Here is a 57,671-nt window from a genome sequence, read left to right on the forward strand (position 1 = left end):
TGCTAGTAAAGGCATAGTATCTAGCCCAAGTGAACCAAAAACTTTATCTGATAACCATGCAGCACCTTGCGTATTTAGTAAAATGGTTCCTAACATAATGCCTACCGCAAAGACGATAATTGTCCCCCATGGAATATGAGGCTCAACTTCCTTCCATGAATACACACCGATTTTAGGCATTAATAGAATCGCGATAGCAATAATTGTGACTGTTGTCGTATCAAATGGATGTAGCTTCCCTTCAGTTGCCCAGAAAAATAGTAAAACTACGGATGTAATGATTAAACGAATTTCAGGAGCCTTTAATGGGCCAAGCTCTGCAAGCTGTTTTTTGATGACCTCTTTACCACCTTCGATATTGCTAGTCTCAGGTTTAATTAAAGCAATCATAATGAAAAATAAAAAGATCGACATAATAATTGAGAAGGGGGCTGCATAAAGTAGCCAAGCACCCCATGAAATATCCACATTAAATTGCTCTTGGATAAAGTTTAAAGCCACCATATTTTGAGCTGCTGCAGTTTTAATACCAATATTCCAAATGGAAACGGCTTGTACCGAAGTAATAACTAATAAGGCAGCAAGCCGACTATCACGTGGTAAACCAAATGCTGCCACCATTCCAAGCAATATCGGTACTACCGCGCCAGCTCGTGCTGTAGCAGAAGGTACAAAAAATGCGAGGACGATAGACACTAAAATAGCGCCAAATACGATAGCTTTTGTTTTCGTTCCTACCAGTGAAAGAATCCAAAGTGCAAGTCGTTTATGTAGATTAGTAATTTGCATTGCTGCCGCTAGAAAAAGAGCTGCTGCTACTAAAGCAACGGCAGAATTACTAAAGCCACTTAAAGATAATTTTAATGCGCTAGCTGTTCCTAGCTCTGTAGTTGGATTATCCATTGACGGAGCGAGTCCTAGTAAAACAGTTACTAGTGCAATGATCATGGCCGAGCTCACAGGATATGAAACGGCCTCTGTAACCCAAAGGATGACTGCAAAAGCTAAAATGGCTAAAGCTCGTTGCCCAGCTATAGGTAAATCACCATTGTTAGGTAAGAAGGTAATAATGATTAGTAACGCGAATGCCAAGCCAATCCATAGTGGCTTTAAATTAAGTTTTGTAGCTGCTTGCTTTGGTGAAGACATATTTTCTCATCCTTTCTACGATAAAAATGACGATTATTATCCATAACATCGGCCTGTATAATGTTTTATTGAGATAAGAATATGTCTATTTTATTGTAGAAAAAAATCTATGTGAAAATGGTGTTTTTTACAGCAATATGAGTAGATAAAGAGAAAAAATACGGTCACAAAAAATACAAAAATATCCATTAAATATTATTTCTTTTTCTTAAAGGCAGATGTTACTTTAGGCTCTGTTCCATTGACTAATCGTTTAATATTTTCGAGGTGCAGGATGATGGCTATGCCAAAAAGAAGAAGAGCTATAATGGTTGGGCCAATGCCAGGAATCCATAAATAAGTTGCTGTACAAAACACGAGATAAAATTCTAGAACACCTACAATTAAATAATTTGTTGCAAAGGATAAAATAACAAATAAAATAAGTGCAAATAAACCAATCTTCCAATCAACAGCAAGTAAAATACCAATGATGGAGGCCGTTCCTTTCCCGCCGTTGAAGCCCATGTAGAAGGGGAAATTATGACCTAAAATAACCCCAGCAGCCATAATATAAGTAAGCAGCCAAATTTGTTCTTCTGTTAAATGAATGGCGTCCGCTAGATAAAAATGTGCACCTATAATAGCGACAACGCCTTTGCCTATATCGATGAGGGCTACTAAAACGCCATACTTCCAGCCAAGGGAAAGAGTAGCATTAGAGGCACCAGCATTACCGTGGCCAGCCTTTTTTAAATCAACCCCCGATAAAAATTGAGCCACTTTAGAGCCGTGAATACAGCCTATTAAATAGCCAATCATAAGAAAAATGATCACGGCCTTTACCATAAAAATACTCCTCTCAAAATTTTTTCTAAAATAGTGTATGCGTTCATATTACGTATAAGAGCAGACAGAAGTTTCGGAAAAAATAAAATTTACATGTTGACAGAAAAAAACTCTATGTTTATACTGTGTAACAACGATGGAAATTGAATCTCATACTCTTATCAAGAGCGGCGGAGGGATAGGCCCTATGATGCCCGGCAACCAGTAAGCAATGAGCTTACTAAGGTGCTAATTCCTACAGATTCTTACTTGGATCTGGCAGATAAGGGGAGGAAAACTTGCAACCGCAACCCTCTTCTTAGCTGAAGAGGGTTTTTTGTTTTCTACAGAAAAATCCTCCTCATCTCCGGTACCATCGTAAAAAAATAACCATTTGGAGGTACACAATGACAAATTTTAAACCAGAAACATTGCTGTTGCATGGTGGTCAAGAGCCAGACCCAGTGACGGGATCTCGCACAGTTCCAGTCTATCGCTCAACTGCTTTCGTATTTAAAGACACTGCTCATGCGCAACGTCTTTTTGCCTTAGAGGAAGCAGGGAACATTTACACACGAATTACCAATCCAACAGTTGATGTGTTTGAAAAACGTGTGGCTTTATTGGAAGGTGGAACAGCAGCAGTAGCACTTTCATCTGGTGCAGCAGCTATCGCATTTTCCATTTTAAATCTAGCTGGAGCTGGTGATGAGATAGTAGCAGCTAGTTCTTTATATGGTGGTACGTATAATTTATTTGCTAACACATTACCAAACTATGGTATTAAAACAATTTTTGTAGATGAAACAAACCCAGAGAATTTCAAAGCAGCGATTACTGATAAAACAAAAGCTGTCTTTGCAGAGGTTTATGGTAATCCAAGTTTAAAGGTTTTAGATATTGAAGCAGTAGCTAAAATTGCACATGATAATGGTCTACCATTAATTATTGACAGCACGTTCGCTTCTCCTTACGGTTCTACACCTATTGAATACGGCGCAGATGTTGTAGTTCATTCAGCAACTAAATGGATAGGAGGTCATGGTACAACTTTAGGGGGCGTTGTTGTAGACGCCGGTAAGTTTGATTGGACTAGCGGTCGATTCCCTGGTTTTACTGAACCAGATGCCTCTTACCATGGTCTACGTTATGGAATTGATACAGCTTCTGCTGCCTTTGCTACAAAGCTACGTGTACAACTATTACGTGATTTTGGTCCAACATTAAGTGCTGATGCTGCCTTTAATTTATTGCAAGGGTTAGAAACGCTTCATCTGCGTATCCCTAAACACAATGAAAATGCATTGGCAGTGGCTGAGTATTTACAAAACCACCCATCTGTGGAGTATGTAAATTATAATGGCCTAGAAGATTTTCCGACACATGAGTTAGCAAAAAAATATTTAAGAAATGGCTTCGGTTCAGTGCTTACATTTGGCATAAAGGGTGGACGAGAAGCTGGGCGAAAGCTTATTGATAGCGTGAAATTATTTTCACATGTAGCAAATGTAGGTGATGCAAAGTCATTAATTATTCATCCAGCTTCCACTACTCATCAGCAACTATCAGCAGACGAATTAGTTCAAGCTGGTGTAACCGAGTCGCTCATTCGCTTATCCATCGGTTTAGAGGCAGTAGAGGATATTATTGCTGATTTAGATCAAGCCATTACACAGGCTACAACAACTGAACAAACAGTAGAAGCTTAAAGTTTAAAGAAAATGGTAAGATGTTGTGACGTTAACGTATTTTCTCATTCGATTAGCCTCATTTGGTAATGCGTTAAACGTTGCTACATCAATCTATTACTGCTCCCGTTAATTATCAGAACCTTATAAAAAATAATACCAAGTAATTTTATATGTATTATTGACTTTGTTAAATCCATGTTATATACTAGGAAATAAGTTAACAGTACGAAAATTTTTTTAAAAAAGGTAAATGTTTTCATAAGTGCTCCCCCACTTTTGAATATATAGAAGAGTAGTTGCCTAGCCAGTGATTACTCTTCCCAAAAACTGATGATAAAGGAGTGTTTAAAATGGGTAACATCTATAGTGCGCAAAACATTGTATCCTATCTAATATATGAGCTAAATGAAGGGCATGTATTTGTCAACAATAAATCCATTCAACACCTTCTTACATCAGTCGAAAGAAAATGGCAGGAAGTATTTGGTCATACAGCATTTCAAGAACATGTTTTTACTGAAAAGGACTTTACTGTAAAGGAAGTATTTGAGGCATATGAACAGTACGGTGTGAGACATATCTCACTTCCTGCGACAGAGTTTTACTTGAAGTATGGTACATTTCAATTAGTGGAACGTACGTATGCAATACCAAATTTTACAGAAGAAGAGATTAGTCTTGTTCAACAAGCTTTAGCACAATATCGTTATCAATTGCTTTCAAAAGCAAGTTAAAACCCCCTCATATTTTTAAGCTCATTCTCTGCTGCTACAGGGAATGAGTTTTTTCTTTAAAGGGATTGTTATGAGTGTCTGAGCATACATATATATAATAGAAGAAAGACATTCATATATTGAAATGTAAATAGTCAATATTTGTTCAAATCTTATAGATTGATTAATAAAACGTATAATAAAGGGAATGAAACCGATTTCTTTTGCACATCTAGAGAAAACAAATGTCCTTCCTAGAAAGATTTTTCTTGTGCAAAGCGTGTATTTGCGTTACAATTTTCTTTAAGTTAAATTTTGAATTATTTGAATTTGTATGTGTCCTAACACATATAGAAATAGCGAAACTCATACAAAGAGAGTTGTTGGCTAAAGACTGCGGTGGGTGTCAAATTGTCATGACACAACCCCATGGAAAATTAGCTTTAATGAAACTGCGGAATGTAAGTTGGAGGGAATAACAAGAATGGCAACTATAAAGGCAGCGATTTTAGGATTTGGAACGGTAGGTCAGGGGATTTACCATATTTTAAATGAAAAACGAGAAGAGCTAAAAAATAAATTAGGTATTGAATTAGAGGTAGCGAAGATTTTAGTGACAGATGCTAGTCGTGAACGTGTACCAGGTACAGCACATTTAATGACAACAAGTATGGATGAAGTCTTAGCAGAGCCAGGTATGCAGGTAGTGTTTGAAGCGATTGTGAACGAAGAACCTGCATACAGTTATTTAAAGCGAGCGGTGGAACATAAATGTCATGTTATTACTGCCAATAAAGTGATGTTTGCCAAACGAGGTTTGGAGTTGCAGGATCTTGCAAAAGCTAATGGCGTTTTTGTAGGCTATGAGGCTACTACTGCTGGTGGCGTACCTGTTATAAAAACAATGAAAAATATCTTACTTGTAAATGATGTAAGTCGTATACAAGGTGTCTTAAATGGCACATGTAATTATATTTTAACAAAAATGCGAGCACAGGGCTGGTCGTTCGAAACAGCTTTAAAAGAGGCACAAGGCTTAGGTTATGCCGAAGCAGATCCATATAATGATATATCTGGGCAGGATGCATTTAAAAAATTAATGATATTAAGTGCCTTAGCTTTTGGTGAGCAGCCTGACTGGTCAGATGTAGAGGTAATTGGGATCGATAGTATCTCTGCTGAACAAGTTCATGAAGCATGTGAAAAGGGTCTTCGTTACCGCCATGTTGCTGAAGTGGAAAAACTAGCTGACGGTAAGATTATTGCAAAAGTAGGTCCTCAACTAGTTGATAAAGAGCATCCACTTTATCCAGTCGATGATGTGTTCAATGCGGTGGCATTAGAGACTAACTATATTGGTACATTAACATTAATCGGTCCTGGAGCAGGGATGTATCCAACAGCAAGTGTCATGGTAGAAGATTATGCTGAAATCATTGGGAAAAGAGCAGGATTTGTTGTGACAATCTAATAAAAGCTTTAAAAAAGGCCCGCCATTCAACAATGTTCAATTGTATGAATGGTGGGCTTTTAGTCTTCATCTTTGACGTCTATGTCCTCTGGAATAGGAGTAGCACGCCAAATTTCAATTTCCTCTTTTATACGTTCCAATTGTTTAAAATAAGTGCTGAATTGTCCACTATTGATTAAAATTTGTTGGCCATCGTAAACAGAACGGATGCGTCCTTCGTAAATTAGACGCATTACTTGATCCTCAGGCATACCAAGATCAATAGCTGTCTCTTCAATTGATTTGTACATACGATTCGCTCCTTTTACTGTTTTTATTATAACGTCCATTCATGAGAAAACATACTATATTGGAATTAAAAGAAAAGTAAAAATGATAATTGTTTGATTTTGGATAAATATGTATGATTAGTATGGAGAAAGATGTGAAGCGGGGATGAGCTGAAAAATGTTAAATTCATTGTTTGTATTACTAGCAGCTATTCTATGGGGAATGACAGGTACTGCCCAGACATATTTGGATGAAGGGGTATCTCCAATAGCTGTAGCCACGATTCGTTCTGCAATTGGTGGCAGTTTATTATTAGCTATTACGATTATAATGAGGAAAATTAATTTTTTAAGGTGGTCATGGAAATGGACAATTTTAGCAGCGGCTAGTATTGCGTTTTTCCAAGGTCTTTTCTTCTCATCCATTCGTCTAACAGGTATAGCCATTGGAACTGTTGCTACTATTGGTAGTGCACCAGTGTTTTCTGGTGTATTAGAGTGGCTAGTATGGAAAACACGTCCCACAGCAGTATGGGGACTTGCTACATTGATGGCCATTATCGGATGTCTTTTATTGTTTATGAATAATGGAAAGGAGTCTGTTCACGTTGGCGGATTCACATTAGCGCTTTGTGCAGGTTTATCCTTTGCATTTTACACAAACATAAGTAAAAAATTAATGGCACAAGAAGAAGCATTACCCGCAGTTGCTATGACATTCTCCATTTGCACTTTGTTTTTACTGCCGTTTTCTATACAAGATGGATTTTCCTGGTTAGTAAATGTGCACAACTTATGGACAATGTTATTTATGGGGATTATGTGTACAAGCGTAGCGTATTTCCTTTTTTTAAGTGGACTACAAAAAATTAGTTCATCCTCAGCTGTAACACTTTCATTAGCAGAACCATTGACTGCTGCAATTCTTGGTGTGTTTTTAATTGGAGAACACTTAAGTATAGTTTCCTGGCTTGGAGTAGCGATGCTTTTAGGTGGCATTGTTGTTTTAACATTGGGTGGGAGAAAAAAGCTAAAACCTTAAGAAATTCTTCATTTTTATAATAGCTGGTTTTTAAGATTTAAAAGATACACTTATATTTGAGAGCGAGGTGTATATCATGACGAAATTAACAGTTCTTGTTACAGATGACGATCAAGATATTCGTGATGGTATTGAAATCTATTTAAAAAATGAAGGCTATCATGTTATTAAAGCAGCAGATGGCTTAGATGCATTAAAAAAGCTAGAAAACAATGAAGTACATTTAATAATTTTAGATATCATGATGCCAAATATGGATGGAATTACAGCAACCTTTAAAATTAGGGAAGAGCGCAATATTCCCATTATCATGCTGAGTGCAAAGGCGGAGGATGGCGATAAGATTCATGGATTATCGGTTGGAGCAGATGATTATGTAACAAAGCCATTTCATCCATTAGAGCTGTTGGCACGTGTAAAATCCCAGCTGCGCCGTTATGTTCAGCTAGGAACGTATAGTGAGGGAGCTACAAAAGTGGAAATAGACGGACTTATTCTTGATGAAGAGGCAAAAGAGGTTGTACTAGAAGGAGAACCAGTTCGACTAACCCCGATAGAATATAAAATTACAGAACTATTAATGAAAAATGCAGGGCGTGTGTTTTCGATTCGTGAAATTTATGAACGTGTTTGGAATGAGGAAGCTTATAATGCTGAAAATATTGTAGCTGTTCACATTCGGAAAATACGTGAGAAAATTGAAGCTGATCCGAAAAATCCACGCTATCTAAAGGTGGTATGGGGCGTTGGCTATAAAATGGAAAAATAAATTAGAGAAGTATATGACTATTGCTGGATTTATTGCAGGTGTTATTGGGCTTATCTATTTTGGAATTTATGCCTATCAAATCGTCGATTCTCGCTCCTCAGAGGTTTTACAATTGTTAGAAAGAATTTTTTAGAGGAGTGTAAAAAGGGATGATAAAAAAGTGGAAATCTCTTCTCGTATTAATGTGTTTAATCTGGACAATTTTCGGAGTCTTTACTTTTTATAATGTGGGCTATCAGTATATTGGTAAATCATATTTTGATTCGGAAAATTTCCAACATGAAATCGATAATTTCACGGCAGAACTAGGACCGTTAGTAATTAATGTACCAAATGCAGAGGAATTGAAAAATAAAATTGAGATTACTCAAACTGAAATAGAAGATCATCGTAATTATTATGGTACATTAGGACAGCAAATCGATAACATTAAGGCACAATACGAACAACGCATTCAGGAAGCTATAGATGCCAATGCAACAGAATTAAAGACAAAGCTAGTGTCTGAACGTGATAATAAAATTAAAGATATTACAGCAAATTTTGAAGATGATGAGCATGTAAGAAAAAAGATTCTTGCTGAAAAGGAAGCCCTCATTGATAAATATATTAAAGCAGCAAAAGGTGAATCCAAAAACTTTGGAAAAAACTATGACTATTGGTCTTATGAGTTGACCAATACAGAAACTGGTAAAACGTACCGTGCAGGTGATGTTACCGAAAGTAGTGCCTATAAAATTAAGTATACTGATCGAAAACCGCTATATGCATGGAATATCAGTGAGAATTTAAGAGATATTTTTTACAATACCGAAACATACGTGAATGTAGATGATCTTTACGAAACAGCTGAATATACAGGTGTAATAGCTATTTCAAAAAAAGCAGCTATGTCAGAAGATGTTATACAGGGAGGGTATCAACAATTTCAACAGTTTCAACGCAATCAATATACTCATTACTTTATTTGGCTCACAAGTATTTTAATGGCCGTCTTTGTATGGAGGGGGCGTAAAGACTTATTACAGATAGTTACGAGTATGAAGGAAAAAGATCTTTTAACAAAGTATAAAATCGATGTACAAATTATTCTTTTGTTAATAACGAGCCTTATGTATTTCATTTCAGCCCAGGTTGTTTTTGAATCTATTGAATATAATTCTGTTTATAATTATAATTATGTCCGTTTTATACTCGATATTGGCTTTAAAATAGTTGTTTTAATGGTAATTGGTAGTGCTTTCTTCGTGCAATTAATTTGGTTGTATACAAGAGTAAATACTTTGAATAAGCTAGAGGAAAATGTGAAATCGAGCTATTTATGGTCACTTGGGGATTCGTTGACTGACTTATTTATTAATCGTTCGATCGCATTACATTCAATTGTAATGCTAGCCGCAGCCTTCTTTGGAGGTGGTAGCCTTGTTGCTACCATGATAGGAGGCGGAGCTTTTCCAGTCCTTGTACTTGGCATTTGTATGTTTATAGGATTTCCTGCTATGATTGTTTTCCTATCAAGAATGGGTTATTTAAACCGTATTATGAAAGATACGAAGGATATGGCTGAAGGACGTTTAAATCGTGATGTAAAGGTAAAAGGTAAATCTCCGCTTTCAGGTCATGCAGAAAACCTCAATCATTTACGAGAAGGTGTGCGTACGTCCATGCATGAGCAGGCGAAAAGTGAGCGGTTAAAAACAGAGCTGATTACAAATGTGAGTCATGATTTACGTACTCCTTTAACCTCTATAATTACGTATACCGATTTACTGAAGAAGCCAAATATTACAGAGGAAGAACGGAAACAATACATTCATATACTGGATAAAAAGTCTGAACGTTTAAAAGTGCTGATTGAAGACCTTTTTGAAGTATCGAAAATGGCTAGTGGTAATATTGAACTTCACCGCAGTCGAGTAGATTTAACACAGCTTATCCAACAAGCTGTAGGGGAGCATAAAGAGGATTTAACACAGTCACAACTAGATTTACGAATGACCATGCCTCATGATCCAATCTTTGCATATGTGGATGGTCAAAAATGGTGGAGACTTATTGATAATTTAATTGTCAATGTTTTGAAGTATGCGCTAGAGGGAACGCGTGTTTATGTGACATTTAAGCGTACGGCAGATGGCGATGCTGAATTTACGGTGAAAAATGTAGCAAAGTATGAAATTAGTGAAGATGCTGAGGAATTATTTGAACGCTTTAAACGTGCAGATGCCTCACGTCATACAGAGGGCTCAGGGCTTGGATTAGCCATTGCACAATCCATTGTCGATTTACATGGAGCAAGAATGAGCATTGATGTAGATGGTGATTTATTTAAAGTAATCGTTCGAATTCCAGCAGTTTAATGGTAAAAAGGCGGCAAACTTCTGCCGCCTTTTTTATTATAGGCCTAAATTTTTGGCGATAATAACCTTCATGACTTCATTAGTACCAGCATAGATCGACATAACAGGTATATCTCTATATCTTCTAGCAATCTTATATTCCTCCATATAGCCATAGCCACCATGCAATTGCATACATTGCGTAGCAAGGTCACGTGCATTTTCGGTAATCCAGTATTTTGCCATAGAAACTTTTGTCACAACATCATTGCCTGCAATATGCTCTTCAATCAATGATTCCAAAAAGGATTTACCAAGCTCGATTTTAGTAGCCATTTCAGCTATTTTAAATTGTGTATTTTGGAAGTCACCAATTGTTTTGCCAAAAGCCTGACGTGATTTCACATAGTCTAGCGTTAGTGTAAGCATATCCTCAGCGGCTGTTTGTGCGGCAATCGCTACTGCTAATCGCTCTTGCTGCAGTTTTTCCATCATATAATGAAAGCCCTTGCCTTCTTCGCCAAGTAGGTTTTGAACAGGCACTCGACAATCTTCAAAATAGAGTTCAGCTGTATCTTGGGCATGCATACCAACTTTTTCGAGCTGTCTTCCTTTTGTAAAGCCAGGTGTGCCCTCTTCAATAACAAGTAGGCTAATACCACGATGTTTTTTCTCAGCCTGAGGATTTGTTTTTACTGCAACAACCGCTAAGTTTGTATGGATGCCATTTGTTATAAAGGTTTTTTGACCATTTACAATATAATGGTCCCCATCGCGAATGGCTGACGTTTTGATATTAGCCAAGTCTGAACCTGTACCTGGCTCCGTCATTGCAATAGCTGTTATATAGTCGCCTGTAACACATTTTGGAAGCCAACGAGATTTTTGTTCGTGTGTCCCATATGCTTCGATATATGGAACAACAATATCATTATGCAGGCCAACCCCGATAAGACTTGAGCCTATACGTTCAAGTTCTTCTTGTATGATGACGCCAAAGCTGAAATCCAAGCCCAGCCCGCCATATTGTTCTTCTACTTGTGGACAAAGATAGCCCATATCGCCAAGCTTACGCCAAAAAGAAAGCGGAATAAGATGATCTTTTTCCCACTGGGCATAATGCGGTTCAGCTTCTTCAGCTAAAAACTTACGAAAGGTTTTGCGAAATAATTCATGCTCTGTTGTTTCAAATTTATAACGTGTCATTTGAAATAGCACCCCTTTTTCTTCGTAAATACGCGAATTTGCTCGTTCACCTACTATGTTACTGGAAGAAATGAGAAAATAAAAGTAGCGTTTAGTATGTAAATGACGAAAATGTCATCTATATACAGTGAAATGTCATGTAAAACGAGAGTAACGAATGAAATGAAAAGGTAAACTTAAATTTGGACAAGTTCCTACTTTCTTTAGAAGATTATTCAAGTGCTTTAAGCAATATGATTGATAAGTATAATGGTATAATCAATTAAATTATAGAAAGAAAGTAGAGGACTTGGTTATGCCAAAAGTAATCGGCGCTGTTCTTTTAATTAGTATTTATAGTGCTTTGACTTTCTATTTAGGGTGGGGAGTAAAGCAGTGGCTTGTAGCAATGGGGTGGTTTCGTTTTCCAGTATTATTTTGGATCGTGCTGTATATGGTTGCTTTTAGTATTATAATCGGAAGATTACACGAGTCATTACGTGTGTTTTCTGTAATCAGTAATTATTGGATGTTTATCTTTGAATATGGCTTATTGCTATGTTTAGTTGCACAATTCATTATTTGGCTTACACCTTTTAAAAACGTGCAAATAATAGGTAGTATAGCAGTAGCTATCCTATTCTTGTTAAGTATCATTGGCTCCTATTTAGCCTACTCTCCAGTTGTTCGTCATTTAGAAATAACTGTTGATAAACAAGATAGTGACTTAAACACACTAAGAGCTGTTGTAGCATCTGATTTTCACTTAGGTGTTTTATCACATAAACGACATTTACAACGTTTTGTCAGCTTAGCTAATGAAGCACAACCAGATATTGTGTTGTTAGCTGGGGATATTGTGGACGATGACCCTAAATGGTTTGTTCAAGAGGGTATGGCAGATGTCATGAAACAATTAACATCTACATATGGAACATATGGTATATTAGGTAACCATGAATATTATGGCAAAAAAATTCCTGAATTTATTAAGGAAATGGAAAATGCCAATGTGAAAATGCTCCTAGATGAAACAATTCTTATAGAAGATGCGTTTATATTAACAGGGCAAGAGGACAGAACGAATAAAGAAAGAAAACCACTTGAGGTGCTAAAGCCTTCTGCTAATTTACCATGGCTTGTAATGAATCATACACCTGACGATTTAAACACGCCTTCCCAAATGGGCGTTGATTTACATATGTCTGGTCATACACACAAGGGACAGCTGTGGCCGAATCAGTATATAACAGCTCGTGTATTTGAACTGGATTATGGTTATAAGTTGAAGGAACAGATGCATACACTTGTTTCATCAGGCTATGGCTTCTGGGGCCCACCGATGCGAATTGGCAGTAGATCAGAGCTTTGGGTAGTAGATATAACATTTAAATAGTATGTGATAATCTAACAATCGGCTTCTTAGGTGAAAAGGCAGTAGTATATAAAAACGTAGTATTTTATAATAAGTGGGTATTTGATTAAAAAAGGTAAGGTGACATGGTGGAAATTATAGAGTTATTAAAAGCATTAATATTAGGCTTTGTCGAGGGTATGACAGAATTTGCACCAGTATCTTCTACGGGACATATGATTATCGTGGATGATATGTGGTTAAAGACTGAGGAGTTTTTAGGGAAATATCCTGCCAACACATTTAAAATTGTTGTACAACTTGGTTCCATATTAGCGGTTATCGTAGTTATGTGGAAACGTATGCTAAGCTTAGTTGGTTTATATAAAATTGAAGGTCAAGCTAAGTCCATAAATGGCCGCTTTAACTTATTGCATGTTATTGTTGGTATGCTACCAGCAGTTGTCTTAGGTTTTGCATTCAAGGATTTTATTGACGACCATCTTTTTAAAGTAGAGCATGTTGTTTATGCACTAGTGGCAGGAGCAATTCTGATGATTGCTGCAGATAAGTTGGCACCGAGAAAACCAAAAGTTGATTCTTTAGATAAGATTTCTTATGGTTTAGCATTTAAGGTAGGACTTGTACAATGCCTATCACTATGGCCAGGTTTTTCTCGTTCAGGTGCAACGATTTCGGGTGGGGTACTATTTGGTATGAGTCACCGTGTTGCAGCCGATTTTACATTCATTATGGCTGTGCCAATCATGGCAGGAGCTAGCCTCGTATCCGTTTTGAAAAACTGGGATACTTTATCAATGGACTATTTTGGCTTTTATGCTGTAGGATTCATTAGTTCGTTCGTCTTTGCATTATTGTCCATTAAGTTTTTCTTAGCGCTTATTTCAAAGGTAAAATTAATGCCTTTTGCCATTTATCGTTTAGTTTTAGCAGCAGTTCTTTGCGTTATCATTTTCATGTAAACAATAAGTCACGCTTCTTCTTCAAGAAGCAGTGGCTTTTTTTGCGTTAAGATTATTGAATCATATATCCATTTTTTCAATAAATTGATAGAAAATGAGTATAAAGAATCATGTTAAAGCATAAATTAATAGCGAATTATAATAATATTAGACAACATTTACCTACATATTGTTCATTTAGATGTTTTGAGATTATAATTGATACATAAAGTGTCTAATTATTTGTTGTTTTTTTATAAAAAGTAGGAATATAGACTTATTAAGATATATGATTAAATATATGAGGTGGAGAAAATGTTTCAACTTATCAATAGATCTAAGAAAAATACAATTGAAATAAGCAATGAAACAACAATCGGTATTTTTATAGAAGATCCAGACCGTTTACTACAATTAAATCTTGTAGGGTTAAGTGTGCATGATCTTCAGCTGATTAATAGTTTAAAACCATATGTAGAAAGAAATGTAGTAGAAGTGGTAGCGGCATTTTATCATGCAATAGAAAGTGTTCCTGCCTTACAAAAGGTTATTCAATCACATAGCTCCAGCGAACGTTTACGACAGACATTACGTCACCATATTATTGAAATGTTTGAGGGGAGAATAGATGAAGCCTTTTTAGAAAAGCGAAGACGTGTGGCCAAAATGCATGTAAAGATTAATTTATATCCGAAGTGGTATTTAGCTGCTTTTCAAATACTTGAGAAATCACTTCGCAAAATAGTCTATGAACTACGATTACCAAAGGGCGAAGAAGAGAAGTTTTGTGATGCTATCAGTAAAATATGTAATTTTGAACAACAAATCGTTTTAGAAGAATACGATAGCTATGCAAGTATACTAATTGAAACACAACGCAATAATGTTAGGGACCATGTAAAGGATGTTATCGGCGGAGTTTCTACACAATTAGAGGTTCAATCACAAACTACAACTGAAACAGTAACAGAACTTGTATATAGCGCAAAGCGTGTCAACGCTTCTTTGAAGGAAAGTATGTATGAAGCAGAATCAATGCAAAAAGTGTCTAATGAAGGCTATACTAAAATAATATCTATTAATGAACAAACAGGGAAGATTCATCATAAGACCGTTGAAATGGCAAATATGGTGGAGCAATTAGATGCATCCTCTTCGAAAATAAATGCCGTTGTAGAAATTGTGAAAAGTATTTCTGGGCAAACAAATTTACTTGCGTTAAACTCTGCAATTGAGGCGGCACGTGCCGGTGAGCATGGTAAAGGCTTTGCAGTTGTTGCAAACGAAGTACGCAAGCTTGCGGATCAAACGAAAAGCTCTGTTGAACAGATTGCTGAGTTAATCATGACGTCAAATGGTATCACAACACAAGTTGTACAAGCAATTCAGAACATACAGGAGCTTGTAAATAGTAGTATCGAACGTAATGCTGAATCTCTAAAAGCTTTTGATGCGATTTCGGGTTCTGTAGAAGTTTCGATCTCAAATTTCCAAAAAGTCGATAATCAAGTATCTGAATTAGCTACTATTATTGAATCGATTGGTGAATCTTCGGAAGAATTAGCGAGGGTGGCTAATCGCTTAAATACAACAATAAGAGAGTTTTAAAAGAAATATAGCTATGCATACTATCTATGCATAGTTTTTTAGTATGTGAATTAGGATAAAAGGTCTTATTTTATGGATAAATCAACTAAGAGGCTGATGAATTAGCTAATAGCAAATTTTATAGAAAGAGGAAGATTACAAAAACCTAGAAAATGCTTGTTTTAAGTGTTACGCTATAGGCGAATTAGGGAATTGAGTAGAGGGGTGTTTGGAGCATGAAAAAGAAATTATTTATAACACGTAAGTTTCCTACACATATTGTTGAACTGCTACAGGAGTTTTATGAAATCTCACAATGGGATGAGGAAGAAATTGTGATTCCACGTGAAAAATTGCTCGCAGCTGTCGCTGACTGTGAGGTACTGTGGGTAACGATAGCTGACCAAGTAGATGAAGAATTACTTTCGCATGCACCCAACTTAAAATTAGTGACGAATTTAGCAGTTGGATATAATAATATCGATGTGAAGGCTTTAAAAAAACGAGGCATTATGGCGACAAATACGCCTGGAGTTTTAACTAATACAACTGCGGATTTAGTATTTGGCTTACTGCTTGCAACTGCTCGTAGAATTCCAGAAAGTGAAAGATATTTACGTGAGGGCAAATGGAAAAGCTGGTATCCAATGCAACTGGTTGGCAAGGATGTTTCAGGAGCCACAATTGGCATTATTGGCATGGGGAGAATTGGCCAAGCTGTTGCTAGAAGAGCAAAAGGGTTTGATATGAAAATCTTGTATAATAATCGCAGACGTCGTCATGAAGCAGAAGAAATGTATGGCTTCCAGTATGTTTCGCTGGAGGATCTATTAAAGCAATCTGATTTTGTTGTGATTATGACACCTTATAATAGTGATACGGAAGGACTCATTGGTGCAAAGGAACTTGCTTTGATGAAAGAAGATGCGGTATTAATTAATGCCTCACGTGGTGGAATTATTGATGAGGATGCGCTATACGATGTTCTTAAAAATGGGAAGCTTTGGGCTGCAGGACTAGATGTGTTTGAACAAGAGCCGATTGCGATGGATCATCCCTTATTAACACTTCCAAATGTAGTAGCTCTGCCACATATCGGTAGCGCGTCATTAGAAACGAGAACGGCTATGCTAATGTTAAATGTAAAAGCTTTGACTGCTTATGGACAAGGCAAGGCAATATCCAATCGAATTGATTAAAAAGAGGAGCATATCGGTGAAAGATATGCTCCATTTTTTTATCTATTGAATAAATCGAATAAGCCGCCGATACCGCCTTCACCTTTAGATTGACCGCCTCCACCTTGCGAAATAGGTGCAGCTGCAAAGACACGACTGGCTAAACGGCTAAATGGTAATGATTGTACCCACACTGTTCCAGGACCACGTAATGTAGCAAAGAAGATTCCCTCGCCTCCAAACAGGGCTGTTTTTACGCCTCCAACCATTTCAATATCGTAATCCACATTGGATGTCATTGCTACAAGACATCCTGTATCCACACGTAAAACTTCACCCGGTTGTAATGTTTTTTCATGAATGGCTCCTCCTGCATGAACAAATGCCATGCCGTCACCTTCTAGCTTTTGCATAATGAAGCCTTCACCACCGAAGAAGCCTACTCCAATTTTTTTCTGAAATTCAACGCCAACAGAGACCCCTTTAGCAGCAGCTAAGAATGCATCTTTTTGACAGATAATTTTACCGTTTAATTGGCTTAAATCCATCGGAATAATCTTCCCTGGGTATGGTGATGCGAAATAAACATGCTTCTTACCTGAGCCAACGTTTGTGAATGTTGTCATGAATAAACTCTCACCTGTTATTAGGCGTTTTCCGGCACCTAATAATTTACCCATTAGACCACTTTGTGAGCCACCTCGTGAGCCGTCACCAAAAATAGTTTCCATATGGATCGAATCATCCATCATCATTAACGCTCCTGCTTCTGCAACAACTGTTTCCTGAGGGTCAAGCTCAACTTGCACATATTGCATGTCGTCACCAAATAACTTGTAGTCAATTTCATGATTATTCATAAAGGGATTCCTCCAAAAATAAATTTAATGATATTGTATACGATTATAAGTTACATTGGTTTCAATAGAAAATTAAATATTTTAGAAAAAAAGGGAATTAGTTAGAAAATGTCGAATATAAAAAACTAGAATGTGTATTATTTATTTTCATTTAACTAAGGGTATTGTGAATATACATAACCTTAAGAGGCTTCTAAATTTAGAAGTCATCCTCTATATTGAGGTAAGGAAGTTAAGTGGAAATAAAGCCTCTGGCAGTTGTCACCGATTATTATTGAAATGCTAGTATTACAAGGTGTGGTGTATATTGAAAATTCGGAATTTTGACATATTTTATCTCCGCTCACTCCAAGATTCTTAATGAGACATTTTTTCTTTTGGTGGGGAGCAACTATTGATGTATGGAGATAAAGCCACTGGTAGCTGTCACGAATAGTGAAACGTGTAAGCACATTCCACTGCTCGGACGCAATTATTCCAAGGCGAAATGGATTCTGGTTAAATTCATAGACTTATACCTATGGAATACGACTGGTACAACAGCTGAGGCATCATAGAGTATTTCAGGGGGTGTATGTAGTGGAGATTAAAAACTATATCGGTGGTAAATGGATCACACATTCACATTTACAAAGTATAGCAGTGACGAACCCTGCAAACGGTGAGCAGCTTGCTACCATTCCACGCTCTACTTCGAATGAGGTAGGCGAGGCTGTAGCTGTTGCTAAACAAGCACAAAAGAGCTGGGCACTTATACCAGCACCAAAACGTGCAGATTATTTATATGCCATCGGTCAAAAAATGAAAGAGAAAAAAGAACATTTGGCGACCGTTTTAACAAAAGAAATGGGCAAGGTCATTGAAGAGGCTAGAGGAGAAGTCCAAGAAGGAATTGACATGGCATACTATATGGCTGGTGAAGGACGTAGATTGTTTGGTGAAACAACACCGTCTGAGCTTGCCAATAAATTTGCTATGAGTGTAAGGGCACCTATAGGCGTTGTAGCACTCATTACACCTTGGAATTTCCCTGTTGCTATCGCCACATGGAAGTCATTTCCTGCCATTGTTGCAGGGAATACATTCATTTGGAAACCGTCTAATGAGACTCCAATGATGGCCTATGAAATGGGTAAAATCTTTGAGGAAGTAGGCTTACCAGATGGTGTCGCTAATATCGTATTTGGTACAGGACCTACAGTAGGCACAGCATTAATTGAACATCCTGACGTCAAGGTTATTTCTTTTACAGGTTCTACAACAACGGGCAGTAAAGTAGCTGAGCTTGGCGGGAAGCATTTGAAAAAGGTTTCTTTAGAGATGGGTGGCAAAAATGCTGTTATTGTCATGAATGATGCTGATTTACAGCTAGCTACAGAAGGGATTTTATGGAGCGCATTTGGTACTGCTGGGCAAAGGTGTACAGCATGTAGTCGAGTCATTGTGCATAAAGATGTAAAAGAACAATTAGAGAAACGTCTCTTAGATGAAATGCAAAAGCTCACAATTGGGGATGGTCTAGATGAGGGAGTAAAAATCGGGCCAGTGATTAATAAAGCAGCATTGGAAAAAATTAATCACTATGTACAAATAGGTAAACAAGAGGGTGCTACATTATTAGCAGGTGGCAGGATACTAAATGAACCACCTTATGATAAAGGGTTCTATTATGAGCCAACATTGTTTACAAATGTGAAGCCTGACATGATTATTGCTCAAGAAGAAATCTTTGGTCCAGTCGTATCTCTAATTGAAGTGGCAAGTTTGGAAGAAGCAATTGAAGTAAATAATGGTGTGAAATTTGGCTTATCTAGCTCAATATTCTCCCAAGATGTCAATACAATTTTCCGCGCACAACGTGATTTAGATACAGGTATTGTTTATGTAAATGCTGGCACAACAGGTGCTGAAATCCATTTGCCATTCGGAGGTACTAAAGGGACAGGAAATGGACACCGTGATTCAGGTGTAGCAGCCCTAGATGTATACACAGAGTGGAAGAGTATTTATGTAGACTACAGCGGTAAATTACAAAGAGCACAAATCGATACAGAGTAACAGATCAACGAAAGGGGATGTTCTTGATGAAAGTTGTTGTATTAGGTGCAGGTTTAATGGGGAAAGAGGTAGCTCGTGATTTAATAAAAAACGATAAAGTGGAGCGTGTGTATTTAGGTGATATCGATGTAAAAGTTGCACAGGACTTTGTAGATACGCTAGATACAAATAAGGTAGAAGTGGTAGAGCTACACGCAGAACGTGACGATTCATTAATGAGTGTTATTTCGAAGGGGGATGTTGCCGTCAATGCATTGTTTTATTCGTTCAATGAACGAGTAGCAAGAGCAGCTATTGAGGCAGGCGTCCATTCCGTTGATTTAGGTGGTCATATCGGTGGCGTTACAGAGAAGATATTAGATTTACATGAGGAAGCAAAGGCAAAAGGTGTTACAATCATTCCTGACCTAGGTGTTGCTCCCGGCATGATCAATATTCTAGCGGGCTATGGTGCTTCAAAATTAGACGAAGTAGAATCTATTAAACTATTTGTTGGTGGTATTCCAACTGAGCCAAAGCCTCCGCTTCATTATACACGCGTGTTTTCTTTAGATGGCGTTTTCGATCATTATACTGAGCCTTCAAAAACGATTCAGAAGGGCAAGCTTCAAGAAGTTCCATCCCTATCAGGCGTTGAACCTATTTATTTTGATGATTTCGGTGTGCTTGAGGCATTTTATACATCTGGTGGTATCTCCACATTGTATAAGACATTCCCGAATGTCCGCACATTAGAATATAAAACCATCCGTTATAAAGGCCATGCTGAGAAATTTAAACTTTTAGCAGACTTAGGCTTCCTTGATTCTGCGAATAAGGTAGAAGTGGATAATCAAGAAGTGCCTGTTCGTGCAGTCGTACGAGAGGCACTCAAAAAGAAGCTTGAATTGGGCTCAAAACCTGATGCTGTATTGTTACGTGTTATTGTAGCAGGTGAAAAGGCCCAACAGCAGGTGACATATGAATATGAAATGGTTGTACGTAAAGATATGACAATTAATGAAACAGCTATGGCCCGTGCTACGGCAAATACGATTTCAGTTGTTGCTCAGATGATTGGTGCCGGTGTTATTACAGAGCATGGTGTATTCCCGCCTGAAGCAATCGTGCCAGGTGATACGTATATTGAAGAGATGGCTAAACGAGGTGTGGTCATTAAAGAGACATCACATAAGTCTGCTATGATTGTGAAATGGTAGGTGCTGACCATGAACTTTGAAATGTCCACTGAGCAGGAAATGCTAAGAAAAACAGTAAGACAGTTTGTTGATGAGGAAATCATTCCCTATATTGCAAAATGGGATGCTGAAGGTGGCTTTGATGCTAAAATTTGGTCCAGACTTGCTGAGCTTGGCTTAATGGGTGTTTGTGTTCCTGAACAATACGGAGGTAGTGGCATGGATTATAATGCACTTGCTATCGTATGTGAGGAGCTTGAACGGGGAGATACGGCATTTCGCACAGCCGTATCTGTTCATACAGGTTTAAATAGCATGACCTTAATGCAGTGGGGGACTGAAGAGCAAAAGCAGCGATACCTTGTTCCGCAAGCTAAAGGTGTACGGATTGGAGCTTTTGGTCTCACAGAACCAGGGGCTGGGTCTGATGTAGCTGCCATGTCAACAACTGCCGTCCGTGATGGAGATCATTATATCCTCAATGGGCAAAAAACGTGGATCTCTTTATGTGATATTGCAGACCACTTTATCGTATTTGCCTATACAGACAAATCGAAAAAACATCATGGAATTAGTGCGTTTATTGTAGAACGTTCCATGGCTGGCTTTACATCTAAAGCGATAAAAGGAAAATATGGTATTCGTGCTGGTAATACAGGTGAGCTCTTTTTTGAAGATTTACGCGTGCCAATTGAAAACCGACTTGGTGAAGAGGGCGAGGGTTTCAAAATTGCCATGTCTGCGCTAGATAATGGTCGATTTACAGTAGCAGCAGGTGCTGTTGGTTTGATCCAAGCTTGCATAGAGGCTAGTGTGAAATACTGTCATGAACGAGAGACATTTGGTAAACCTATTGGTGAGCATCAGCTTGTCGGACGAATGATTGCTAATATGGAAGCAGGCTATCAAATGAGTCGTCTCCTTGTCTATCGTGTTGGAGAATTGAAAAATAAAGGTGTTCGAAATACTCGAGAGACATCATTGGCAAAATGGCAGTCTTGTGATTTTGCGAATAAGGCTGCGGATGATGCGGTCCAAATTCATGGAGCCTATGGCTATTCAGACGAGTATCCAGTTGCCCGTTATTTAAGAAACTCCAAAGCACCAGTCATTTATGAAGGGACTCGCGAAATTCATACTATTATGCAGGCAGATTATGTATTGGGAAGACGACAAGATAAGCCATTAAAAAATATGTTGCCTAAATGGCCATTTGAAGAATAGACGAGAGGGAAGTGTTTCCCTCTCGTTTTTTATTGTGCCTCAACATACTTAGAAAATTTCAGAAAAATGTAACTTTCCTCTTTTTTACTAGTCTAATTAATAAACAAGTATATGAAGGAGAGGAAAAATGATGAAAAGTAAATGGTTCGCAATTATGCTGATTATCGTTCTAGCTATCGTGCCTGGAATTTTTACATTGATAGTGAATACAGATGTGACGGCAAAGGCGGCTAGCGCAAGTATGGCAACACAAAACTGGCAAGCATCTTTTTCAGTTGCTTTAAAGAAAAACAAAATAACTGAGGAATATGTCTATATCACTACGGAAAAAGGAAGCAAAGTACCTGCAACAATTGAATTGTTGGAAGATCAAAAAACGATAGTAGTGAAAAAGTTAGCACCAGGTAATTATCAATTGCATGTAAAAAAGGAGGCCTTTGCACAAGGCGGACTGAATGTAGCTTCACAGACAATTCCATTTACAATTATCGAGACATTAACAGCCGTTAAATCGGAGAAAGAGTTACAGCAGTATTTTAAAAAGTTGTTAACAACTCAAAGAGTAGAAATTAGAGAAGAAGAGAGCTTACAAAGTACAGCAAGTGAAGATAAAGCAACAGCTAATAATGAGTCTACAACTAATAATCAAGTAGAGGGGGTAGAAGAGGGTGACATTGTAGTAGTAAAAGATGACTTTATTTACACTGCAAAAGATCAGAGCATTACAGTGGTGAATGCTAAAGATCCTAAGAATTTAAAGATGGCTACAAGTATCAAATTAAAACATTCCCAATATATTTCTAAGCTTGCCCTATATGACAATCTATTAATTGCCATCGGGGATCAATATATTGAAAAAGCAGGCACAGCTATGGTAACAGCCTCAATTTATGATATTTCAAATCCAAGCAATCCAAAGCATGTACGTGATGTTGGGCAAGAAGGCTTCTTGCAGGATATTCGCATAACGAATGACACATTATATTTAATCGGTAATATGTATCCAAATTACTGGATGCTACAAGAAGACAATAAAACCGATTTAAAGCCTAAAACATTTGATAGTATGGCAGGAACAGAGTACCAAAGTCTGCCTTTAGAAAAAATCTCAATCTTACCAAATACGATGGATGGTACCTATAGTTTAATTACAGCTGTCGATTTAAAAAATGGAGCTAAGACAACTGCCAATACAAAAGGGTACTTAGGTGGAAGTAGTGGTCTTTATATGTCAGAGAATGCCCTGTATTTAACGACACCAATGTATGAAAGTAGTATTGATGTTTCATCAGAAAAGCGCGTTATGGATATGATTTGGTTACCGAGGTCAGCCGACACTCAAATTTTCAAGTGGAATGTAGATGGAACGACTTTGAACTTTGTCGGAAGTACGGAAGTAAAGGGAACTGTGTTAAATCAGTATTCAATGGATGAATATAAGGGGAACTTCCGGATCTTTACAACAGAAGGTAATACGTTGAATGAGAAAAGTACTTCCTATAACCATCTCTTTATTTTGGATGAACATTTAAAACCGCTTGGTGCAGTAAAAGATATGGCGCCTGGAGAAAAGATATATTCAGCTAGATTTATGGGAGAAAAAGCATATGTGGTGACATTTAAACAAGTGGATCCACTATTTGTCATTGATGTAGCGAATCCGAAAAAGCCTGCTGTACTAGGGGAATTGAAGATTCCTGGCTTCAGTAATTACCTACATCCATTAGATGATACGCATTTAATTGGTATTGGTTATGATACGGAGCAACGCTATGATTCGTATACGAAACGTAATTTTACTGTGACAACCAATATGAAGATGTCCCTATTCGATGTATCAGACTTCCGAAATCCGAAAGAACAATCAACCGTAAAAATTGGTGGGAAAGGTTCTTCCTCTGAAGTGCAATACAATCCTAAAGCGCTATTCCGCAATAAGGAATACAACTATTTTGGCTTCCCTGTAGTACTGTATGAGGCAGGTAAGGGAGATGAAGTTGTCTATCAAGGTCAAGGTGCTCAAATTTATGAAATTACTGCAGAGAAAGGGATAGTATTGAAAGGAAATATAATAAATCGTAATAATAATGAGTCCTATGAAAATTGGGAGCAAGTTGTACAACGTGTTGTCTATATAGATGATACGCTGTATACAATAGCGCGTAACGAGATAAAAAGCTATCAGTTAAATGACTTCAAGCCTTTAGATACATTAACAATAAAATAATAAGAAAAACAAAACAGTCAATTGAAAGGTATCAAGTAGCCTTTACTCCAATCCTGTATCTTTAGCAACGGTTTTCAAATATAGTGAAGGTGTTCATTATTCTTTATGAAGAGGTGTTGTCACCCATCATCCTCTGATAATGGGCTATTTGATCACTATGCTACTATGAAAAAGTAAAGACAATTGGCAGAATGGTTGATTGGAGTGGAGCCAGCGTCACTCCTAGGGGATTTAGCGTCACAGATGAGACCCTGGATGAACGTAGGTGAGTGAAGCGGCTCATCGGACGCCCTGGAAAGGACGCTGGCGGAACAGAAGTCAACCTCTCGCCTTGCAAAGTTGCTTTTTCTGCCGTTGACATCATCTTTTTCAACAAAAAAGAAAGTCCAATGAATATGGAGAAATTCATTGGACTTTTTGTTTATTACTATTGTCGATATGGCAGTATCTCGGATACAGTCACAAATTCATAGCCCTGCTCTTGTAAATAGGCAAGAACAGCGTCAAGTCCGTCTGCAGTGGATTGATGAATATCATGCATTAAGACAATGGCATTATTGTGTAAATTATTTTTTACGTGTGGCAATAGCTGCTGTGCATTTCGATGTTTCCAATCCAATGTATCAATTGTCCATAGCACAACAGGGATAGGAATCTCGGCATTAATTGTGTCATTAGTTGCACCGTATGGTGGTCTAAAAACTGTGGCACCTTGATTGATTGCCTTCTCAATTTCAGTGGCAGTCGTGTTATATTCTTTCATCACTTGTTCCTGCGTAAGCTTTGTTAAGACAGGGTGGTTCCACGAATGGTTTCCAATTTCATGACCGCGCGCAAGAACATCTTTTACGATGTCAGGATAGTATTGTACACGACTACCGAGCATGAAGAAAGTAGCCTTTGCGTGATACTTATCAAGAATATTTAAAATTTGCTCCGTGACTTTTGGATGTGGACCATCATCAAATGTTAAAGCAATACGTTTTTTATTCGGATCACCAGTTGGTGGTGGATTAATTGGTTTTACATTTTCCATTGCGATTTGAAATTCGGAGGCTAACAAAGGGTTAATAAGCGAAAGGGGTAGTTTCACTATTGGGGTACCTGCTGCTCCACTAGCAATCTCATATTCATCGAAATAGATTTGTAATGAATCATCAACAATAGCAAAGCGATTGAAGTTAGACCATTTTGGTTCGGTAGCTTTTAATAGTTCATCGTTGAAAAGCTCATCCTTTAATTGGAGGTTTTTTTGCAAATCTTTTCGGACGTTTACAGCCAACGTAGATAAGTTATTCTCATCATTTTGTAAGAGCGTTTGGATCGTAATTTGTTCGCCCGTTTCGTTGTTAATGAAGAATGTTTTTGTGGAGACTTCGTGATTGGCTCCACCTACATATAGCATTTTTGTTAGCACAAAGGAATAGTAATGCTCTCGGTACGGAAAAGTTTCTAGACTAATATTTAATTCACCCATAGCATCTGTATCTTTATTTTTCTTCATCGATGTTAGATAGTTTTCTTTTGAATCCGATATGTATTGTAATACGGCATCATTAAAAACCTCGTTATCTGTTTGTGGGTAATGTATAGCAAATGGTGTTCGTTTGTCATTTGAAACGTCTGTAACAATACGTATGCCTGGAAACGCAGAACTTTCGGTCGATAAATGACTATTCACCGATTCCGTCTCGGATTCTTTTGAAGCACTAATCTTTTGAAACTTAAAGTCATCCTTTGAAAGGATAATAAAAAGTATAATAGTTGTTAAGGTCACAATAAGGCTAAGTAATAAGAAATCAATTATTGGACCGCGTCTTTTTCTACGTTCCTGCATGGTTTTGGATACGCTCCCCTCTTTTTTTATTTTCTATACAATCAGACGTGCCAGTCATTAAAAAAGTTATACAAATCTAGAATCTTTTTATGTAATTTTGTGGAAAATTATTAAGATCACTTTTTCTTCAAAAATCAGCGAATTAATTGTAGTTGTACTTCTATTTAAGAGGTTGTAAAATACCTACTAAAATAGAAAAAACACATGCGTAATATTAGTGTAACTGTAAAAATAAATTGAAAGATAATCCATTGCTTAAGAAAAAAATTTTCAGTTGAGTTTTTATTGGCAGTTCGTTAATATTGGCAAGGAACCTTTTGAAGGAGGCAGATAGCTGCAATGGTCTTACAAGATGCGGATAATGAACTTACGATTGACTGTTTGTTGCTTGCAGGACGCATTATGATTGAAAGTGGTGCCGAAACATACCGTGTTGAGGATACGATGCTGCGTATGGCACATTCTCAAAATATGCCAAATGCTCAATGTTATGCCACACCAACGGGCATCATTTTTTCGTTAGGCAAGACACAGCCAACAAGAATTACATCAATTCCCAGTAGGGTTACAGATTTGCAAAAAATCGCCTTGGTAAATTCAGTATCTCGTAGACTCACATCTCAAATCATAACATTAGAAGAAGCTTATGACGAGTTAAAGTCGATACAAAAAACAAATTATTTTTTACCAACTTATTTGCAAGTTTTGGCAGCTGCGCTTGCTAGTGGTTGTTTCCTTATTATGTTTAAGGGTGGATGGTCGGATTTTCCGATAGCTTTTTTGGCAGGCGGGCTCGGTTTCCTAGTATTGGTAATCATTAATCATTTAACAAGGGTAAAGTTTTTTTCTGAATTTACTGCATCACTCGTCCTCGGCTTTGTTGCCTTCTTTGCAGTAAAGTATGGTTATGGTACTGAACTTGATAAAATTATTATTAGTTCCGTCATGCCACTAGTACCAGGTATTTTGATTACAAATGCTGTACGTGATTTAATGGCAGGTCATTTTATGTCAGGGATGGCAAAGGGAGCAGAGGCCTTTTTAACAGCCTTTGCTATTGGTGCAGCAATCGCCGTCACACTAGGATTTTAGGAGGCGGATAATATGCAGATGATGGACATTATTATACAATTAATAGTTAGTTTTTTTGCGACAGCTGGGATTGCCATTATTTTTAATGTTCCTAGAAAAACACTACTTCATTGCGGACTCGTTGGGGTAATTGGCTGGATTATATACTATGTTCTAACAGAGCAAGGCATGGATGTTGTCAAAGCTTCTTTCTTTGGCTCATTTGTCATTGCCATCGTTGCTCATTTATATGCCCGACGCTTTAAAATACCCATGATTATTTTTATTGTTGGGGGAATTATACCATTAGTACCAGGGGGCATGGCTTATAATGCAATGAGAAATGTGGTAGAAGATGATTACTTACAAGGCTTGCAATATGGCTTAAAGGCATTTTTAATTACAGGTGCTATTGTTATTGGACTAGTTTTTGCAGAAGTAATTATCCAACTCATATTCCGCTCAGTTCGTTCCAGTAAAGTAAAATTACAAAAGGTTTATAAAAAATAGAAGGAGACTGCGTGCTAAATAAACGCAGCCTCCTTCTTCATTATTGTTATTTTGTCAGTAATAGTTCAATCTCTTCAGGTGTAACAGGTTTACTAATATAATAGCCCTGAATGGCATCGCAGCCGTAAGTGATTAATAGATCTGCTTGTTCAGCTGTTTCTACACCTTCAGCGACCACTTTCAATTCCATGGATTTACCTAGTTGTACCATACCATTCATAAGCTTTTGGCTCTTTTCGGATTTTAAGAGTGAATTTGTAAACGTTTGATCGATTTTTAATGTACTTATTGGTAAAATTTGCATATATCTAAATGAGCCGTAGCCAGTACCGAAATCATCTAATACAAAAGAAATGCCTTCGTTTTCAAGCTTACGCATTTGCTGTGCAATAGACGTTGCGGCTTCAGCTTCTAAAGCAAATTTTTCAGTAATCTCAATTTGTAATAGGTTCGCTGGACAACCTGTTTTTGTAATCATTTCAAGTATAGATTTTGCCATATTCTTATCACGGAATTCGCGTACAGAAGAGTTAATAGATACTTTTAAATCATAGCCAGCCTTTTTCCAAAGTAATGCTTGTTCACAAGCCTTTTCCAGCATGAAGGACCCAATATTATTAATTAGGCCTGTTTCTTCAGCGATAGGAATTAACTCATCAGGCGTTACGACACCTATGACCTCATCTTCCCAACGTACAAGTGCTTCAACAGCAGTAACTTTTCCAGAATACACATCGATTTGTGGCTGATAGAGTACCTTCAAGTTCTTTTGGTCAAGTGCTTGGAGTAAGCGCTTTTCAATTGATGCTTTACGATTTAAAGCTTTATGTGTTGCTGTTGATAAAGAAACAATTTTATCTCCGCCAGCCTCACGGACTGTTGAAATAGTAGCAATGGATGCCTTCATAAGCTGAGAGAATGTTGATTGATCCTCAGGATATCTAGTTATGCCACCACTAATAGAAATTGGTACAGCAATATTGCCGCTATAAATCGGATGTTGTTGTAAGTAAGATAAAAAGCCTTGAATAAACCATTCACTTAAAGGCGTAATGACAACAAAATCATTTTCATTTATACGAGCCATCGTGCTATCTTGGAAATACATTTTTATACGATTTGTAAATTCAACAATAAGGCTTTGATCGATTTGTTGATCATGTAATTCTTTAAGTGTATAAAATTTATCAATACTTAGATAAACAAATGAAAAGTGTCTCTCATCGTCAATCATATTGGTGATTACTTTTTCAAGTCGATGTGCATTCATCAAACCAGTTTCTGTATCGATGTAAGCAATTTTTTCAAGTTGGTGTTGAATCGTTTTTGATTTAGTTACATCCTTTTCAATTAGGATAAACTGTTGTTCATTTGTTTCAAGATTAACGAGGGGGATAGCCGTTAGTAGCACCCAATAGGATTGCCCCATTTTTGTAATTTTTTCAACTTCTCCTTGCCATGTATGACCATTATTTAAATTACGCCAGATCGTATGTGTTATTTTTTCACTCATTTCATTATCAGGGAACAGTTGCCAAAAGGTTTTGCCGATAACACGCTTTGGGGTCCATTGGCTTGTTTTTAGAAATTCATTATTACATTCCAAGATAAATCCATCGTGATCGAGTGTAACAGTCATAAAGGTTGCATCTAAACCTTGCTTAAGGTTTACAAAGGTATTGCATTGAGAGATAGCCTGCGTCATTAATTCTGGGAGCATAAAAATCAATAGAATAAAACGTTCTCCCTCATCTGTAAAAGGTTTAGCTAGCAGAGCTGTTGTTATTTCTGCATTTGAAGTTGTGTGTACTTGAATTTTTTCTAGATACGTACTGTCCTCATTTTGTAAAATAGATTGAAGTGTTTCGACAGGAAGCTGACGCAGTAGATTTTCGTGTATAGATGGAGTAGTATTTCCTTTAATATCATTAGCTGATAAGCCAATCAGATGTTCAGCACTCTTTCCCCAGACTGTTGCTTGTCCATCTTGATTAATGATAATTGCAGGAAAAGGAAGTGAATTTAAATAATGTTCATCAATCGTAAATGATTTATGCATATGACTCATGATTATTCGATCTCCTTGGGTAATCAATATATACTAATATTATAGATAATAATCGGGAATTAGTCATTATGAATATATTTGTAAATATTTGATAGTAAAAATTAATAGGACTTTTCTAGTGAAATATAAGAAATGATTTGAAGAAAAGTAACAATTTTTAGTACGTATATAGGAAGCAGGATTGGTATGAAACGTTTAAAAGGAATAATATTTATCGTCTCGGGTGCTATGTTATGGGGAGCAACTGGCCCTTTAATGGAGTGGTTGCTTAATCATACACCTTTGACTGTATCCTTTATGTTAACAATCCGTTTATCGGTTGCAGGTATATTACTACTTACATATTTATTGTTAACAGGAAAAAATATTTTTGGAATTTGGCAGCACAAGCTATGGGGGAGGCAACTCATAGTTTTTGGTATTGCAGGTATGCTTGGTGTCCAATTTACATTTGTTGCTGCAATTAATGAAAGTAATGCTGTGCTTGCTACCTTACTACAGTTTTTAGCGCCAATATTTGTTGTCGCGTATGTCTCTCTTAGTTTAAAGAAATGGCCACCAAAATATCAAGTGTTAGGTATTATTGGTACCCTTATAGGGTTATTTCTGTTACTAACGAATGCATCATTTGAAAGTTTACTTATTAGTCCAAAAGCCTTGATATGGGGAATAGGAGTAGGCTTAACATTTGCATTTTACACCTTGTATCCTGCACGCTTAATGAAGGAATGGAGTGTGCTTTTAGTAGTGGGCTGGGGGATGCTGGTGGGTGGCTTCACTTTGGGCTTAGTAAGCCGTGTTTGGCAGCAGTCCACTCAATGGGTTGTTCTAGTAGATTTTAAAATTTTAATGTTATTAGTTGCTTTAATATTTTTTGGAACAGTAGCTTTTATATTGTTTTTAAGTAGTATGAAATACATTACGGCAGTTGAAACGAGCATTCTTTCTAGTATTGAACCATTAACAGCAATGGTGATCTCTGTTATTATTTTCGGTACTTCTTTAGGTTTTTGGCAATTAATAGGAGTATTCGTTATGCTTGTTTGTGTAACCTGGCTTTCTATAGCAGGAGAAAAAGCATAAATATACTATAGTGTTAGTAGTTTTTAACTATCATTAAATTTTATCTACCAACAAGGGGGAAAGAATATGAAAGAAGTTTTTTCCTATGTAAAGCCATATAAATGGACAGCTATTTTTGCTTTATGTTTAATGCTTTTAGAGTTATTTGTAGAGCTTGTGCAGCCACTCATTATGGCAAAAATAATCGACGAGGGAGTAAGGGCACAAAATCAAGGAATGGTTTTGCAATGGGGGGCTGTTTTACTTGGACTATCTTTTGTTGCCTTTCTGGCGGGCGTTATCAATTCTTATTTTTCTTCACATACAGCTCAAAGCTTTTCATATGATCTTCGAAATGCCCTGTTTGATAGGATTCAATCCTTTACGCTAGCAACCTATCAAAAATTCTCCACTGCATCGCTTATTACTCGATTAACAAATGATGTTACACAGGTACAAACGGTGCTGTTTATGAGCTTACGTATTATGCTTCGAGCGCCACTTGCTGTGATAGGAAGCATTATTATGGCTTTTGTCGTAAATCCGAAATTAGCTTTATTTTTAGTTATTGGTGCACCGATCATTTTTATTTTTCTTCTTTTTATGGTGGCAAAAGGTGTGACTTATTTTGGGCGTGTACAAAAGAGGGTCGATCGTTTAAACAGAGTTTTACAGGAGAATTTACAGGCGATACGATTAGTAAAGGCTTACTTAAGAGGGGCATATGAGGCTACACGCTTTGATGAAGTTGCATCACGGTTAAAGGTTGATACTGTGAAGGCCTTACGCATAATGGAATATATTATGCCGGTTCTTTTGTTCATTATGAATATGAGCCTGCTCGCAGTTTTATGGTTTGGTACAAAACAAATTGCTACAGGAACAACGCCACTTGGTGATATTGTGGCTATTGTGAATTATGCAATGCGTATGACAGGCTCATTTTCAATGTTCGCTTTTATTATTATCTTCTACGCACGTGCAAAGGCATCTGCAGAACGTATGGCAGAAATCCTTTCCGTTGAAAATGAGGTTGAAGATACATCTCTTTTAGAAGAAGTAGGTCATGCCACACAATATGGAGAATTAACCTTTGACCATGTTAGTTTTACTTATCCAGGAGGAGATGTTCCTGTTCTGTCAGATGTGAGCTTTCAAGTTAAGTCTGGCGAGAAACTAGCGATCATGGGGGCAACTGGTGCAGGAAAATCAACATTATTACAGCTCATTCCTCGGTTCTATGAAGTAACGCAAGGCAGAATACTTGTGGAAGGTCAGGATGTGCAACATTGGGATTTACAAGAGTTGCGGGAAGTGATTGGCTATGTCCCCCAGCAGTCATTGTTATTTACAGGAAGTATTGCAGATAATGTGCGTTGGGGAGATACACAGGCTGAAATGGATGCTGTATTACAGGCTACAATGCAGGCGCAAATTCATGCATCTGTTGAAGATTTTCCAAATGGTTATGATACCAAGGTTGGGCAAAAGGGTGTCAATTTATCTGGGGGGCAAAAACAGAGGTTATCTATAGCTAGAGCTCTTTTAAGAAAGGGACATATTTTAATGCTTGATGATAGTACTAGTGCTTTAGATGTGAAAACTGAACAGTCTTTGTGGGCGGCACTGAGTGAAGAAAAAGCAACGATGCTTGTTGTTACACAAAAAATACGTACAGCTAAAGGTGCAGATCGCATTTTACTGATTGATGCTGGAAAAGTAGTTGCTTATGGCACACATGAAGAGCTTTTAGAGACTTCCTCGCTTTATAAAAAAATAGCTATCTCTCAACAGGAGGTGGAGGATTAATGGGATTTTTCCAGAAACCTTTTGGCTATGAACCGCTTTTGACAAAAGATGATCTGAAACAGGGTGTGAAGAAAAAGAAGGGGCCACGTGCAGCTGATTGGAGAAGTACATTGCTGCGGTTATGGAAAATTGTCGACGAACAACGTGCACTGCTTATTGTGGTGCTCTTATTAGTGATGATTAGCTCCATATTAGCTTTAGTTGGTCCTTATGTAATCGGTCAAATGATTGATCACTATGTTATGCATGGCGAGCTTTCAGGCTTAGATAAAGGGATTGGCTTATTAATTGGTATTTATGTGTTATTAGCCGTTTCACTTTTCCTACAAAACTATTGGATGATTGGCATCGCCCAGCAAACGATCTATAGATTAAGGACAAGTGTATTCACTCATTTTCAAAGACTGCCAGTGGCATTCTTTGATCGTCGTCAGCATGGAGAATTGATGAGTAGAATGACGAATGATATTGAAGCTGTCAGCTCAACATTGAACAGTTCCTTTATTCAGGTATTTTCAAGTGTTCTTACGCTTGGTGGAACCGTCATTATTATGCTCAGTTTAAGCCCATTGCTGACAGTTCTGACGATGATCATTATTCCACTGATGTTTTGGGCGATGCGATGGATTACACGTCGTACAGCACCACTGTTTAAAGAACAGCAGGTAGCTATTGGCGCCTTAAACGGGATGATCGAAGAAACAATTTCAGGACAGCGGATTGTGAAGGCATTTTCACAAGAGGAGCGAATGAAAGCAGAATTTCGTGAAAAAAGTTTGCGCTTAAAAAGAACTGGTTTTTGGGCACAGACATACTCAGGTTATATTCCTAAAGTTATGAACTTCTTAAATAATATGAGCTTTACCATTGTAGCAGGTGTAGGAGGAGTTCTTGCGTTATATGGACATGTATCGATAGGGGTAATTGTTATATTCACTGAATATGCACGACAATTTACACGTCCTTTAAATGATTTAGCAAACCAGTTTAATACAGTACTGTCAGCCATTGCTGGTGCAGAACGTGTATTTTCCTTGCTTGATGAACAACCAGAGGCAGAAAATGTGTCAGCACAAAAGCATCAGCTATTGGGACATGTAACGTTTAAGCAGGTGTACTTCAAATATGAACTAGAAGAAGAGGGGTACACACTAAAAAATGTAGACTTTAAAGTGGAACCTGGTCAAACGGTAGCCCTTGTTGGTGCAACTGGGGCTGGTAAAACGACAATCCTTCAACTTATTGCAAGATTTTATGACGTCTCAAAGGGAGAGGTATTATTTGATGGTATAAATGTACAGCAAATTGATCGACAATCCCTTCGTTCACAAATGGCCTTTGTCTTACAGGATCCATTTTTGTTTGAGGCTTCTGTTCGCGAGAATATCCGATATGGTAGACTGGATGCGAGTGATGCAGAGATTGAGGAAGCGGCCAAGCAAGCTAATGCACATGAATTCATTATGAAACTAAAGGATGGGTATGATACTATTCTTGCAGCGGATGGACGCGAGATTTCCCAAGGCCAAAAGCAATTACTTTCTATAGCAAGGGCACTTATTGCTGATCCGAAAATTTTACTATTGGATGAAGCGACAAGCAGTATCGATACTGTGACAGAACTGGCGATACAAGAGGCACTCGATACGTTAATGCAAGGGCGCACGAGCTTTGTGATCGCGCATCGTTTAAATACTGTCCATAATGCCGATATGGTCTTAGTGATGCAAAAAGGGGAATTAGTGGAGGCTGGACCTCAGCAAAAGCTAATCGAATCAGGTGGTCTTTATGCACAAATGCTGCATTCATCCTCACACCATCTTGAGGAATAGATGGAAAAAGAGCAATTTCATTTGAAGTTGCTCTTTTTTATTGAATTAAAATGTTATTAATTTGAATAAATGGTATAATTATTATATAACATTATTAAAATATGAAACAGTAGATAGTTTAAAAGTAATGGGTTGTGAAAGAATAAATATCTCTATTTTAGAAAAATTAGTATATTATTTCTAGTAAATTTCAGTCATTTTACTGAATTTTTATAGTATAAATCCTTTTATTTTTCTAATATTTGAAGTAAAATTCTGATTAATAGCGGGTATTAATATATTTTGTTGCCAGCTTATTTTCATTCTTGCTACAATAGGGCAATAGTCTGTTACAGGAACGGAGTAAATGATGAATATTTCAGTGATGACAGTGTCTTTTCCATTAGATGGAGAAACATTGAAAGAAGTAAAGTTATTATGTGAAGAAGCAACAGTTCAAGATTATCGAGTCTATGAAACCATTATGAATGTACCAATGGCTAGCTCTTTCGAGAATAAAGGCTTCATGGTACTAGCGTATGAGGATGATAAGGATTTACTAGTTGGTGCTGCTAGTGCTATCGACTTAATGGGACTTCATACATATGAGTGGTCATTAGTGGTGACACCTGCATATCGACAAAAGGGTATTGGAACTGCGTTAGTTGAGGGTATACAAGTAGGGCTAAAAGAAAGAGGGGCAGAGGGGCAATTAGCTGTAGTAATTGATGGTTCCCCTTATGGGCACACATTTATTGAAAACAAAGGGTTTACCTATAGTTTTTCAGAAACGACCCTAGAAACAAAAGCAGAGCCTGTTACATTACGAAGTGATATAAATATTCAAGCCTATAACGGAGAGCAAGCTGAACTGATTACTATTTATTGTGAGGCTTTTGGAGATCTACCCGAAGAATCAGAAGAGCTTATTGCTTTTAATACATCAACAAATGGAAGAGAGCTTTGGGTTGCTTACAGAGATGGTGCAGTTGTTGGCACAGTGACTACAGCTAAGGAAAATGAAATCCAGTGGGTAACAGCACTTGCTGTACATCCAAATTGTGAAGGACAAGGTATTGGGACAGCCCTTCTTTCCTTTTCAAAGGATTATGCGAGTAAGGTTGGTGCAGCGTTTGTCATGCTAGATGTAGAAGTAGACAATAAAAAAGCACTTTCTGTCTATGAAAAAGCAGGCTTTATGAAAGCACAGCAAATTGATTATTATGTAAAACAATAGAAAAAAGGGCGATGAGAGGTATTTAATATCAACTCATCGCCCTTTTTTATCATAATCACGTACTATCTTCATATAATATTAATAAGCTTTAAGAAAGGAGTCGTGATCATGCGCATGCCAGCATTGCCAAAGAAGAAGTCTCCTCCGAAGGAAGCCCCTAATTCATGGTGGAAAGTTGTGAAAGCTTATTTATCCAAAGGGAAGTTTTATAAATTACCCCCAAGAAATTAATGATGCAAAGAAAAAAGTCGCCTTTTAGCGACTTTTTAATTTTCTAATAAAAATGTCTTTTTGGATGGACCGATTAAGTATAGCTCGTGCATGGCTCGTGTAAGAGCTACATAAAGTAGCTTTCGGTCAATGGGTGTATCGTAAAATGGTGTATCGTAGGCAGCTACAATGACAGCATCAAATTCAAGTCCCTTAGCTAAGTGACTTGGCACAACAAGTAACATTTCTTGATTAATAGATTCATTTTCCGTTAGTAGTTGTGAAGCAATATCATTGTCTTTTAATGCCTGTTGCATAGTAATGGCTTCTGCAGTAGTTTTGCAAATTAAAGCGATGGATCGATGGCCATTTTGACGAATAGCTTCAAAAATCTCTTTAACTTTGAAGGCATCGAATTGCTCTGCTTGAATAAAACTTGGTACTTTACCGTGACGCACAACGGGTTCTACTAAAGGTAGCTGTTCATTCATTTGCGCTAGAATTTGATTCGCGACTTCCATAATTTCAATTGTTGTTCGATAGCTTTTTTGCAAAGTGCGGAAGCTTGCACGAGGAAATAAGCTTTGGACAGGTTCCCAGGCTGTTAATGAGCGATAGCTATGGATACCTTGTGCTAAATCACCGACCATAGTAAACATATCTGTATCAAGACCTGCTTTTAAAGCAGCAAGCTGAAATAAACTGTAATCTTGGACCTCATCGATAAAGACAACACGCATCTTCCATTCATCTGCAATGCCTTTTAAACGTGCTTGTAAATAGTATAGTGCAGCTAAATCTTCGAGTGCCCATTGTTCTTTACGATGTGCCTGCAAAAATTGTTGCTGTTCAAGGTAATGCCATTCAGGGGCGAGTTCTGCTAATAATTCTGCATCGGTGAGAAGGGTACGATAGAGTGTTTTAATATTATGTTTAGGAAAGCGACGCATATAAGCTGATGCCGTTGTCTTCGTTTCTTTTTCAATGGCAGGAATTCGTTCATCACGCTCATCAATGAATTTTGTGACAACACGTCGCCGTTTTTCATCATCTCGAATTCCATTTAAGGCTTTACCCAATGCTTCATCATACTTTTTATGGAGTGTAGCTAAAACAGCCTGTTTTTTTTGACGTACATGGCTTGCTAAGACCTTTTTAATATGTTCAAGTCGCTTTTCGATAGGCATATATGAGAATTCATATAAAAACAGCTTCTTCAGGTGGGAAGCACGCATGATACAGTATTTTTCAATATAGACATCTTCGAATTGCTCTGCGATCTTTTGTTCCAGCTTTTGTACGTAGCGTTCGATGACATCACGATAGTAAAGTGAACCTTTCATTTCAGCAATCCAGGCAGTAGGATGACTGCCTCCAGCAACGAGCAATTCTAATTGTTCATTTGGATTTTGAAGCTTAAGCTTTAATTTAGTGGCAGAAAGAACGTAGTCTGTAAAAGTAGTTTGGCATATTTTATCGACGCCAAGCTCTGGTAAAACATCGCCTATATAATCAATAAATAACTTATTCGGTGCTAAAATCATGAGCTGCTCAGGATTAAAATGTTCACCCATTGTATAAAGGAAATAGGATATTCTGTGTAGAGCAATGGTTGTTTTTCCACTACCAGCAGCACCTTGCACAATAATTGGTTGACGAAGATGTGCTCGAATAATTTCATTTTGTTCCTTTTGAATGGTTGAAACAATTTCAGTTAGACGGACATCAGCTTTTCCAGCTAATGCTTCTTGTAGTAGTTCATCATTTGTTGTTAGATCAATATCTCGTATATCGAGTAATTCGCCATTTTCGATCTTGTATTGCCTTTTAGCAAAGAGATTTCCTTTATGAACTTCACCACGGACATCGTACTCCATGTCACCAAGACGTCCATCATAATAAACATTAGCTACGGGTGAGCGCCAGTCAACAATAATGGGCTCATGGGTTTCACGATGAAATAGTGATGTTTTCCCAATATAAAGGAATTCTTCTGGGTCACCGGTTTTTTGGAAATGGATTCTAGCGAAATAGGGCTTCTTGCGAACGGCCTCTAGACCTTCTTTTTGATTACGTGCCATTTCAAAAAATCTGGCATTTGTTAAGATATTTAAATAACTTAAACTCGAATCTAAGTAATCAAGATCGGCCATAGATTTGCGGATATTTTCTTGAGCAGATTTTAAATCTCGTTGTGATTCGTCTAATATTTGTTGCATATAGCCTTGGGTATACGCTAACCGCTCTACTTCAGCCTGAAAATCTGGATGTTGTACAGTCATTTTTTAGCACCTCCTAGGTACTTACAATTTCAAAGTAGATTATCATACTACTATATATAATATTTACCAGCAAGTGAAAGCTAAAATGTTAATTATGCTACTATTACATGGGGCTGGAAGGTTTTTCTTTGAATAATAATAGAGGAGGTTATTGAATTTGGACATATTTGCACATAGAGGTGTTTCGATAAACTATCCAGAAAATACGATGGCTGCCTTTCAAGCAGCATCAAAGCTTCCTATAGCAGGGATAGAGCTAGACGTTCATTTAACCGCAGATAAAGAGGTAGTGGTGATTCATGATGAGACCATTGATCGTACCTCCAATGGCTCAGGCTATGTAAAAGATTTTACATTACAACAATTACGTACATTTGATTTTGGCTCGTGGTTTTCACGGGAGTTCGGAGATGAAGTAATTCCTACCTTAGGGGAAGTGTTGGAGTTATTTGCAGGTACCAATCACCGTATCAATATTGAACTGAAAACAGACATTATTGCATATGAAGGAATCGAAGCGCTCGTGCTCAAAGAAGTAGCAGCACAGCAAATGACAGAGCGGGTGATCATTTCATCTTTCAATCATGAATCATTGCAAACAATATCAAAAATAGCGCCTTATATAGAAAGTGCAGCATTGTTTGCAGAGGTGCTGGTGGATTTCCCAACTTACATTGCTCTTATACCAGCTAAGGCGTTACATGTAAGTTTGCCAACTTCCTTCCGTAAATCAGTTAAACTAGCTCTCGCTGAAGGTGCAACTGTACGTGTGTATACCGTCAATGAACAACGCGATGCTCGAAGTTTACAACAGCTCGGTGTACAGGCGATATTTACAGATGATCCAGAAAAAATATTAAGAGCCCTTAGTTAGAGCAAAAGTGGACAGTTAGGAGACAAAAGCTTCCGTGGAATCATTTACATTTTCAAAATACCCACGGAAAGCAACGTCTTCTAGAGGTTTTTTACCATTTTGCACGATGTTCCTCAATACATCCGAGCATTTGTTGAATAACCAGTGTTTCACCATTGTCGAGTAAAATAGAACCGTCGTAATAGCCAAATAGTTGATGTACCTCTGATTTAACTAGTTTGGCATTCGTTTGGGCTATACGCTCAAAAAAGGGTGAAAAGGTTAAGGAGACCTGATTAGAAAATTTTGTTTTCACTTTCCAACGCTGCATGTAATCTTCAGAATCATATTGAAATAATAAATCCTCATGTATTTTTGTCATTTTACCATCAACAAAAACAGCATTTTCAGTCATGCCTGTGCCATCTGTCCATTTACCTCCTAAATTAAGTCCGATGCGTCGTCCACGTACTCGTTGAGAGGCCATTCCCCAATTCCATAATGCTTCACGTGGCCATACACCTCGTCCATAATCCAACACAGCAAAATTCTCCTCAGCTGAGAAATTAAAACGCCGAGTACCAATTGTGACAACACCTGATGTTGGCAATATGTGATGCTTGCCTGTGAACTGAAATGTTTTGCGATTCCAAGGAATGACTACATTTAAGGTTTCGTCCGCTGGTGGGTGCTGAATGATAAGCTTTGCTCGTAAAACATCTCCGTCAAAGTTTGGTATGGAAACAGATAGATGTGTTTCATTTTGTATATATAATAAATCAATCATCATTTCACTATTTTTAAATGAAACAGATTCTAAAACCTGTGTAGGCATTTTTAGTTTACCACCAAAGGGGATTGTGATCGTTTTTTCAAAATAGCGCTGTGTTTCATATTCAAGGAAATAAACGAAGCAGACTGCTGCGTAATCTAGATGACTAATCGTAGCTGAAAACAAGATTTCATCACCGTAGACACACCAATAGTTCCATTTCTTTTTGCGCATGAGATGGCCGCTTAAATTGCTATTAATAAGTGGTTTGCGTGCAAATCCGATGGCTGCTGGATTTAAATTACCTTTTTTATCGCATAAAAGAGTTGGCTGTAAAATCTCTTTTTCAGCATGCTGCCTCACATTCAACATCCCTTCTGGTCATAAAATAAAATTGACATATCTTTAATCCTTATTGTAGCAAAAATGTTCTTGAAATTGGAAAGGAACATGCTGAATATAATGGATTTCAATAAGAATTATGAGGAAGGACCTAACTAATAGAAATGCTTAAATAGACATATGATGGCATGAGGAGGTTATGTATGGCAAAAATGTATAATAGGCAGGCTGCAGTTCAATATGCTAATTTGTGGTGGAACAGACGCAATCCTGCTTTTCCAAATTTTGATGTAGATTGCACGAACTATATATCTCAGTGTTTACTTGCAGGAGGGGCACCGATGCGAGGTGCACCAAGTAGAGAGAAAGGCTGGTGGATTCAGCAAGGGAATTGGAGCTTTAGCTGGTCTGTTGCCCATTCATTACGATGGTATTTAGAAGGATCTACAACAGGATTGAAGGGTAGACGTGTTCAATATGCAGAGGAACTAGAGCTTGGAGATGTCATTTTTTATGATTTTCAAGGGAATGGTAGAATTGACCACTCCGTTATTGTTACAAGTATTCAAAATGGTATTCCTTATGTGAATGCCCACACCTCAGATAGTATTAATCGACCTTATTTTTATGAGGATTCCACCGCCTATACGCCAAGCATGACCTACTTTTTCTATCATATAGATGACAGCTTTGCTTAGGAACAGGTAGTTTTAAAGCATACAAATATATGATAATGTGAAAGATAGAAGAGATAAACTCTAATATGTTGTCTTATGGTAGAAGGAGAATTGATATATGAGCGAACAAATTTTATCTGTTAGAGATGCAATTATTCAACGTCGTTCCATTAAAAAGTTTAATGGCCAGCCTGTAGAGCGTGAGGATTTAATGGCTATTATTGACGATGCAGTATGGGCTCCCAATCATGGTAATCGTGAGCCATGGCGATTAGTTGTTGCCTGTGGAAAGGAATTAACAAATCTTCACCAGCTATTACGTGACTTAACAATTCCTAAATGGCAGGAGCTTTCAAGCGAAGATTTAGCGAAGCAGATGTTGAAATTTACATTACCAGGTGGCTATGCCTTTGTTATCGTTCCAGAGGATGCGCGTCAAAAAGAACGTTTAGAAGATTATGCAGCAGCAAGTACATTTATTCAAAACATGCAGTTACTGGCATGGGATAGAGGCATAGGCTCTTGCTGGAAAACACCAGGCTTCCTAGATAATCCAAAATTCCGTGAAGCTTTAAAGGTACAGCCAGGTGAGCGTGTCATTGCTATGCTACAAGTTGGTTATTTTGATGAAGTGCCAAAAGGTAAAGAGCGCAAACAAGCAGCTGATATCGTTACGATTTTTGGTGAGTAATCAAATAAAAAAATCCCTTCACTTTGACAGTGAGGGGATTTTTTAATTAATCGATATTTACTTTTGTAATCCTGAAACCTCATATAAATAATCACTAAGAACACGTAAGCCTTTATCAAAGTTTTCTAAATGGAAGTGTTCATTTGGTGCATGGAAGTTTTCACTTGATAGACCGAAGCCCATTAGCACTACAGGTAAATCTAAAATTTCATCAAACGCAGCGACGATAGGGATGGATCCACCGCCACGTGTGTATGCTGTTGGTACATTATACACTTTTTCATAGGAGCGTCCAGCAGCCTGGATAAATGGATGATCGAAAGGCGTTAGGAATGGACGGCCTTTATCGAATTCAGAAATGTTGATTTCCACACCAGCAGGTTTGTGCTTTTCAACATGTGCTTTTAAAAGTGCTACAATTTCATCGGGCTCTTGATTTGGTACAAGACGACATGTGATTTTAGCGCCAGCTTCAGCGGGCAGCACTGTTTTGATGCCTTCACCTGAGAAACCACCAAATACACCGTTAACCTCTAGGGTTGGGCGGGCCCAAGTACGTTCTAAATAAGAATACCCTTGTTCACCGAATAATTCTTTTACGCCAACTTCCTGTTTAACAGACTCTTCATCGAAGCCAAGCGCAAGATAAGCCTCACGTTCCTCTTCTGTTAATGGCAACACTTTGTCGTAGAAACCTTCAACTTGAATCGTACCATGCTCATCACGGAAGGATGCTAAAATTTCAGCTAATGCGTGAATAGCATTTTGTACGCCACCACCATAAAGACCGGAGTGTAAATCTCCCTTAGCTCCACGCACATCAATTTGAATGCCCGTTAAGCCCCGTAAACCATAGCATACCGCAGGCTTCCCAGGACCATAAAGACCTGTATCGGAAATTAAAATTAAATCTGCCGCTAGTTTTTCTTTATATTGTTCAACATAGGCAGGTAGATGTGGACTACCAATTTCTTCTTCACCTTCATAAATGAACTTAACATTGACAGGTAATGTCCCTGTTGTAGCAAACAATGCCTCAATCATTTTTAAGTGCATAAAGACTTGTCCTTTATCATCACTCGCACCACGAGCAAATAATTTATTGTCTCGAATTGTAGGATTAAAAGGCTCACTGTCCCATAAATTTAATGGATCAACAGGTTGAACATCATAATGACCATAAAATAAAATAGTTGGTTTACCCTCTGCATGTAGCCAGTCTGCATAAACAACAGGGTGCCCAGCTGTTTGTGTAATGGAGATATTTTCAAGATTTAGTTTTTCAAACGCACTGGCTAGCCACTCAGCTGCATGTTGAATATCCTCTTTATGCTCGGATAAAGAACTGATACTTGGAATTCGTAAAAATTCATTCAATTCATTTAAATGTGCCTCACGGTGTTTTGCAAAATAAGCATCAATTTGCTGTAAATTAGTCATTAAGCATCCCTCTTTCTAATATTTCGATAATAGAAATAGTATAGCACAATGTGGTTGGGGAATCTTGTTATAGCAATGGTTCCTGTAGTCTTTGCTAATGATTAGCCCCAATTTTAGCCCCACTAGCCTGTAAAGTTTGGCTGAATAACGAAACAGATTCTGCTTCTAATTCCTTTAGAACATGACCGTATACATCCATAATCATCTTAGGTGTATTGCCTAACCTCTCAGCAATAACCTTCACATTGAGTCCACGATTTAACAAGATGGTGCAATGTGTATGCCGTAAACCATGTATTGTTGTTTTTGGCAGTCCAGTCCGATCTAAAATTTTATTGAAAGCATAGATAGGACTTGTTGGAGCAATCGGATCTGCAGCATGTTCAAATATAAACACAAACGTATCATCTTTTGATAAATCGTCTTGCAGTTTCCGGCCGTTTTTAAATAATGCTTTTTTACACCATTTTAAATATGTCTCTAGTTGCTTCATAACCATTTCATCCACTAGAATGGTTCTATAGCTATTCATTGTTTTTGGTGTGTGGACACCAATAACATCCCTGGTACGCTCAATTGTAATGGTGTTTTTTTGAAAGTCTATATTCTTCCATTGTAATCCTAATGCTTCACCACGGCGGATGCCTGTATAAGCGATCGTAAGGAAAAAAGTATAGTGGGTAACATTTTCATTCTGTTTTGCATCATCTAAAAAAGTGACTAATTCAGTAGGAGTAAGGAAGTTGGCAGCTTCCTTTTTCTTTTTTGCTTCTGTTGGAATTGTTACTTTTGTGAAGCGATTCCGGATGAGGATTTCTTCTTCAACCGCTGAATTAATTGCAATTTTAAAGATGGTATGCCAAGCACGTATTGTACTAGGCTTGTAATCGCCAACAAGAACATTGATAAATATTCTTTGATATGTTTGTTTGTCTAATTTTTGAAGCTTGTAATGGCCGAGTAGGGGCTTTAAATGTACACGTACAATGATTTCACGCTGTACTCGTGTACCAATTTTCCACTTTTTATGATTCATTTCATACCATGTATCGAGCCATTCACTGACGGTCAGTTGGTCGTTCTCTACAAACTTTTTTTCACCACGCAGCGTTGAAGCCTTAACTTCCAGAAGGGCTTTTAATGCTGCTTTTTCCGTTTTAAAGCCACTTTTCTTCTTCTCTTTTCGTTTTCCGGTTGCATCATAATACTTATGTCGAAACATCCACAATTTTTCTTTATTTGCATTGAAATAGTGATATATTTCAGGTTCTTTTGTTGATTTATATAACTTCACCTTGTCCAATCCTTTCATGCTTGGCGGCGTGTGTACAGGAATAGGTGAGTGAAATAATTACTTTTCAAACTCATAGGAATTTACATAATCACTGATCCATTCAAATAAAAATAAATCTAATTTTTCATTAATGTAATCCTTAACGTATAAAGGTGCATTTAAACTTTCCAAAGATGACGTAAATTCCTTCGATGTTATTTTATCGAAATCAATATGTTTTTCTTCATCTAGGTCAGCCGTAATGTCTACCTTAAATTTAAAATGCAATTCATTACCCTCATAAAATAGCTTGCATTCAATAATCAATGCAGTTGTAATTTTAGAAAGAAAATCGTAGCCAGAATTATCGCTTGAATCTAAAACATGCCCACTAATCATTGTATTAACATCAGAGTTTGTCGTTATATCTTCAAAATGCAAAGAAATATCAACGAAAGTTAATATATCCCCAGGAGTGCATTTTAATAAAGTACACAATTGAACTAATGTATCATACTGAACTCCTGAACCATTGTTATTGTAAAGGTTTGATATAGTAGTTCTAGATAAAGTAGTTTTATCTTTTACATTTTGAATGTTAAGCCCCCTTTCTGCCATTAGCACTCTCAAATTACAATGCACGAACCCCATAAAATTCACCTTATCTCTCTTTTTTATTTGACGTAATAATATCATATTGTAATCAAAATAACCAATATACTAATCAAAATGGATTGACAATGAATCAAAACGACATTATTATCAGTGTATAAGTTATTTTAACCAACATACTGGTTATTTCGTTTTATTTGTTGGTTATACAAAGGAGGAGATGTATTGATTGTTTTGAAATCTAAAAGTGAGTTTAATGAAAAAATAATTAAACTTGGATTCTCTAAACGTAATTTCGCTAAATCGAGTGGCATATCGGAAGCAGCATTAATCAGAATTTCTAATGGTAAACAGTCACCAAGGCCAGAGACTGCAATAAAAATCTGTAGCGCAATGCAAGCTGACTTTGATTCGATCTTTAAGATAATCGGTGATTAGACGTAAGTTAAATAATAAAGAGATTATAAGAAGGTGAAAAAATGTTACCAGCACATATTGAGGTAAATCTTGATAAAGTGGCTATTCGACAATATATCGAGCGAAAATTGAATGAAGAGGTAAGAGAGGTTCTTTGGCTAGTTGATATAGACAAAATGGCTGATTTAACGTGTATGTCACGTCGATGGTTAGAGGATGTAATTATTTGTGATGTGCGTATGAGAGCAATTGAAGTCAAAAAGAATCGCAAGCGATGGTGGCCATATCGACAAGCTTTTGAAATTATAAATGAAATTACAAGTGAGTGGTGAAATTACACAGTTTGGCGGCGTGTGTACTGAAAGTAGGTGAGTGAAATATATAAAGGATATTTACGGGGAAATGGTAAGCATGCTGCCACATCATTCAAAGATGGTAGCAAGCTACTTTCTTACAATACAGCTAGATTAGAAGATTCCTATGTTGGTATTTTGGCTGATGAATTTATTATGGTCGATGTTGATGATATGGATGAAGCTGAAATAGTACTCGACATAGTAGAGGATAAGGATATTAAATGTTCTGTATTACAAACGAATAACGGCATGCATTTTTATTTTAAAGGCTATGACTTAACTGCAAATAAAATTAAATGGTATTCCAATATCGGTATTCTTTGCGATTACAAGTTAGGTATAAAAAATACTGCAGATCCGCTTAAAATAAATGGCCAGGTTCGGAAGTGGCTTAGAAAGTGTGAAGAACATGATCCTATGCCGGCCTGGTTATATCCATACAACAAGAAAAACCCTAACTTGACTAAGTTATCAGATGGTGACGGACGTAACGATAAACTATTCACATATATTTTAAAAATGCAGTCCCAGGGAATGGCCAAGCAAGACATTAAAGAAACAATCGCTATTATCAACAACTATATTTTAGAGGAACCAGTTGATAAGAATGAACTGAATATTATTTTACGTGATGATGCATTTATGAAAGAGTCGTTTTTTGTGAAAGGTGTTTTTCATCATGATAAATTCGGTGATTTCTTAATAAATGAACATCACATTTATAAAATAGCGAATGTGCTGCATATATATCACGATGGTGTTTATTCAGATCGTGAGGAAGACATTGAGCGAATGATGGTAAAACACATTTCTTCATTGACCAGGGCTAGACGTCAAGAAACACTAGCTTATATTCAACTGAATGCAAAGGAAAAACAGTTTGCTTCAACCCAATACATTGTCATGAAAAATGGCGTGTTTAATTTAGAGACATGGCAGCTGCAAGACTTTTCACCTGAAATTATTACACGCAATAAAATTCCAATCGCTTTTATACCAGGTGCTTATTATGAAGTAACGGACCGTACTTTAAATAAAATTGCGGTCCATGATAAAAAAATACGGTCCATCTTAGAGGAAATCTTAGGTTATTCAATATTAAGGGATTGTCGTTATTCTTATTCATTTATTTTGACAGGTAACGGCTCCAATGGTAAATCATCATATTTAGAAATTTTAGCTGCACTTGTCGGTGAGAATAATCTTTCGTCATTAGATTTAAAAGAATTGGACCAACGATTTAAAACAGCCGAGTTATTTGGAAAGTTAGTCAATATTGGTGATGATATTTCAAAAGGATATATCAAAGAATCATCTATTTTTAAAAAGCTTGCAACTGGTGAACGTTTAAACGTAGAGCGTAAAGGAAAAGATCCATTTGATTTTAAAAATTACGCTAAGCTAATTTTCTCAGCAAATGAAATGCCGCGTATTAATGATTATTCCAATGGATTAGTTAGAAGGTTATTCATTGTCCCTTTTAATGCAAAATTTGATATTACAGATGATGATTATGACCCGTTAATTAGGCAGAAGTTAATTTCTGATGAATCGATGCAATATGTGTTGAATTTAGCACTTAAGGCATTAAAGCGACTGCTTGATAATAAAGGATTTACAAAATCAAAAGTAGTGGAAAAAGAGCTGCAAAAGTATCAAGAAGAAAATAACCCAATTATTAGCTTTGTTACAAATGAAGATGTGGAGCTGGAGCGATCTGTTGTTGGTGATGTCTATTTACAGTACAAGGTTTATTGCAGTGAAAACGGATTTAATCCAGTGAGCAACATTAGCTTTAGTAAGCAGATTAAACAACTTTTCGGTTATGCTACTAAGCAGCAAAAAATAGACGGTAAAAATAAACGCATCTTTGTTAGTGATTAATTTATAAAATGCGCTACCTTTTTAACGGAAAAAATAGCTTTTTCATGCGTTTGATATTTTCCCTAGGGAAACACGTTGATATATCAACACCTTTTTAAAAAACGTGATGGAATTTCCATCACAAAAACGACTGAAAATTTACCGTTTTCCATGGTTTTTATTAAAAAAATAGGTCAAATGCGTTACCGGTAACAGATAACTGCTACCTCACAAGTTCAGTCATATCAAAGGTTTAGAGATAAGTAACAGATGGTAACAGATAAAATCACTTTCTTTATATTTTATATATTTAATAGGAATAATTTTTTATCTTATAAAAGAAAAATAGGGGGTAAATGCGCTACCTTTTTTGATATAAAATCATGTGAAACGTTGATGTATAAGGGTTTGTAGGGATAACAGAAGGTAACAGAAGGTAACGCATTTTAAATAACATAGGTGTTCTAATGAGGTGAATTAAGTGGAGTTAAATGAAAATAAACGAATAACTAAGGCAATGATTCAGGATGCAAAACGTAAAAGAGAAGAAATGTTTCAAGGAATGAGTGATAAAGAAATTTTAGCTTATGTGCCAACAAATAAAGGTTATTTCTACGAATTTGAAAGGAGATCTGATATAGGGATTTTTATTCCACAATGTTGTATATGTGGTGGATTGCATAAACACGGTAAGGAAGAATACAACGGTACACGTATAACCATGTGTAAATTAAAAGGCTTTGTTGGAAGTACTGAAGTCATTCCACATAACTATAGTATTAATATCGATTGGGATGATTTAGATAATATCAGATTAGCAAATGAGTATGGTATTAAGATACCAGTGGAAGTTGATAAGAAAGAGGCCAATAATGAAAGAGATACGTTGTGCTAAGTGCAGTAAGTTATTACTTAAAACAAATAAAGAGTATGAAGTAAGTACAATTGATTGTGAGTTAGAGGTACAATGCACACGCTGTAAAGCAATCAATCATTACAAAGTTAAATAACATTAGAGACTCATGAAGTCCAGTAGCTGCACAGTGATGTGTTTGTTATTGGATTTTTTATTTTCAATAAAAGGAGGTGAATTGATCATCCCCCCAGGTATTCGGTGAAAAATCGTGAAATTCCTGTACACCGACTGCCCCCATTTATTCAAAAAAAATTCCCTAAATGAAAATTTTTAAGGAGGTGAGGAAATTGTGCACAGATGTGAAATTAAAAAGCATTACATTAAAGGGTTATGTCAATGTGGTAGGTAGGGAAAGTAAAACTTTAAACCATACGAAGCACGGTGATTTTATTGAAATTATTACTCCAGGTACATTTGAAGAAGCTTTACGAAGAGCAAGGAATGTGGATCTCTTGTTAAATCACGATTGGGAAAGGAAACTCGGTTCTTTAAATGATGGAAATATAGAGCTTTTTGAGGACAGTATAGGATTAAGAATCAAAGCACAAATTTTTGATGCTGAAGTAATTAATAAAGCAAAAAATAAGCGATTATCTGGATGGTCCTTTAAATTTACCCCTTTAGAAGAAAGATGGGTTCAAGGTAAAGATTATCAAATAAGACGATACATCCGAAAAATAGATTTGCGAGAAATTTCTTTACTCGACATACAGCAAATACCTTCATATTTAGGTAACTCTGTAGAGTGCGCAGAATTTCAAAGTGTAGTTTTTAATAACAGTGATTTATACCAAAAACAATATGAATATTTAAAATTGAAAGGTGGAAAATGAACATGACAGTAAATATTGAATCTCCAGTTTTAGAGAAATTAGCACAGTATAAAAAGAATCTAGAGGAGCGAGAAAATGAAGTTTTTGCATTAATTGATTACAACGAAGGGGAAATTACCCATTTAGAAACCGAGCTAGAACAAGCAGATGCTAGACATATTTTGGAGTACTCAGAAGAGACTAAAGCGGCCAGAAATAACATATTACTACAGATTCAAGAGAGAAGAGATGAACTGCAACAACATTATCGTTTTATTGCTCATTTAAAACGCCGAGAGTCTATGTATTTAGAATTAACTGCGGAAGAGGAAAAAGATTTAGTAAACAATCTTGAGGGAGTGACATTTACTACTCATCAGAAAATGATCGAATTTGAAAAAGCTACAAAAATATTATTTGAAACTTATAACGAATTTATTAATGCATACAATCAAACATTAGGAAGCTTAGATAGTGCTGCTTCTTTAATAAAAAGTGTTTTAGGAGATAGAAAAGCAAAACTTCTCTTAAATAAAGTAGACAAAAGTTATAACGGCTCTGTATCTCGCGTATTAAATGAAATCCGCACTGAAATTAGGGATCCTAATGAGTACATTGCAAAAAGCATAGAAATTTAATGTTCATAATTTGATCTAAAAACACTTACTTCGGTAGGTGTTTTTGTGAAGGTATGTTGAAAAAAAGTGATTGAAAAGTGGTGAAAGTATGTCATTTTGGTTGAAAGATTATGCTAGTTTGCTAGAAAAATTAGAGTATTTACAGTTTAAATTGACGGATCCAGAACTGAATGAACAAGGAAAGCAAGATACAGAAAGTCAATTACAATTTTGTGTAGAGCGTAAAGCACAGTTCGAACAGCTGGTTTCTAAGTTTGATTCGCTGGAACAAAAAATTTTGTATCGTAAATATGTAGAAGGAAAGACATTGGAATCAATAGCAAGTGAATTAAAATATAGCGCAAATTATATTTATAACAAACATTCAGAAATTCTAAAAATATTACGGTTTTATGCAAAGTGAGGTGATGGTCTGTGAACCTAGCAAGAATCAGCGAAGAATTTGGAGAGCAAATAGCAGCCATTACAGCTGGAACAAGGTATGAAATAAGTAGTGAATCGGATAACGATGTTCCAGTGATGGAAGCGCGGATCCGTAACACCATGTATTGTTTGTGGAAGGATGCGACATCAAAAGAGTTGGCCAAGTATTTGAATCAATCAGCAGAACAATACTTTCAGGAATTGTATGAGTTTTCATACGGTGTTACATCTTACGATGAAGATGTAACTGTAAGTAAAGGAACGGAACGACTCGCTTTAATGATTATTGCGGAGAAAGAGAACAGGAAACGTCAAATAGACCGCTTAGAGAGGGGATACGAGCGTTTTCGTTCTATTTTGGATAGTTTACCCACACAAGATGTGGAAGTGCTACAGCAGTACTTTATAGAGAGAAAAAAGGTGGATTATGAGCTGCTACGAGGAGTTGTAAAAAAGCATCTTAAATCCATTGAGGCATACTATGATTCGGACACAGAAGCAGCGGACCAACGTTCAAAAGAAATCTCTAATGATATTGAAGGGCTAGCACCAAAAATTAAGCCGATAACGGAGCAACAGCTGGAGAAGAATAAGAAAAGAACAATGAAACAGTTAAATAAATTGTTTAAGTGAGGCACTTACCCTTGGGTAGGTGTTTTTTGTGAGTATCAAAAAAATACTATGGTAAATCGGTCTAATTTGCCTAATAATTGGATTGTGTAGTGAGAGTTATTTAATATATATATTTTAAAAGAAAAGGGGTTTTCGTCTTGAAACAAGGAAAAGTGGTATCTTTTTTAAATATGAAGGGTGGGGTAGGTAAAACAACATTATGTAAGGACCTAGCTTTCTATTATGCTAATAATTTAGGGAAGGATATTTTAGTGGTTGATATCGACCCTCAATCAAACTGTACTCAATCCTTCTATGAAAAGTATCCAACTAAGGCTTTTGATAGAGATGCTGAGGGGAATCAAACTTTAAAAGCAAATATTCCTTCTATACATAATTTATACGATTCATCTGTAGTTTTCCCTAATGAAAGTGATGTAATATTAGAATTGACTGATAATCTACATATTATCCCAGGTGACTTAAAAACGTTGTTCATGGAAAGAAATAATAATAGTACTAATGAACAAAAACTTGCATTTGTAATTAATAAATGGAAATTAAAAGAGCGTTATGATTTTATTTTTATTGATTGTCCACCTACATACTCCTTTTATACGACAGCGGCTTTATTGGGTTCAGATTATTATTTTATTCCCTCTAAGCCTGATCTATATTCCGTTCTCGGTTTAAATATGCTTACCAATGTTGTTGATAAATTTGTCGAAGTAGATCAGGCACTTGCTCTTAATGGAAGGGTTATCAAATGTGTGGGGATAGTTGTCACTATGTCATCTGAAAGTCCTGGGATGTACAAGAGAATCGAAGATATAAGAGAGTTTGCTCAAAGCAAGGGTATTCATATTTTCGAAAAAACTATACCCTATTATGAAAAGTTATTGACTGGAAAGATGGACACTTTTATTGCTGATAGAGATGATATAAAATTAGAGGAAATTATTAGTTCAATTGCTACTGAATTTATAGAGAGGGTAGAAATACTAAATGAACAATAAACTTTTAACAAGGGCAAACAGAATAATTTCTTCAGAAAAAGACAAAATTGTTTTAACTTCATTTTTATTTGGATTTATTAGCTCACTCATATTGTCCAAAGAACAATTTGAGAGAAATGCTGACATTCAAAAATTCTTAGACTCATTAGGGTTTCAATATAAAAAATATGTTTATGTAAGTAGAACAATAATTTTATCCAGAGTAATTAGAGACATTGAAAAATTAGAAGAGAATGATTTTGAAAAATTTAAAAATGATTTACTTAAGTATTTAAAAAATGAATTCCCTGATGTATTCGAAACTGGTAGTAAAACGATTAAAAGAAAAGAAAATAAAAAAAGTAATGATAATTACGTTAGCAAAATACTCGACAAATATAATCCAAAATAAAGTGGGTGGAGATTATTAATAATAATTCGTTTGAAAAGTATTTAACCTATCTTAATCAGGCAATGCCTCATTCACCTTGGGTTAGAAATGATGAAATTCAACCAACGTTTATAAAAGTATTTAATGCAATACAGGAAAACTTAGTTTTAACTGAAATAAATACAGATAATGCAATGTATCTAAGTTCTGAACCAAAAGAAATATTATTTGGTATTTACAAAGAAAATATTTTATCAATTCTTCTTTCGTGGCCAACTAATCATCCAGGTTTTATTTCTTATAATATCAGAACTGCATGTGAAACTTTGCTGAAATTAGTACACTCTCATTTATTTATTGATAAAAGTTATGAACAAGTCTCAAGAACAAGTTTTCGTCATTTAAAAGAGGATAATAAGAAAGAAACTGAAGGAATAGTAAAAGATTCAATTATTAAACTTTGTAAAATCTATGGTGAATCTTCACGTAAAGTTCATGGTCATTCAGCTAGTTATAGTGATGGTGATTTAATAATAAATAATTACTTTGAAAACATATTTGATGATATAGACTATTATGCTGATTTAATCTTTGAATTAACAGATCAGTATTTTATTTTAAATAAAAATCTATTTGGCTTTTCCGTTCAAAGTCTTAGAGTGGACCAAAGAATTAAAATTAGAAGCAATATTTCTGGAGAAAAGCTGACATTACTAAATTAATGTCCCACCGCCATGTCCTACCGTATAAATGCTGAAATCTATTGGGGGAGTAAGCGTGATGTCTTAAATCTTGAATCTTAATCATTTATTCCTTTAATCTTTTAAAACATGCTCCATATATAATTAAGCAGCTACAGAAATGTGGTTGTCTTTTATTATGACCTAAAGAAAACTACATTAGTAGATAATGTTTTTTGTTTGTTCCTGTAATGTCTTGAATGAAGTAATGCACTTTAAAGGTAGGAAAATAAATATATACTAATGGAGACTACTAAATTGGTAGTCTCTTTTTATATCAAAATTGTATTACGCAGTTAATCCTTTCCAGTATATGATTGGTGTGAATGGAGGTGAGAAATTTGAATAAAATCCACTATCAAGTTATCTTCCGAAACGAAAATAAATTTTTTGACTTACCAGATATAACTGAACTTAAAGTTGAAGGTGGCGTCTACTTATTTTACGCAGGTAGTTATGTTTGTTATTCCGTTCCGATTGATCTTGTAAAAGAAATTATTTCTGCTTAAGAAACATAAAGGAGTCGCATCTAACGATGTGGCTTTTTATTATGCATTCAACTATGAATTGTGGTGGACAATAACAAGAAGGGTAATCTCAGTACTGACAGTTGCTGGTACATTAAGAGCTGTGTTTTTGACGTATACAGTGATGCTGTAGAGCGATTAAATAGCAAGTCGACTAAATCATCATATATAGAAGAAATTTCTTCTAAAGAACGTCCAGTGCCTTTATATAATTGGTTAGTTGAAAAGTACTAATTATATAATGTAATTAGTAGAATAAATCCAAATTTTAACTAGGTAATAATATATGTAGTATTTACCGAATTTATAAAATAGTGTAGAGTGTTACTGTTTATGATAAGTATATACTTGACTTGAAAATGGAAAAATAGGGGGAAATCGTTATTGTAAAATTTAAAATTACTATTAAGTCTGATGTGAGCTTTGGAAATCATTATGAAATAGAAGAACAATTAAATTCAACTTTAAATTTGTTGCTTTTAGAATGTCCTCCATTGAAGACAGAAGTAATATATTTAGTTTTTACCAATAGGTTTACTGAAGATATTATACAATTTCAAATAGAAAATGATTTGAAAGAGCGCGGACATTCAGACGGAGCAGTGGGTAAGGCGTTTCATGTTATTGACGATGATGGTATTAAGAAAAATTATGTATTTTTGCAACTAGACAGATTTTCAAAAGTATTAAATTCAAGAATTACCGACTGTTACATTGAACTCAGCGTAATTATCCATGAAATTGGTCACATTTATGATGGGGAACAAGTAGATAAACTGTTTCCTCATACTTTTGATGATTTCAAAGGAATAACACGCTTACAAATTCCACTTTATGATATTTCAAAAAATGCTTGGTTAGAATTTAAAGCTAATGACTTTGTAGGGAATTCGTTAAAGGCATATCGACATTTAGAGTTTGGGAAAAAACTTTCGGATGTATATGGCAGTTTTGCTATCGAATTAATAAAAGACATAATGAAATTTAATGATAGAGTTGAGTTGGCAAAAACGGAAGTGGTAAACACATCTGAATGTTTAGAAATTCAAAATTTGACCAATAGTTTGTTTTATTTTAGTTCGCAGGTATTTGGTTTGATACATGGTGTTGCTAATTACCTTAATACTGCTGAAATTTATGAAGCGTTAGTTTTAGAATTAGAAAAATTCGGTTTATCGAAAGTTTTTATGAGTTTAGTGCAAGAACTTATACACCTTCAAGCTTCATATGGAAACTGGGAAGATTATAAAGTGTTAGACAAGCTATGCGCTTTGATTTTAGATTTCTGGAAAGAACTAGGATTTAAAGTGGATGATAAGCTTTATTTCTCTTTATTAAATATTTCAGAGAACTAAAAATATAGAAGACCACTCCGTAATGGGTGGCAATAATAATATGCTACTAATGTCTCACCGTAATGTCCTACCGTATAAATCTAGCAAACCATTGTGAGAGTAAGTCTTTAACGATGAAATTTAAATCTTAATCATTTATTCCTTTAATCTTTTAAAACATGCTCTTAATAATTAATATATATAATTAAGCAACTGCAGAAATGTGGTTGCTTTTTATATTGGCCAAAAGAAAAACAGCTCTCGTAATGAGTAGCTGTTTTTGCTGTGTTAATTTTACTTTCTTGACTCTGGAGTGAACTCTAATAGATCAGATAGTTTACATTCAAAAACTTCACATAGCGTTATTAAGGTTTTTAAATTTGTCGATTTCATTTCCTCATCAGTTCCTTTATACAACCGATTAATAGCATTTCTACTAAGTCCCGACTTCTCCATTAATTCTGATATTCCATTAATACGATGTTCAGCCATTAAAATTCTTAAATTTGATTTTATAACCACTAGAAGACCTCTTTTTTAGTTTGATTATAGCACTTTTGAAGTTAAATTGTTTCCAAAAATATTAAAAAGTAACCTTATAAGGTTAAAATATAACTTCACATTAACTTCTTAGAGTGATATATTAACCTTGTAAAGTTAATTTATTGAATATTAATCAGGAAATGAACTAATCGGTTGATACAGGAAAGTGAGGTGAAAACGATGGCATTTGAGTACTTAGCACAATACACAACGTTTGAATCAATAGCAGACATGGACACAGCTGTAGAAAATCATATGGCGGCTCATTACTACGATTTAACGGAATCAGAACGTGCCATCGTTTTCAAGCTTGCTAGTCACAGCTTAGAGTATCCAGGGGCTTGTCATTTAAAAGCTGCAACAATTGCAGCACCATTGGAAATCAGCACTAAGACGGTGTACCGTGCTATCTCAAAATTAGAATCGCTAGGAATCATCAAAAAAGAGACGACAGTAAAAAGTAAAGGTGGACAAGGAGCAAGCATTTATATCATTTTGCCTAGCCAATCTGAAACATGCGAAGATCCTGCCGAGCCTATCGAGGGATGTGTGGTTGTTCCATTACAAGAAGCCTATAACCTGGCTCATGCTGATAGGGAAGCATGCAAAGAGTTCATGAATGAGTATCAACAAATGCTATTTGATTTTATGTATTCATTACCTATTCCAGATAACTTTAAGGATGATCTGTATAAAGTGGTACTAGCATCTAATGTAAGTACCATTCAGGAATTCATAATGGCCAAGAACATCATTTTTAAAATGGCTAATGATATTAAAGAAGGTGTGCTGACGGTTACAAAGACGTTACGCGCGGTATTCGTAGGAGCCCATAACAAAGTAGTACAGCGCATAGGTAAGCATCCAACAACAAACACATCATATATGAAGAAAAAGCCTGAAAATGTACGTACTGTACCTTTCTACAATTGGCTATCAGAACGTAATGGACCAACAGAAGTACTTTAATAGGAAAGGAAGTGAATGCAAATGAAAGTAACTGTTAAAGAATGGCGTGTAATGTCTGATCGTAACAAACAATTACTTTTGAATGCAGTCGCTACAAAATAAACCATAGACGAAAAAGGGGAATGAAAACATGCAGCAACAAACACAACACTTATTAGAAAAAGTAGTGCTCGAAAATAGTAACGATGCTTCAGGATTATCTGTACAAATTATTGATTTACGAGTTGTACAACAGGCAGTAGCTAATTTGATGAATAGAATTGATGAAATCACTGAAAATCGTTGGCATGAGGATCGTGGCATGGCATACATGTCTATTCAAGAAATTCAAGATACAGTACGTTTAATTGATATGGCTTTCTATCCATTGTTTAAAAGAATGGAAGATGAAGTAAAAACCATTAATATTCACGCACAAGAATTATATGAGACGGTAATAAAAAATGAATCAGAACAAACGAGTAAGGTTACTACTGGTGAAGCAGAAATTAATTGCGTTTGACAGTAGAATTATAAAATTAAAATAAGCGGAAGCTATTATTAGCTCCGCTTAATATCACATATACCTATAAATTTAATAGTTAACTATCTCATTATTATACTAGTATTAAAAATTTCTTCCCAAAAGCGTTTATTATTTAGTGATAATTGTATTTCATAAGTATCCTCGAAATACTCGTAGAATTCTGGCCCGCATTTTTCTTCTAAAAAATATTTTAGATCTTCTAATGCAATAATACATTTTTTAATTTTGGGATGGTATTCGTTAGGAACGATTTCCCCATCATCAATAGTTAAAAAACCTTCAGCTTCCAATTCTCTAGCCCTAGGTAAATACTCATAATTAACCAAATATCTCATTTCCCCGAGATAAAAGTGATTACAATAAATTGAACTTATCGTTAAATCATCTAGGGAATAGAATAAATTACCAACCTTTTCAGTTAAATTCTCAAAGGTTTCTTTATCACTTGAACCTTGCATTAGAATTTCGGATACTTCCTTTGAATCTTTAGCAGACTTTAATTCTTCTATTTTTTTCTTCAAATCACGAATTTCTTTTTCTTGCTCAATATTATTTTTAGTTATTTCTTCAAGTTCATTTAAAGCCTTTTGATGGTCCTCTATACTTATATGATCACTTTTTTCGAATTTACAGAGAGCCGGCATATCATTTATAAAGCTTTTAGCCTTTGCTCGTAATAATCCACTGCCAACGTCTTTAATTATATTCATTTCTTTAAAATCATCAGCAATATCGAATAGTGCCTCTTCATCCTTTAACTTTACATATTGTGTAACACCTTTAAGTGGTGTAGCATCTAAAGCGTTATAATCCATTGGAGGGATTAAGATAGGATAAATTCTTTTACCTAGCGCCCAAGCTGCACCAAGCTCACTCAGACAAAACTCACTTTTTAAATAGTTTGGGGTTAGAAAAAATAGTACAACTTCTGTATCTACTATATGTTCCTTAATATCATTAATAAAGTTGTTACCTGTCCGTATCCTCTT

General features: G+C 36.2%; 54 protein-coding genes and 1 riboswitch (2 of these 55 cut by a window edge). Of the genes, 40 read left to right on the forward strand and 14 right to left on the reverse strand.

From position 1 onward, the window contains the following. Both NYE73_RS01955 and NYE73_RS01960 read right to left on the reverse strand, forming a co-directional pair. Window positions 1-1,149: the 5' portion of a DASS family sodium-coupled anion symporter gene (locus NYE73_RS01955; RefSeq protein ID WP_048393276.1), read on the reverse strand. The gene continues 333 nt to the left of window position 1, outside the view; 1,149 of the gene's 1,482 nt are visible here — the first part of the coding sequence; the start codon lies at window positions 1,147-1,149; its stop codon lies off the left edge, out of view. 195 nt (window positions 1,150-1,344) lie between these two features. Then, the gene (locus tag NYE73_RS01960) at window positions 1,345-1,977 is read right to left on the reverse strand and encodes a glycerol-3-phosphate acyltransferase (RefSeq protein ID WP_112117201.1); all 633 of its coding nucleotides are present in this window, start codon (window positions 1,975-1,977) and stop codon (window positions 1,345-1,347) included. A 155-nt stretch (window positions 1,978-2,132) separates the two neighbouring features. Continuing rightward, a riboswitch (SAM riboswitch) is annotated at window positions 2,133-2,246 on the forward strand. Between the two features lie 117 nt (window positions 2,247-2,363). Between NYE73_RS01960 and NYE73_RS01965 the strand changes: the two genes are divergently transcribed. The 3 genes from NYE73_RS01965 (at window position 2,364) to NYE73_RS01975 (ending at window position 5,831) form a co-directional block, all read left to right on the forward strand. Beyond that, complete coding sequence (locus tag NYE73_RS01965) at window positions 2,364-3,665, forward strand: O-acetylhomoserine aminocarboxypropyltransferase/cysteine synthase family protein (RefSeq protein WP_054549070.1); 1,302 nt, start codon at window positions 2,364-2,366, stop codon at window positions 3,663-3,665. A gap of 332 nt (window positions 3,666-3,997) precedes the next feature. Then, window positions 3,998-4,381, forward strand: a complete 384-nt coding sequence (locus NYE73_RS01970) for a hypothetical protein (RefSeq protein ID WP_259949277.1) — start codon at window positions 3,998-4,000, stop codon at window positions 4,379-4,381. A gap of 463 nt (window positions 4,382-4,844) precedes the next feature. Next, window positions 4,845-5,831 (forward strand): homoserine dehydrogenase, encoded by a 987-nt coding sequence (locus NYE73_RS01975; protein WP_066038433.1) that lies wholly within the window; start codon window positions 4,845-4,847, stop codon window positions 5,829-5,831. A gap of 59 nt (window positions 5,832-5,890) precedes the next feature. Here NYE73_RS01975 and NYE73_RS01980 read toward each other — a convergent pair whose 3' ends face one another. Next, window positions 5,891-6,121, reverse strand: coding sequence for a hypothetical protein (locus NYE73_RS01980; protein WP_004229745.1), 231 nt, complete (start codon window positions 6,119-6,121; stop codon window positions 5,891-5,893). 157 nt (window positions 6,122-6,278) lie between these two features. Between NYE73_RS01980 and NYE73_RS01985 the strand changes: the two genes are divergently transcribed. The 4 genes from NYE73_RS01985 (at window position 6,279) to NYE73_RS02000 (ending at window position 10,271) form a co-directional block, all read left to right on the forward strand. Continuing rightward, entirely contained in the window at window positions 6,279-7,142 is an 864-nt protein-coding gene (locus tag NYE73_RS01985) for a DMT family transporter (protein ID WP_259949280.1), read from the forward strand. 76 nt (window positions 7,143-7,218) lie between these two features. Next, complete coding sequence (locus NYE73_RS01990) at window positions 7,219-7,911, forward strand: response regulator transcription factor (RefSeq protein WP_048393287.1); 693 nt, start codon at window positions 7,219-7,221, stop codon at window positions 7,909-7,911. Next, the gene (locus NYE73_RS01995) at window positions 7,889-8,044 is read left to right on the forward strand and encodes a hypothetical protein (RefSeq protein WP_155483369.1); all 156 of its coding nucleotides are present in this window, start codon (window positions 7,889-7,891) and stop codon (window positions 8,042-8,044) included. The genes NYE73_RS01990 and NYE73_RS01995 overlap by 23 nt, the downstream gene beginning before the upstream one ends. 16 nt (window positions 8,045-8,060) lie before the next feature. Then, window positions 8,061-10,271, forward strand: coding sequence for a sensor histidine kinase (locus NYE73_RS02000; protein WP_053075714.1), 2,211 nt, complete (start codon window positions 8,061-8,063; stop codon window positions 10,269-10,271). A gap of 36 nt (window positions 10,272-10,307) precedes the next feature. On the opposite strand, the gene NYE73_RS02005 is transcribed toward NYE73_RS02000, so the two are convergent. After that, window positions 10,308-11,456, reverse strand: coding sequence for an acyl-CoA dehydrogenase family protein (locus tag NYE73_RS02005; protein WP_004229727.1), 1,149 nt, complete (start codon window positions 11,454-11,456; stop codon window positions 10,308-10,310). 295 nt (window positions 11,457-11,751) lie between these two features. Between NYE73_RS02005 and NYE73_RS02010 the strand changes: the two genes are divergently transcribed. The 4 genes from NYE73_RS02010 to NYE73_RS02025 all read left to right on the forward strand — a co-directional run bounded on the left by NYE73_RS02010 (window position 11,752) and on the right by NYE73_RS02025 (window position 16,537). Continuing rightward, the gene (locus tag NYE73_RS02010) at window positions 11,752-12,831 is read left to right on the forward strand and encodes a metallophosphoesterase (RefSeq protein WP_066038436.1); all 1,080 of its coding nucleotides are present in this window, start codon (window positions 11,752-11,754) and stop codon (window positions 12,829-12,831) included. A gap of 104 nt (window positions 12,832-12,935) precedes the next feature. After that, window positions 12,936-13,772, forward strand: a complete 837-nt coding sequence (locus tag NYE73_RS02015) for an undecaprenyl-diphosphate phosphatase (protein ID WP_175400802.1) — start codon at window positions 12,936-12,938, stop codon at window positions 13,770-13,772. A gap of 294 nt (window positions 13,773-14,066) precedes the next feature. After that, window positions 14,067-15,359, forward strand: coding sequence for a globin-coupled sensor protein (locus tag NYE73_RS02020; RefSeq protein ID WP_054549076.1), 1,293 nt, complete (start codon window positions 14,067-14,069; stop codon window positions 15,357-15,359). Window positions 15,360-15,574: 215 nt separating this feature from the next. Next, complete coding sequence (locus NYE73_RS02025; RefSeq protein WP_004229713.1) at window positions 15,575-16,537, forward strand: 2-hydroxyacid dehydrogenase; 963 nt, start codon at window positions 15,575-15,577, stop codon at window positions 16,535-16,537. Between the two features lie 38 nt (window positions 16,538-16,575). On the opposite strand, the gene NYE73_RS02030 is transcribed toward NYE73_RS02025, so the two are convergent. Beyond that, window positions 16,576-17,376, reverse strand: coding sequence for a TIGR00266 family protein (locus tag NYE73_RS02030; protein ID WP_004229711.1), 801 nt, complete (start codon window positions 17,374-17,376; stop codon window positions 16,576-16,578). A gap of 579 nt (window positions 17,377-17,955) precedes the next feature. Between NYE73_RS02030 and NYE73_RS02035 the strand changes: the two genes are divergently transcribed. The 4 genes from NYE73_RS02035 to NYE73_RS02050 all read left to right on the forward strand — a co-directional run bounded on the left by NYE73_RS02035 (window position 17,956) and on the right by NYE73_RS02050 (window position 24,063). Then, window positions 17,956-19,434: an aldehyde dehydrogenase family protein gene (locus tag NYE73_RS02035; RefSeq protein ID WP_004229708.1), complete on the forward strand. Its 1,479-nt coding sequence runs from the start codon at window positions 17,956-17,958 to the stop codon at window positions 19,432-19,434. Window positions 19,435-19,460: 26 nt separating this feature from the next. Continuing rightward, window positions 19,461-20,633: a saccharopine dehydrogenase family protein gene (locus tag NYE73_RS02040; RefSeq protein WP_054549077.1), complete on the forward strand. Its 1,173-nt coding sequence runs from the start codon at window positions 19,461-19,463 to the stop codon at window positions 20,631-20,633. A gap of 9 nt (window positions 20,634-20,642) precedes the next feature. Beyond that, window positions 20,643-21,836 carry an acyl-CoA dehydrogenase family protein gene (locus tag NYE73_RS02045; RefSeq protein WP_048393298.1) on the forward strand — a complete coding sequence of 398 codons (1,194 nt, stop codon included), beginning with the start codon at window positions 20,643-20,645 and terminating at the stop codon, window positions 21,834-21,836. A 130-nt stretch (window positions 21,837-21,966) separates the two neighbouring features. Then, window positions 21,967-24,063, forward strand: a complete 2,097-nt coding sequence (locus tag NYE73_RS02050) for a beta-propeller domain-containing protein (RefSeq protein ID WP_259955546.1) — start codon at window positions 21,967-21,969, stop codon at window positions 24,061-24,063. 427 nt (window positions 24,064-24,490) lie between these two features. Here the strand turns inward: NYE73_RS02050 and NYE73_RS02055 are convergent, their stop codons facing one another. Beyond that, window positions 24,491-25,900: a polysaccharide deacetylase family protein gene (locus NYE73_RS02055; RefSeq protein WP_048393300.1), complete on the reverse strand. Its 1,410-nt coding sequence runs from the start codon at window positions 25,898-25,900 to the stop codon at window positions 24,491-24,493. Window positions 25,901-26,239: 339 nt separating this feature from the next. Between NYE73_RS02055 and NYE73_RS02060 the strand changes: the two genes are divergently transcribed. Together NYE73_RS02060 and NYE73_RS02065 are read left to right on the forward strand one after the other, a co-directional pair. Beyond that, the gene (locus NYE73_RS02060; protein WP_009371811.1) at window positions 26,240-26,992 is read left to right on the forward strand and encodes a threonine/serine exporter family protein; all 753 of its coding nucleotides are present in this window, start codon (window positions 26,240-26,242) and stop codon (window positions 26,990-26,992) included. Window positions 26,993-27,004: 12 nt separating this feature from the next. After that, window positions 27,005-27,481, forward strand: a complete 477-nt coding sequence (locus NYE73_RS02065; protein ID WP_081010948.1) for a threonine/serine exporter family protein — start codon at window positions 27,005-27,007, stop codon at window positions 27,479-27,481. A 46-nt stretch (window positions 27,482-27,527) separates the two neighbouring features. Here the strand turns inward: NYE73_RS02065 and NYE73_RS02070 are convergent, their stop codons facing one another. After that, the gene (locus NYE73_RS02070) at window positions 27,528-29,549 is read right to left on the reverse strand and encodes an EAL domain-containing protein (RefSeq protein ID WP_259949293.1); all 2,022 of its coding nucleotides are present in this window, start codon (window positions 29,547-29,549) and stop codon (window positions 27,528-27,530) included. Between the two features lie 186 nt (window positions 29,550-29,735). Here NYE73_RS02070 and NYE73_RS02075 point away from each other — a divergent pair, with 186 nt between their 5' ends. The 4 genes from NYE73_RS02075 to NYE73_RS02090 all read left to right on the forward strand — a co-directional run bounded on the left by NYE73_RS02075 (window position 29,736) and on the right by NYE73_RS02090 (window position 35,468). Continuing rightward, window positions 29,736-30,632 carry a DMT family transporter gene (locus NYE73_RS02075; protein ID WP_259949294.1) on the forward strand — a complete coding sequence of 299 codons (897 nt, stop codon included), beginning with the start codon at window positions 29,736-29,738 and terminating at the stop codon, window positions 30,630-30,632. A 66-nt stretch (window positions 30,633-30,698) separates the two neighbouring features. Continuing rightward, window positions 30,699-32,420 (forward strand): ABC transporter ATP-binding protein, encoded by a 1,722-nt coding sequence (locus NYE73_RS02080; protein ID WP_048393307.1) that lies wholly within the window; start codon window positions 30,699-30,701, stop codon window positions 32,418-32,420. Further along, complete coding sequence (locus tag NYE73_RS02085) at window positions 32,420-34,252, forward strand: ABC transporter ATP-binding protein (RefSeq protein WP_066038238.1); 1,833 nt, start codon at window positions 32,420-32,422, stop codon at window positions 34,250-34,252. Before NYE73_RS02080 ends, NYE73_RS02085 begins: the two co-directional genes overlap by 1 nt. Before the next feature lie 346 nt (window positions 34,253-34,598). Next, window positions 34,599-35,468, forward strand: coding sequence for a GNAT family N-acetyltransferase (locus tag NYE73_RS02090; protein WP_233436290.1), 870 nt, complete (start codon window positions 34,599-34,601; stop codon window positions 35,466-35,468). A gap of 266 nt (window positions 35,469-35,734) precedes the next feature. On the opposite strand, the gene helD is transcribed toward NYE73_RS02090, so the two are convergent. Beyond that, a complete protein-coding gene (gene helD, locus NYE73_RS02095) occupies window positions 35,735-37,960 on the reverse strand; it encodes an RNA polymerase recycling motor HelD (RefSeq protein ID WP_259949296.1) in 2,226 nt (741 codons plus the stop codon). Window positions 37,961-38,117: 157 nt separating this feature from the next. Between helD and NYE73_RS02100 the strand changes: the two genes are divergently transcribed. Then, the gene (locus tag NYE73_RS02100) at window positions 38,118-38,834 is read left to right on the forward strand and encodes a glycerophosphodiester phosphodiesterase (protein WP_115674303.1); all 717 of its coding nucleotides are present in this window, start codon (window positions 38,118-38,120) and stop codon (window positions 38,832-38,834) included. Between the two features lie 91 nt (window positions 38,835-38,925). On the opposite strand, the gene NYE73_RS02105 is transcribed toward NYE73_RS02100, so the two are convergent. Next, entirely contained in the window at window positions 38,926-39,948 is a 1,023-nt protein-coding gene (locus tag NYE73_RS02105; RefSeq protein WP_054549082.1) for a DUF2804 domain-containing protein, read from the reverse strand. 182 nt (window positions 39,949-40,130) lie between these two features. Between NYE73_RS02105 and NYE73_RS02110 the strand changes: the two genes are divergently transcribed. Next, on the forward strand, window positions 40,131-40,625 hold the full coding sequence (locus tag NYE73_RS02110; RefSeq protein ID WP_004229655.1) for an amidase domain-containing protein: 495 nt from the start codon (window positions 40,131-40,133) through the stop codon (window positions 40,623-40,625). 97 nt (window positions 40,626-40,722) lie between these two features. Next, window positions 40,723-41,295 carry a nitroreductase family protein gene (locus tag NYE73_RS02115; RefSeq protein ID WP_048393315.1) on the forward strand — a complete coding sequence of 191 codons (573 nt, stop codon included), beginning with the start codon at window positions 40,723-40,725 and terminating at the stop codon, window positions 41,293-41,295. Between the two features lie 57 nt (window positions 41,296-41,352). Here NYE73_RS02115 and NYE73_RS02120 read toward each other — a convergent pair whose 3' ends face one another. From NYE73_RS02120 to NYE73_RS02130, 3 genes are all read right to left on the reverse strand, one after another. Further along, window positions 41,353-42,735: a dipeptidase gene (locus tag NYE73_RS02120; protein ID WP_048393316.1), complete on the reverse strand. Its 1,383-nt coding sequence runs from the start codon at window positions 42,733-42,735 to the stop codon at window positions 41,353-41,355. Window positions 42,736-42,829: 94 nt separating this feature from the next. After that, window positions 42,830-44,047 (reverse strand): site-specific integrase, encoded by a 1,218-nt coding sequence (locus tag NYE73_RS02125; protein ID WP_259949300.1) that lies wholly within the window; start codon window positions 44,045-44,047, stop codon window positions 42,830-42,832. Window positions 44,048-44,086: 39 nt separating this feature from the next. Continuing rightward, window positions 44,087-44,704, reverse strand: coding sequence for a helix-turn-helix domain-containing protein (locus NYE73_RS02130; protein WP_311199326.1), 618 nt, complete (start codon window positions 44,702-44,704; stop codon window positions 44,087-44,089). 141 nt (window positions 44,705-44,845) lie between these two features. Here NYE73_RS02130 and NYE73_RS02135 point away from each other — a divergent pair, with 141 nt between their 5' ends. From NYE73_RS02135 to NYE73_RS02195, 14 genes are all read left to right on the forward strand, one after another. Then, window positions 44,846-45,058: a helix-turn-helix transcriptional regulator gene (locus tag NYE73_RS02135; RefSeq protein ID WP_259949302.1), complete on the forward strand. Its 213-nt coding sequence runs from the start codon at window positions 44,846-44,848 to the stop codon at window positions 45,056-45,058. Window positions 45,059-45,099: 41 nt separating this feature from the next. Next, window positions 45,100-45,369 carry a hypothetical protein gene (locus NYE73_RS02140; protein WP_259949303.1) on the forward strand — a complete coding sequence of 90 codons (270 nt, stop codon included), beginning with the start codon at window positions 45,100-45,102 and terminating at the stop codon, window positions 45,367-45,369. Window positions 45,370-45,414: 45 nt separating this feature from the next. Continuing rightward, a complete protein-coding gene (locus NYE73_RS02145) occupies window positions 45,415-47,277 on the forward strand; it encodes a DNA primase family protein (RefSeq protein WP_259949555.1) in 1,863 nt (620 codons plus the stop codon). 460 nt (window positions 47,278-47,737) lie between these two features. Next, window positions 47,738-48,151 (forward strand): hypothetical protein, encoded by a 414-nt coding sequence (locus NYE73_RS02150; protein WP_259949304.1) that lies wholly within the window; start codon window positions 47,738-47,740, stop codon window positions 48,149-48,151. Beyond that, a complete protein-coding gene (locus tag NYE73_RS24685; protein ID WP_375544589.1) occupies window positions 48,129-48,266 on the forward strand; it encodes a Com family DNA-binding transcriptional regulator in 138 nt (45 codons plus the stop codon). Before NYE73_RS02150 ends, NYE73_RS24685 begins: the two co-directional genes overlap by 23 nt. A 193-nt stretch (window positions 48,267-48,459) precedes the next feature. Continuing rightward, window positions 48,460-49,005: an HK97 family phage prohead protease gene (locus NYE73_RS02155; protein WP_259949306.1), complete on the forward strand. Its 546-nt coding sequence runs from the start codon at window positions 48,460-48,462 to the stop codon at window positions 49,003-49,005. 2 nt (window positions 49,006-49,007) lie between these two features. Beyond that, window positions 49,008-49,622 (forward strand): hypothetical protein, encoded by a 615-nt coding sequence (locus NYE73_RS02160; RefSeq protein ID WP_259949307.1) that lies wholly within the window; start codon window positions 49,008-49,010, stop codon window positions 49,620-49,622. Between the two features lie 70 nt (window positions 49,623-49,692). Beyond that, entirely contained in the window at window positions 49,693-50,025 is a 333-nt protein-coding gene (locus tag NYE73_RS02165) for a hypothetical protein (protein WP_259955544.1), read from the forward strand. A gap of 11 nt (window positions 50,026-50,036) precedes the next feature. Next, the gene (locus tag NYE73_RS02170; RefSeq protein ID WP_259949309.1) at window positions 50,037-50,678 is read left to right on the forward strand and encodes a hypothetical protein; all 642 of its coding nucleotides are present in this window, start codon (window positions 50,037-50,039) and stop codon (window positions 50,676-50,678) included. Between the two features lie 137 nt (window positions 50,679-50,815). After that, window positions 50,816-51,673, forward strand: coding sequence for a ParA family protein (locus NYE73_RS02175; RefSeq protein ID WP_259949310.1), 858 nt, complete (start codon window positions 50,816-50,818; stop codon window positions 51,671-51,673). Then, entirely contained in the window at window positions 51,663-52,064 is a 402-nt protein-coding gene (locus NYE73_RS02180) for a hypothetical protein (RefSeq protein WP_259949311.1), read from the forward strand. The genes NYE73_RS02175 and NYE73_RS02180 overlap by 11 nt, the downstream gene beginning before the upstream one ends. Window positions 52,065-52,069: 5 nt before the next feature. Then, the gene (locus NYE73_RS02185; protein ID WP_259949313.1) at window positions 52,070-52,765 is read left to right on the forward strand and encodes a hypothetical protein; all 696 of its coding nucleotides are present in this window, start codon (window positions 52,070-52,072) and stop codon (window positions 52,763-52,765) included. Window positions 52,766-53,124: 359 nt separating this feature from the next. Next, a complete protein-coding gene (locus NYE73_RS02190; RefSeq protein WP_259949315.1) occupies window positions 53,125-53,292 on the forward strand; it encodes a hypothetical protein in 168 nt (55 codons plus the stop codon). A gap of 434 nt (window positions 53,293-53,726) precedes the next feature. Further along, entirely contained in the window at window positions 53,727-54,665 is a 939-nt protein-coding gene (locus tag NYE73_RS02195) for a hypothetical protein (RefSeq protein ID WP_259955543.1), read from the forward strand. Between the two features lie 273 nt (window positions 54,666-54,938). On the opposite strand, the gene NYE73_RS02200 is transcribed toward NYE73_RS02195, so the two are convergent. Further along, complete coding sequence (locus NYE73_RS02200; protein WP_259949318.1) at window positions 54,939-55,166, reverse strand: helix-turn-helix domain-containing protein; 228 nt, start codon at window positions 55,164-55,166, stop codon at window positions 54,939-54,941. A 201-nt stretch (window positions 55,167-55,367) separates the two neighbouring features. Here NYE73_RS02200 and NYE73_RS02205 point away from each other — a divergent pair, with 201 nt between their 5' ends. Together NYE73_RS02205 and NYE73_RS02210 are read left to right on the forward strand one after the other, a co-directional pair. Further along, window positions 55,368-56,156, forward strand: coding sequence for a helix-turn-helix domain-containing protein (locus NYE73_RS02205; protein WP_259949320.1), 789 nt, complete (start codon window positions 55,368-55,370; stop codon window positions 56,154-56,156). A gap of 130 nt (window positions 56,157-56,286) precedes the next feature. After that, window positions 56,287-56,658, forward strand: a complete 372-nt coding sequence (locus tag NYE73_RS02210) for a hypothetical protein (protein WP_259949321.1) — start codon at window positions 56,287-56,289, stop codon at window positions 56,656-56,658. Window positions 56,659-56,741: 83 nt separating this feature from the next. On the opposite strand, the gene NYE73_RS02215 is transcribed toward NYE73_RS02210, so the two are convergent. Continuing rightward, window positions 56,742-57,671 carry the 3' portion of a TIR domain-containing protein gene (locus tag NYE73_RS02215; protein ID WP_259949322.1) on the reverse strand. It continues 129 nt past the right edge of the window, so only the last 930 of its 1,059 coding nucleotides appear in the window; the start codon falls outside the window, past its right edge — the gene reads right to left on this strand; the stop codon is at window positions 56,742-56,744.

The sequence above is a fragment of the Lysinibacillus sp. FSL K6-0102 genome (genome assembly GCF_038003545.1).
Lineage (GTDB): Bacteria > Bacillota > Bacilli > Bacillales_A > Planococcaceae > Lysinibacillus > Lysinibacillus capsici.

Excerpts from the sequence above, each read along its gene's own strand:
- NYE73_RS02025 (WP_004229713.1), top strand. The coding sequence starts at position 15,575 with ATGAAAAAGAAATTATTTATAACACGTAAGTTTCCTACACATATTGTT.
- NYE73_RS02005 (WP_004229727.1), bottom strand. The coding sequence starts at position 11,456 with ATGACACGTTATAAATTTGAAACAACAGAGCATGAATTATTTCGCAAA.
- NYE73_RS02075 (WP_259949294.1), top strand. The coding sequence starts at position 29,736 with ATGAAACGTTTAAAAGGAATAATATTTATCGTCTCGGGTGCTATGTTA.
- NYE73_RS24685 (WP_375544589.1), top strand. The coding sequence starts at position 48,129 with ATGAAAGAGATACGTTGTGCTAAGTGCAGTAAGTTATTACTTAAAACA.
- NYE73_RS02125 (WP_259949300.1), bottom strand. The coding sequence starts at position 44,047 with ATGAAAGGATTGGACAAGGTGAAGTTATATAAATCAACAAAAGAACCT.
- NYE73_RS02070 (WP_259949293.1), bottom strand. The coding sequence starts at position 29,549 with ATGAGTCATATGCATAAATCATTTACGATTGATGAACATTATTTAAAT.
- NYE73_RS02055 (WP_048393300.1), bottom strand. The coding sequence starts at position 25,900 with ATGCAGGAACGTAGAAAAAGACGCGGTCCAATAATTGATTTCTTATTA.
- NYE73_RS02080 (WP_048393307.1), top strand. The coding sequence starts at position 30,699 with ATGAAAGAAGTTTTTTCCTATGTAAAGCCATATAAATGGACAGCTATT.
- NYE73_RS02000 (WP_053075714.1), top strand. The coding sequence starts at position 8,061 with ATGATAAAAAAGTGGAAATCTCTTCTCGTATTAATGTGTTTAATCTGG.
- helD (WP_259949296.1), bottom strand. The coding sequence starts at position 37,960 with ATGACTGTACAACATCCAGATTTTCAGGCTGAAGTAGAGCGGTTAGCG.
- NYE73_RS02060 (WP_009371811.1), top strand. The coding sequence starts at position 26,240 with ATGGTCTTACAAGATGCGGATAATGAACTTACGATTGACTGTTTGTTG.
- NYE73_RS02015 (WP_175400802.1), top strand. The coding sequence starts at position 12,936 with ATGGTGGAAATTATAGAGTTATTAAAAGCATTAATATTAGGCTTTGTC.
- NYE73_RS01985 (WP_259949280.1), top strand. The coding sequence starts at position 6,279 with ATGTTAAATTCATTGTTTGTATTACTAGCAGCTATTCTATGGGGAATG.
- NYE73_RS02065 (WP_081010948.1), top strand. The coding sequence starts at position 27,005 with ATGCAGATGATGGACATTATTATACAATTAATAGTTAGTTTTTTTGCG.
- NYE73_RS02030 (WP_004229711.1), bottom strand. The coding sequence starts at position 17,376 with ATGAATAATCATGAAATTGACTACAAGTTATTTGGTGACGACATGCAA.
- NYE73_RS01980 (WP_004229745.1), bottom strand. The coding sequence starts at position 6,121 with ATGTACAAATCAATTGAAGAGACAGCTATTGATCTTGGTATGCCTGAG.
- NYE73_RS02180 (WP_259949311.1), top strand. The coding sequence starts at position 51,663 with ATGAACAATAAACTTTTAACAAGGGCAAACAGAATAATTTCTTCAGAA.
- NYE73_RS01990 (WP_048393287.1), top strand. The coding sequence starts at position 7,219 with ATGACGAAATTAACAGTTCTTGTTACAGATGACGATCAAGATATTCGT.
- NYE73_RS01960 (WP_112117201.1), bottom strand. The coding sequence starts at position 1,977 with ATGGTAAAGGCCGTGATCATTTTTCTTATGATTGGCTATTTAATAGGC.
- NYE73_RS02120 (WP_048393316.1), bottom strand. The coding sequence starts at position 42,735 with ATGACTAATTTACAGCAAATTGATGCTTATTTTGCAAAACACCGTGAG.
- NYE73_RS02205 (WP_259949320.1), top strand. The coding sequence starts at position 55,368 with ATGGCATTTGAGTACTTAGCACAATACACAACGTTTGAATCAATAGCA.
- NYE73_RS02140 (WP_259949303.1), top strand. The coding sequence starts at position 45,100 with ATGTTACCAGCACATATTGAGGTAAATCTTGATAAAGTGGCTATTCGA.
- NYE73_RS02020 (WP_054549076.1), top strand. The coding sequence starts at position 14,067 with ATGTTTCAACTTATCAATAGATCTAAGAAAAATACAATTGAAATAAGC.
- NYE73_RS01965 (WP_054549070.1), top strand. The coding sequence starts at position 2,364 with ATGACAAATTTTAAACCAGAAACATTGCTGTTGCATGGTGGTCAAGAG.
- NYE73_RS02045 (WP_048393298.1), top strand. The coding sequence starts at position 20,643 with ATGAACTTTGAAATGTCCACTGAGCAGGAAATGCTAAGAAAAACAGTA.
- NYE73_RS02090 (WP_233436290.1), top strand. The coding sequence starts at position 34,599 with ATGATGAATATTTCAGTGATGACAGTGTCTTTTCCATTAGATGGAGAA.
- NYE73_RS02160 (WP_259949307.1), top strand. The coding sequence starts at position 49,008 with ATGACAGTAAATATTGAATCTCCAGTTTTAGAGAAATTAGCACAGTAT.
- NYE73_RS02115 (WP_048393315.1), top strand. The coding sequence starts at position 40,723 with ATGAGCGAACAAATTTTATCTGTTAGAGATGCAATTATTCAACGTCGT.
- NYE73_RS01970 (WP_259949277.1), top strand. The coding sequence starts at position 3,998 with ATGGGTAACATCTATAGTGCGCAAAACATTGTATCCTATCTAATATAT.
- NYE73_RS02110 (WP_004229655.1), top strand. The coding sequence starts at position 40,131 with ATGGCAAAAATGTATAATAGGCAGGCTGCAGTTCAATATGCTAATTTG.
- NYE73_RS02040 (WP_054549077.1), top strand. The coding sequence starts at position 19,461 with ATGAAAGTTGTTGTATTAGGTGCAGGTTTAATGGGGAAAGAGGTAGCT.
- NYE73_RS02050 (WP_259955546.1), top strand. The coding sequence starts at position 21,967 with ATGAAAAGTAAATGGTTCGCAATTATGCTGATTATCGTTCTAGCTATC.
- NYE73_RS01975 (WP_066038433.1), top strand. The coding sequence starts at position 4,845 with ATGGCAACTATAAAGGCAGCGATTTTAGGATTTGGAACGGTAGGTCAG.
- NYE73_RS02210 (WP_259949321.1), top strand. The coding sequence starts at position 56,287 with ATGCAGCAACAAACACAACACTTATTAGAAAAAGTAGTGCTCGAAAAT.
- NYE73_RS02130 (WP_311199326.1), bottom strand. The coding sequence starts at position 44,704 with ATGATATTATTACGTCAAATAAAAAAGAGAGATAAGGTGAATTTTATG.
- NYE73_RS02085 (WP_066038238.1), top strand. The coding sequence starts at position 32,420 with ATGGGATTTTTCCAGAAACCTTTTGGCTATGAACCGCTTTTGACAAAA.
- NYE73_RS02010 (WP_066038436.1), top strand. The coding sequence starts at position 11,752 with ATGCCAAAAGTAATCGGCGCTGTTCTTTTAATTAGTATTTATAGTGCT.